The 52372-nt window shown below is 67.0% G+C and carries 38 protein-coding genes; 26 read left to right on the top strand and 12 right to left on the bottom strand.

Features of this window, described 5'->3' with window-relative positions; all coding sequences use genetic code 11:
- Nucleotides 1-41: 41 nt before the first annotated feature.
- The 6 genes from GGC30_RS13050 (at nucleotide 42) to GGC30_RS13025 (ending at nucleotide 8729) form a co-directional block, all read left to right on the top strand.
- Nucleotides 42-515 carry an NlpC/P60 family protein gene (locus GGC30_RS13050; RefSeq protein WP_153924973.1) on the top strand — a complete coding sequence of 158 codons (474 nt, stop codon included), beginning with the start codon at nucleotides 42-44 and terminating at the stop codon, nucleotides 513-515.
- Nucleotides 516-4214, top strand: a complete 3699-nt coding sequence (locus GGC30_RS13045) for a glycoside hydrolase/phage tail family protein (RefSeq protein ID WP_153924955.1) — start codon at nucleotides 516-518, stop codon at nucleotides 4212-4214. It abuts the gene before it with no gap.
- Nucleotides 4215-4304: 90 nt separating this feature from the next.
- The gene (locus GGC30_RS13040) at nucleotides 4305-5231 is read left to right on the top strand and encodes a DnaJ C-terminal domain-containing protein (protein WP_370451991.1); all 927 of its coding nucleotides are present in this window, start codon (nucleotides 4305-4307) and stop codon (nucleotides 5229-5231) included.
- Nucleotides 5232-5277: 46 nt separating this feature from the next.
- Nucleotides 5278-6438 (top strand): phosphoserine transaminase, encoded by a 1161-nt coding sequence (locus GGC30_RS13035; protein ID WP_153924948.1) that lies wholly within the window; start codon nucleotides 5278-5280, stop codon nucleotides 6436-6438.
- A 75-nt stretch (nucleotides 6439-6513) separates the two neighbouring features.
- Nucleotides 6514-7809, top strand: a complete 1296-nt coding sequence (locus tag GGC30_RS13030) for an adenylosuccinate synthase (RefSeq protein WP_153924946.1) — start codon at nucleotides 6514-6516, stop codon at nucleotides 7807-7809.
- 107 nt (nucleotides 7810-7916) lie between these two features.
- Entirely contained in the window at nucleotides 7917-8729 is an 813-nt protein-coding gene (locus GGC30_RS13025) for a response regulator (protein ID WP_370451990.1), read from the top strand.
- Nucleotides 8730-8773: 44 nt separating this feature from the next.
- On the opposite strand, the gene rpoH is transcribed toward GGC30_RS13025, so the two are convergent.
- Together rpoH and GGC30_RS13015 are read right to left on the bottom strand one after the other, a co-directional pair.
- Nucleotides 8774-9661 carry an RNA polymerase sigma factor RpoH gene (rpoH, locus tag GGC30_RS13020; protein WP_026108409.1) on the bottom strand — a complete coding sequence of 296 codons (888 nt, stop codon included), beginning with the start codon at nucleotides 9659-9661 and terminating at the stop codon, nucleotides 8774-8776.
- A gap of 230 nt (nucleotides 9662-9891) precedes the next feature.
- A complete protein-coding gene (locus tag GGC30_RS13015; protein ID WP_370451989.1) occupies nucleotides 9892-10911 on the bottom strand; it encodes an RluA family pseudouridine synthase in 1020 nt (339 codons plus the stop codon).
- Between the two features lie 83 nt (nucleotides 10912-10994).
- Here GGC30_RS13015 and GGC30_RS13010 point away from each other — a divergent pair, with 83 nt between their 5' ends.
- A complete protein-coding gene (locus tag GGC30_RS13010) occupies nucleotides 10995-11630 on the top strand; it encodes a DUF2799 domain-containing protein (protein ID WP_153924943.1) in 636 nt (211 codons plus the stop codon).
- A gap of 9 nt (nucleotides 11631-11639) precedes the next feature.
- Here the strand turns inward: GGC30_RS13010 and fba are convergent, their stop codons facing one another.
- From fba to gap, 3 genes are all read right to left on the bottom strand, one after another.
- Nucleotides 11640-12725, bottom strand: a complete 1086-nt coding sequence (fba, locus tag GGC30_RS13005) for a class II fructose-bisphosphate aldolase (RefSeq protein ID WP_153924940.1) — start codon at nucleotides 12723-12725, stop codon at nucleotides 11640-11642.
- 144 nt (nucleotides 12726-12869) lie between these two features.
- Nucleotides 12870-14066, bottom strand: a complete 1197-nt coding sequence (gene pgk, locus GGC30_RS13000) for a phosphoglycerate kinase (RefSeq protein WP_153924937.1) — start codon at nucleotides 14064-14066, stop codon at nucleotides 12870-12872.
- A 165-nt stretch (nucleotides 14067-14231) separates the two neighbouring features.
- Nucleotides 14232-15239, bottom strand: coding sequence for a type I glyceraldehyde-3-phosphate dehydrogenase (gene gap, locus GGC30_RS12995; protein WP_045810439.1), 1008 nt, complete (start codon nucleotides 15237-15239; stop codon nucleotides 14232-14234).
- Between the two features lie 258 nt (nucleotides 15240-15497).
- Here gap and GGC30_RS12990 point away from each other — a divergent pair, with 258 nt between their 5' ends.
- The 11 genes from GGC30_RS12990 (at nucleotide 15498) to GGC30_RS12940 (ending at nucleotide 27149) form a co-directional block, all read left to right on the top strand.
- Nucleotides 15498-15650, top strand: coding sequence for a hypothetical protein (locus GGC30_RS12990; RefSeq protein WP_153924934.1), 153 nt, complete (start codon nucleotides 15498-15500; stop codon nucleotides 15648-15650).
- Nucleotides 15651-15741: 91 nt separating this feature from the next.
- Entirely contained in the window at nucleotides 15742-17481 is a 1740-nt protein-coding gene (locus tag GGC30_RS12985; protein ID WP_153924931.1) for a dihydroxy-acid dehydratase, read from the top strand.
- A gap of 5 nt (nucleotides 17482-17486) precedes the next feature.
- Nucleotides 17487-18500, top strand: coding sequence for a ketol-acid reductoisomerase (gene ilvC, locus GGC30_RS12980; protein ID WP_153924928.1), 1014 nt, complete (start codon nucleotides 17487-17489; stop codon nucleotides 18498-18500).
- A 16-nt stretch (nucleotides 18501-18516) separates the two neighbouring features.
- Nucleotides 18517-20229, top strand: a complete 1713-nt coding sequence (gene ilvG / locus GGC30_RS12975; RefSeq protein WP_153924925.1) for an acetolactate synthase 2 catalytic subunit — start codon at nucleotides 18517-18519, stop codon at nucleotides 20227-20229.
- Between the two features lies 1 nt (nucleotide 20230).
- Nucleotides 20231-20482 carry an ACT domain-containing protein gene (locus GGC30_RS12970; protein WP_039244600.1) on the top strand — a complete coding sequence of 84 codons (252 nt, stop codon included), beginning with the start codon at nucleotides 20231-20233 and terminating at the stop codon, nucleotides 20480-20482.
- On the top strand, nucleotides 20482-21732 hold the full coding sequence (locus GGC30_RS12965; protein WP_153924922.1) for a 2-isopropylmalate synthase: 1251 nt from the start codon (nucleotides 20482-20484) through the stop codon (nucleotides 21730-21732). The genes GGC30_RS12970 and GGC30_RS12965 overlap by 1 nt, the downstream gene beginning before the upstream one ends.
- Nucleotides 21725-23137, top strand: a complete 1413-nt coding sequence (leuC, locus tag GGC30_RS12960) for a 3-isopropylmalate dehydratase large subunit (protein WP_153924919.1) — start codon at nucleotides 21725-21727, stop codon at nucleotides 23135-23137. The genes GGC30_RS12965 and leuC overlap by 8 nt, the downstream gene beginning before the upstream one ends.
- Complete coding sequence (gene leuD / locus GGC30_RS12955; protein ID WP_153924916.1) at nucleotides 23130-23717, top strand: 3-isopropylmalate dehydratase small subunit; 588 nt, start codon at nucleotides 23130-23132, stop codon at nucleotides 23715-23717. The genes leuC and leuD overlap by 8 nt, the downstream gene beginning before the upstream one ends.
- A complete protein-coding gene (gene leuB / locus GGC30_RS12950; protein WP_091748404.1) occupies nucleotides 23714-24820 on the top strand; it encodes a 3-isopropylmalate dehydrogenase in 1107 nt (368 codons plus the stop codon). Before leuD ends, leuB begins: the two co-directional genes overlap by 4 nt.
- A gap of 280 nt (nucleotides 24821-25100) precedes the next feature.
- Nucleotides 25101-26381, top strand: a complete 1281-nt coding sequence (locus GGC30_RS12945; protein ID WP_153924913.1) for an ammonium transporter — start codon at nucleotides 25101-25103, stop codon at nucleotides 26379-26381.
- 72 nt (nucleotides 26382-26453) lie between these two features.
- Entirely contained in the window at nucleotides 26454-27149 is a 696-nt protein-coding gene (locus tag GGC30_RS12940; protein WP_153924909.1) for a TorF family putative porin, read from the top strand.
- A 59-nt stretch (nucleotides 27150-27208) separates the two neighbouring features.
- Here the strand turns inward: GGC30_RS12940 and GGC30_RS12935 are convergent, their stop codons facing one another.
- The 4 genes from GGC30_RS12935 to GGC30_RS12920 are packed head-to-tail and all read right to left on the bottom strand — an operon-like array spanning nucleotide 27209 to nucleotide 34099.
- Nucleotides 27209-29581: a glucan 1,4-alpha-glucosidase gene (locus GGC30_RS12935; RefSeq protein WP_153924906.1), complete on the bottom strand. Its 2373-nt coding sequence runs from the start codon at nucleotides 29579-29581 to the stop codon at nucleotides 27209-27211.
- Nucleotides 29582-29589: 8 nt separating this feature from the next.
- Nucleotides 29590-30531: an alpha/beta hydrolase gene (locus GGC30_RS12930; RefSeq protein WP_153924902.1), complete on the bottom strand. Its 942-nt coding sequence runs from the start codon at nucleotides 30529-30531 to the stop codon at nucleotides 29590-29592.
- Nucleotides 30528-32039 carry an MFS transporter gene (locus tag GGC30_RS12925; RefSeq protein ID WP_153924899.1) on the bottom strand — a complete coding sequence of 504 codons (1512 nt, stop codon included), beginning with the start codon at nucleotides 32037-32039 and terminating at the stop codon, nucleotides 30528-30530. Before GGC30_RS12925 ends, GGC30_RS12930 begins: the two co-directional genes overlap by 4 nt.
- On the bottom strand, nucleotides 32036-34099 hold the full coding sequence (locus GGC30_RS12920; protein ID WP_228763741.1) for a glycoside hydrolase family 97 protein: 2064 nt from the start codon (nucleotides 34097-34099) through the stop codon (nucleotides 32036-32038). The genes GGC30_RS12925 and GGC30_RS12920 overlap by 4 nt, the downstream gene beginning before the upstream one ends.
- A gap of 106 nt (nucleotides 34100-34205) precedes the next feature.
- Between GGC30_RS12920 and GGC30_RS12915 the strand changes: the two genes are divergently transcribed.
- On the top strand, nucleotides 34206-35219 hold the full coding sequence (locus GGC30_RS12915; protein WP_153924893.1) for a LacI family DNA-binding transcriptional regulator: 1014 nt from the start codon (nucleotides 34206-34208) through the stop codon (nucleotides 35217-35219).
- 5 nt (nucleotides 35220-35224) lie between these two features.
- On the opposite strand, the gene GGC30_RS12910 is transcribed toward GGC30_RS12915, so the two are convergent.
- Nucleotides 35225-36868 (bottom strand): alpha-glucosidase, encoded by a 1644-nt coding sequence (locus GGC30_RS12910; RefSeq protein ID WP_370451988.1) that lies wholly within the window; start codon nucleotides 36866-36868, stop codon nucleotides 35225-35227.
- Nucleotides 36865-38682 (bottom strand): alpha-amylase family glycosyl hydrolase, encoded by a 1818-nt coding sequence (locus GGC30_RS12905; protein WP_228763740.1) that lies wholly within the window; start codon nucleotides 38680-38682, stop codon nucleotides 36865-36867. The genes GGC30_RS12910 and GGC30_RS12905 overlap by 4 nt, the downstream gene beginning before the upstream one ends.
- Nucleotides 38683-38971: 289 nt before the next feature.
- Here GGC30_RS12905 and GGC30_RS12900 point away from each other — a divergent pair, with 289 nt between their 5' ends.
- Both GGC30_RS12900 and GGC30_RS12895 read left to right on the top strand, forming a co-directional pair.
- The gene (locus tag GGC30_RS12900) at nucleotides 38972-41773 is read left to right on the top strand and encodes a TonB-dependent receptor (RefSeq protein ID WP_228763739.1); all 2802 of its coding nucleotides are present in this window, start codon (nucleotides 38972-38974) and stop codon (nucleotides 41771-41773) included.
- Between the two features lie 199 nt (nucleotides 41774-41972).
- Nucleotides 41973-43247, top strand: a complete 1275-nt coding sequence (locus tag GGC30_RS12895) for a sugar MFS transporter (RefSeq protein ID WP_017505130.1) — start codon at nucleotides 41973-41975, stop codon at nucleotides 43245-43247.
- A gap of 69 nt (nucleotides 43248-43316) precedes the next feature.
- Here GGC30_RS12895 and GGC30_RS12890 read toward each other — a convergent pair whose 3' ends face one another.
- Nucleotides 43317-43922, bottom strand: coding sequence for a TetR/AcrR family transcriptional regulator (locus GGC30_RS12890; protein ID WP_240893620.1), 606 nt, complete (start codon nucleotides 43920-43922; stop codon nucleotides 43317-43319).
- 132 nt (nucleotides 43923-44054) lie between these two features.
- Here GGC30_RS12890 and GGC30_RS12885 point away from each other — a divergent pair, with 132 nt between their 5' ends.
- From GGC30_RS12885 to GGC30_RS12865, 5 genes are all read left to right on the top strand, one after another.
- The gene (locus GGC30_RS12885) at nucleotides 44055-45257 is read left to right on the top strand and encodes an efflux RND transporter periplasmic adaptor subunit (protein WP_153924887.1); all 1203 of its coding nucleotides are present in this window, start codon (nucleotides 44055-44057) and stop codon (nucleotides 45255-45257) included.
- 3 nt (nucleotides 45258-45260) lie between these two features.
- Nucleotides 45261-48539, top strand: coding sequence for an efflux RND transporter permease subunit (locus GGC30_RS12880; protein WP_153924886.1), 3279 nt, complete (start codon nucleotides 45261-45263; stop codon nucleotides 48537-48539).
- Nucleotides 48539-49972 carry an efflux transporter outer membrane subunit gene (locus tag GGC30_RS12875; RefSeq protein WP_153924885.1) on the top strand — a complete coding sequence of 478 codons (1434 nt, stop codon included), beginning with the start codon at nucleotides 48539-48541 and terminating at the stop codon, nucleotides 49970-49972. The genes GGC30_RS12880 and GGC30_RS12875 overlap by 1 nt, the downstream gene beginning before the upstream one ends.
- 115 nt (nucleotides 49973-50087) lie before the next feature.
- Nucleotides 50088-50663: a TetR/AcrR family transcriptional regulator gene (locus tag GGC30_RS12870; protein WP_153924884.1), complete on the top strand. Its 576-nt coding sequence runs from the start codon at nucleotides 50088-50090 to the stop codon at nucleotides 50661-50663.
- The gene (locus GGC30_RS12865) at nucleotides 50663-52363 is read left to right on the top strand and encodes an MFS transporter (RefSeq protein ID WP_153924883.1); all 1701 of its coding nucleotides are present in this window, start codon (nucleotides 50663-50665) and stop codon (nucleotides 52361-52363) included. The genes GGC30_RS12870 and GGC30_RS12865 overlap by 1 nt, the downstream gene beginning before the upstream one ends.
- Nucleotides 52364-52372 lie beyond the last annotated feature (9 nt).

Raw genomic sequence — 52372 nt, 5'->3', positions numbered from 1 at the left:
GACCGGACACGGAATGCCAGGCCGCCCCCACCCGGTCTCGCTTGCGGCTCGACCACCCTCCCCCGCAGGGGGAGGGAGAGGGCTGTGCGATCGTCGCGGCCACCCGGTCCTGGCTGGGCACGCCGTATCGGCATCAGGCCAGCATGAAGGGTGTGGGCGCGGACTGTCTGGGTCTGGTGCGCGGGGTGTGGCGCGAGGTGGTGGGCGAGGAGCCCGAAGTCTTGCCGGCCTATTCGGCCGACTGGGCCGAGGTCGGCGGGCGCGAGACGCTGCTGGAGGCGGCGGGGCGGTGGATGCGGCCCGTTGCGGTCGATCAGATGCGGCCGGGCGACGTGCTGCTGTTTCGGATGTCGCCGGGGGCGGCGGTGAAGCATTGCGCCATCCTAAGCGAGGTCGGCGGGCCGGAGCCGAGGATGATCCACGCCTATTGGGGACGGGCGGTGGTCGAGAGCTGGATGGGCATGTGGTGGCGAAGACGGCTGGCGGCCGTGTTCCGGTTTCCTGTGGGGATATAGATGGCGCAAGTCGTTCTGAGCGCGGTCGGGCAGTCGGTCGGCGGGCCGGTCGGGCGGGTGATCGGCGCGACCCTTGGGCGGGCGATCGACAATCGGGTGGTGGGCTCGCTGGGGCCGGCGCGGCAGGTGGGGCCGAGGCTCGAGACGCTGAAGGTCCAGGGCACGGCGGAAGGCGCGCCGATGGCCTGCGTCTTTGGACGGGCGCGGGTGACGGGTCAGGTGATCTGGGCGGCGCGGTTCCTGGAAGGCAAAAACAAGGGCCGGGCGGGCAAGGGCGGGCCGAAGACGGTCGACTATGTCTATTCGCTGAGCTTCGCCGTGGCGCTTTGCGAGGGCGAGATCGACGGGGTCGGGCGGGTCTGGGCCGATGGGCGGCTGATGGACATGACCGGCGTGGTGATGCGGGTGCATCGCGGGGGCGAGGACCAGACGGCGGATCCGCTGATCGAGGCGGTCGAGGAGGATGCGCCGGCGTATCGCGGGACGGCCTATGTGGTGTTTGAGGATTTGCCGCTGGGGCCGTTCGGGGATCGGGTTCCGCAACTGAGCTTCGAGGTGTTCCGGCGACCGCGCGGACAGACGGCGCGGCTGGAGGACCGGCTGGAAGGGGTGTGCCTGATCCCCGGCGCGGGGGAGTTCGCCCTGGCGACCGAGGCGGTGGTGCGCCGCGAGGGGCTGACGCGGACGACGGCGGAGAATGTGCACAATGGCGAGGGCCGGGCGGACCTGATCGTGTCGTTGGATCAACTTCAGGCGCAACTGCCGAACCTGAAGCGGGTCAGCCTGGTGGTCGGGTGGTTTGGTAGCGACCTGAGGGCCGGGCATTGCGTCGTGCGGCCGGGGGTGGAGCGGCGCGAGAAGCCGACCGAACCGCGGGTCTGGTCCGTGGCGGGCGTCGCGCGCGATGAGGCCTATGAGGTCAGTCAGGTGGATGGAGCGCCAGCCTATGGCGGGACGCCGTCGGACGACAGCGTGCGTCAGGCGATCCGCGAGCTGAAGGCGCGGGGGCTGGAGGTGACCCTATATCCGTTCGTCTTCATGGACTGCCCCGGCTATCCGTGGCGCGGACGGGTGGCGGGCGTGGATGGGGCCGGGGCGACGGCGGAGATCGCGGCGCTGTTCGGCGGGGCCGAGGATTGGGGGCTGCGGCGGATGGCACTGCACTACGCCCGGATCGCGGCGGATGAGGGGGCGGACGGCCTGTTGATTGGGTCGGAGATGCGCGGGGTGACCTGGACGCGGGATGCGGCCGGGGGCTTTCCGGCGGTCGATCAGTTTCGGGCGCTGGCGGCGGAGTGTCGGGCGGTGGTAGGGCCGGGCGTGGCCCTGTCGTATGCGGCGGACTGGAGCGAATATTTTGGGCGCCAGTCGGGCGTGGAGGTGGTGTTCCATCTGGATCCGCTGTGGGCCGATACGAACATCGATCATGTGTCGATCGACTGGTACCCGCCCCTGACGGACTGGAAGGCGGACGACGGCGGGGTAGATGCGGCGACCTTCGGCAGCGCGGCGGACCCGGCCTATCTGGCGGCGGGCGTCGCGGGCGGGGACGGGTTCGACTGGTTCTACGCCAGCGAGGCGGATCGGGCGGGGCAGGTGAGAACGCCCATCATCGACGGGGCGCATGGCGAGGACTGGGTGTTTCGGCCCAAGGACCTGAAAGGCTGGTGGTCGAACCGGCACCATGACCGACCGGGCGGGGTGCGGAGCGCTGTGTCGACGGCCTGGATTCCGGGGATGAAGCCGGTGCGGCTGTCAGAGTTCGGCTGTGCGGCGGTGGACCGGGGAGGCAATGCGCCGAACCTGTTTCAGGACGCCAAGAGCACCGAGAGCCGCCTGCCGCCGGGATCGACCGGCGCGCGTGACGACGCGGTGCAGCGGGCGGCGCTGGAGGCGGTGCTGGGGCATTATGCGACGGCTGAGAACAATCCGGTGTCCGCGGTTTATGGCGGGCGAATGCTGGAGGCGGCGGACGCCTGGTGCTGGGACGCGCGGCCTTTTCCGGCTTTTCCGGCGCGGGGCGATGTCTGGGCCGACGCAGGGGCGTGGCGCGCCGGGCATTGGCTGAATGGACGGCTGGCCGGCGACGGGCGCGATCTGGTCGAGGCGGTGCTGGCGCGAGGCGGATTGTCGCCTGACGAGATGGCGATCGAGGGCGTCGAGGGGGCGGCGGCCGGCTATGTCATCGACCGGCCGATGCGGACGCGCGATGCGCTGGAGCCGCTGCTGGCCGCGTTCGACGCCGTGGCGGCCGAGCGGAACGGGAAGGTCGCCGTGCTGGGGCGGGTGGAGACGGTGGTCGAGATTGGGCGCGAGGCGCTGGCTCTGCCCGATGGCGGGGCGGCGGAGACGGCGACGCGGATGCTGGAGCCCAGGGCGGGCGAGGCGCGGGTGCGGTTCATCAACGAGACGGCGGACTATCAGACCGGGGCGGTGGTCGCGCGGTCGGACGATGCGTCTGCGACGGCAGGCGGGGTCGATCTGGACTTGCCGCTGGTGTGCGGCAGCGGGCTGGCGAAGGCGGCGGCGCAGCGGGCGTTGGACGGCGAGAGCGTGGAGGCGAAGACCTGGGCGCTGGGGCCGCTGGAAGCCTTGCGGCTGGAGCCGGGAGACGGGGTGCGGCTGGAGGGGCGATCGGACGACTGGCGCGTGACGCGGGTCACGTCGGACGAGACGCCGTCGGCAGTGCTGGAGCCGGTGACGGCTTGGCGGACGGTCGAGGATGACGGCGCTTGGCGCGGGGGTGAGACTCCGGTCGTGGTCGGGGCGCCGTTACTGAAAGTGTTGGACCTGCCGCCCTTGATGGGGCGTGAGGCGGACGCGCGGCCCTTGATCGCCGTGGCGGCCGAACCGTGGCGGACGATGCGGCTGCACGCGGGGCCGACCGCAGAGACCCTGACGGCGAGGGGTGATGTGGAGACGCCAGCGACGGTCGGGGTTTTGGTCGAGGCGCTGGGCCCGGGCGTGCGGCACCGTTGGGACGAGGCCAACGCCGTGGTGGTGCGGGCCGAGGGCGAGGCGCCGGAAAGCGTGTTGGAGGCGGCGGTGCTGGCCGGCGGCAATGCGCTGGCGGTCGAGACGGCCGTGGGGTGGGAGATCGTTCAGTATCGGTCGGCGCTTCTGGTCGGTCCGGGCACGTGGCGGCTGACGGGGCTATTGCGCGGGCAGCAGGGGACCGAGGTCGAGATGCGGGCGGGCGCGATGGCGGGGTCCGTCGTGGTGTTTCTGGACAACCGGCTGGTGCGCGCGGAGATGGGGCGGGGCGAGCGAGGACTGCCGCTGGTCTGTCGCGCGGGACCGGCTGGCGCGGCGCCGGGCGGCGCGGGGTTCAGCGAAGCCCTGTTCGTGGCGAGGGGCGTGAATGATCGGCCGTGGTCGCCGTCTGGTCTGACGGTCGAGACGTCGGCCGAGGGTCTGGCGATCCGATGGACGCCGCGCGTGCGGCTGTTCGGCGACAGTTGGGATGGGGAACCGACAGCGGTCGATCCGATGCGGTTCCGGCTGCGCGTCTTTGATCATGACGTCGGGGTTCGGACGATGGCGGTGAAGGGGCTGTCGGCGTTCTATTCTGCGGCCGACTTGGCGACGGACTACCCAGAAGGCGCGACATCGACGGCGCGGATCGCCGTGGCGCAGTGGGGCGAAGGGTTCGGGTGGGGCCCAGAAGCGGAGCTGGAGGCGGAAATCCGGCGGCTCTGACGAAATAGGGCGGGTCCAGCCCTTTGCGCGGGGCGGGGCATGGCTTAACTGACGGCCTCTCGACCTTTTTCAGCTGGAGCGACAACGGACGTGGCAGGCGACCCCTACAAGGAACTGGGCGTTTCGAAGGGCGCGAGCGCGGACGAGGTCAAGAAGGCGTATCGCAAGCTCGCCAAGGAACTGCATCCCGACAAGAACCCCGGCGACAAGATCACCGAGGACAAGTTCAAGCGGGTGACGGCGGCCTTCGACATCCTGGGCGACAAGGAAAAGCGCGCCAAATACGACGCGGGCCAGATCGACGGCGACGGCAACGAACAGTACCGCGGCTTCGGCGGGGGCGGTCGCGCCGGCGGCAGCCCGTTCGGCCAGGGCGGCAATCCGTTCGGACAAGGCGGCGGGCCGGGCGGCCGCGCCAACTTCGAAGGCGTTGATCTGGACGACCTGTTCGGCATGTTCGGCGGGGCCGGGCGTCAGCGCGGCGCGCGGGACTTCACCTCACGCGGCCAGGACGTGAAGGCGACGCTGGACATCAGTCTGGAAGACGCCATCGCCGGGGCGACGCGGCGGATCCAGTTTTCGGATGGGCGCACCCTGGACGTGACCATTCCCAAGGGCGCGTCGGAAGGCCAGACGATCCGCCTGCGCGGTCAGGGATCGCCGGGACGCGGGGCCGAGAACGGCGACGCCCTGATCGAACTGAGGATCGAACCGCACCCCATCTACAAGCGCGACGGGGCGGACCTGACCATGGACCTGCCGGTGTCGGTGCCCGATGCGGTGCTGGGCGCCAAGGTGCGGGTGCCGACGCCCGAGGGCGTGGTGCAGATGACGCTGCCGGCGGGGTCGAACTCGGGCAAGGTGCTGAGGCTGAAGGGGCGCGGCGCGGTTGCGCAAGGGCGGCGCGGCGATCTGCTGGCGCGGGTGATGGTGACGCTGCCGGATGCGCCGGACGCCGAACTGACCGCCTTCGCAGAGGATTGGCGGGCCAGGCGGCCCTATACGCCGGGGCGGTGAGCGCGCTCAAACAGCGTGAAGCGCGGTTGCGCCAAAGGAAGAGAGCATGAGCACGAAGCCTGATGTGAAGCCGGCGCGGCCGTGGTTTTCGGCGGGGCCGACGGCGAAGCGGCCGGGCTATGCGCTGGGCGGATTGCCGTCCGATTTGCTGGGACGCGGTATTCGCGCGCCAGAGGTGGTGGAGCGGTTCGCGCATGGCCTTCGGCTGACGCGCGAAGTGCTGGAAGTGCCTGACAGCCATGTGATGCTCTACACGCCAGGGTCGGACACAGGCGCGGTCGAGGCGGCGCTGTGGGGGATGTTGGGCGCCCGGCCCGTGCAGGTCGTGGCGTTCGAGAACTTCGGCCTGACCTGGCTGGCGGACGTGACGGATCATCTGGGGCTGGCACCCGAGGCGCTGACGGCGCCGTGGGGCGAACTGCCTGATCTGAGCCAGGCGGATTGGTCCAAGGATGTGGTCTTCCCGTGGAACGGCACGACCTCGGGGGTGCGCGTGCCGGACGCCGACTGGATCGCCGACGATCGCGAGGGGCTGGCGATCTGCGACGCGACCTCCGCCGCCTTTGCCATGCCGCTGCCGTGGGACAAGCTGGATGTCGTGACCTTCAGCTTCCAGAAGGCGCTGGGCGGCGAGGCGGGCATCGGGGTGATGGTGCTGTCGCCGCGCGCGGTCGAGCGGCTGGATATGTACCGACCGGATCGGGCGATTCCCAAGCTGTTGCGGCTGATCGACGGCAAGGGACGGTTCGATCGGGCGCTGGCGGACGGGGTGGCGATCAACACCTTCTCGATCCTGACAATCGAAGACTGGATCGACGCCCTGGGCTGGGCGAAGGACATCGGCGGATTGAGCGAACTGATCCGGCGGACCGACGCCAACTACGCCGCGTTGGCGCAATGGGTGGAACGGACCGACTGGATCGCCTTCCTGCCGGATCGGCCGGAAATCCGGTCGACGACCTCGGTCTGCCTGAAGTTCACCGATGCGCGGATCGCCGCGCTGGACGACAAGGCGCAGAAGGCCTTCGTCATGCGGTTCAAGGCCCTGCTGGAAGGCGAGGCGGCCGTGTTTGATATGGAGCCGCATCGCAATGCGCCGCCTGGTCTTCGACTATGGTGCGGCTGCACGGTCGAGACGGCCGATGTGGTTGCAGCGACGCCCTGGCTGGAATGGGCGTTCGAGACGGCGGTCAGCGAAGTCGGATAAATCCGCCTGACGGGACGACATAATACGATTCCCTCGCTATAGGCTGCGCCCGCATTCCAGTGCGGAGAGACGGTTTTGGCGAACGTAGCGGTGGTCGGCGCCCAGTGGGGCGACGAGGGCAAGGGCAAGATCGTGGACTGGCTGTCCAACCGCGCCGACATGGTCGTGCGGTTCCAGGGCGGTCACAACGCCGGCCATACGCTGGTCGTGGACGGCAAGGTCTATAAGCTGGCGCTGCTGCCTTCGGGCGTCGTGCAGGGCAAGCCGTCGATCATCGGCAACGGCGTGGTCGTCGATCCCTGGCATCTGGTCGGCGAGATCGAGAAGATCGCCGCCCAAGGCGTGGCGATCAGTCCTGAAATCCTGACCATTGCGGACAACGCCTGTCTGATCTTGCCCATCCACCCGGCGCTGGACGTCGCGCGCGAGGCGGCGGCGAGCGCGCCGGGCGCCAAGATCGGCACGACCGGCCGCGGCATCGGCCCGGCCTATGAAGACAAGGTGGGGCGTCGCGCCATTCGGGTCTGCGATCTGGCCAATGAAGACGATCTGAAGGTCAAGATCGACCGGCTGCGCTCGCACCACGATCCGCTGCGCGCCGGGCTGGGGCTGGAGCCGATCGACCCTGACGCGCTGCTGGCGCAGTTGCTGGAGATCGCGCCGAAGATCCTGCCCTATGTGAAACCGGCCTGGCGCGTGCTGGACCAGGCGCAGAAGGACGGCAAGCGCGTCCTGTTTGAAGGGGCGCAGGGCGCCTTCCTGGACGTGGATCACGGCACCTATCCCTATGTCACCAGCTCCAACACCGTAGCCGGGCAGGCGGCGGCGGGTTCAGGCATCGGGCCGCGCGGCGTCGGTTATGTGCTGGGCATCGTGAAGGCCTATACCACGCGCGTCGGAGAGGGCCCCTTCGCCTGCGAACTGGATGATGAGGTCGGCGCGCATCTGGCGACCGTTGGCCGCGAGGTCGGGGTGAACACCGGCCGCGCGCGCCGCTGCGGCTGGTTCGACGCCGTGTTGGTGCGCCAGTCGGTGGCGATCAACGGCATCGACGGGATCGCCCTGACCAAGCTGGACGTGCTGGACGGGTTGAAGACGCTGAAGATCTGCGTCGGCTATAAGGTCGATGGCGAGGTGCTGGACTATCTGCCCTCAAGCCTGAAGGCCCAGGGCGCGGCCGAGCCGGTGTTCGAAGAGCTGGAAGGTTGGAGCGAAAGCACCGCCGGCGTCCGCAGCTTCAAGGACATCAACGCCAACGCTATCAAATATGTGCGCCGGATCGAGGAGTTGATCGGCGCCCCAGTGGCCCTGCTGTCGACCAGCCCAGAGCGCGACGACACCATTCTGATGCGCGATCCGTTCCAGGGCTGAGGTATTGGAAGGGGGCGGCGTGAGGCGGCGGACTACGCAGAAAGACCTATTCAACAGGTCTTAACCCGTGGTCGGTAAGGATAACGGCTCCAACTTCGGAGTCTGATGTGTTCGCCGCAAACGCCAGAACCATAAGCCGCATGGAGCCTGCGCTTCGTCGGGTGGTCATCGTGGACGCCAATCTGTCGTCAGCGCGACTGCTGACGGACATCGTGAAGGGCATGGGTGCGCGCGAGGTCTATTCCGAAGGCGACGAGGAACGGGCGCTAGAGTTGCTGCGCGACGTCGAGCCGGGCGTGATCTTCACAGAGCGGTCTGGAGACAGGCTGAACGGCGAGACGCTGGCGCGGCGCATTCGGCGCTCCAGCATGTCGTGCCGCATGTCGCCGATCATCATGGTGACGGGCGAGGCGACCGCCGCGGCGATCAAGGGCGCGCGCGACGCCGGCATCCACGAGTTCCTGAGAAAGCCGTTCACGACCGGCGACTTGTTCAAGCGGGTCGAGAATGTGACGTTGAAGCCCCGGCCCTGGATCGAGGCCGTCGGCTACGTCGGGCCGGATCGTCGCCGGTTCAACTCAGGTGAATATTCGGGCGCTCGCAAGCGCCGCAGCGATGGTGCGGCCGGAGGCGGCGCCGCTGAAATCCGTGATCAGGCGTCGCGAATCCTGGTTTCGGCCTTGTCGCAGTTCGAGCAGGATCCGTCGCAGGCGACGCGCGCCATTCGTCAACAGGCCGAGACGCTGAACGGTCTGGCCATCAAGACGGCGGACGCGCGACTGGCGATGGCTGTGGCGACATTGCAGGCCTATGTGGCCAGCGGTCAGGTGACGAAGGCGGGACTGGCCCAGCCAATCGGCACGGTGGTGACGGCTGCGAGAGCGGCCAATGAAGCGGCGCCGGTGGCGTGCGCGTCGTGATGGATGGTCCGCCGCGCCGTTGAAGGCGCAGCGGACCGAGTTTCTCAGGCGTCGACCAGGTTCCGCTCTTCGGCGGCGGCGCGCATGGCCTTTTGCAGCTTTTCGAAGGCGCGGACCTCGATCTGACGCACGCGCTCGCGCGAGACGCCATACTGGCCGGCGAGTTCTTCCAGCGTGACCGGATCGTCCTTGAGGCGACGTTCCGTGAGGATGTGCTTCTCACGGTCGGTCAGCTCTTCCATGGCCTCTTGCAGGAGGCTCATGCGGATGCCCTTTTCCTCGTCGTCGGCGAGTTGGGTTTCCTGAGACACGGCCGTGTCGTCGGCCAGCCAGTCCTGCCACTCGCTTTCGCCGTCGGCGCGCAAAGGGGCGTTCAGCGAGGCGTCGCCGCCGAGACGGCGGTTCATGTTGGTGACCTCTTCCTCCGTCACGCCCAGTTTGGTGGCGATGGCGGCGAGGTGTTCAGGATGCAGATCGCCTTCCTCGAAGGCCGAGATCTGGCTCTTGGCCTTGCGCAGGTTGAAGAACAACTTCTTCTGCGCCGCGGTGGTGCCCATCTTCACAAGCGACCAACTGCGCAGGATGTACTCCTGGATCGAGGCGCGGATCCACCACATGGCGTAGGTCGCCAAGCGGAAGCCCTTGTCGGCGTCGAATTTCTTGACGGCCTGCATCAGGCCGACGTTGCCCTCGGAAATCACTTCGCCGATCGGCAGGCCGTAGCCGCGATACCCCATGGCGATCTTGGCCACGAGACGAAGGTGCGAGGTGACGAGACGGTGGGCGGCTTCGGGGTCCTGGTGCTCAGACCAACGCTTGGCGAGCATGAACTCCTCATCCTTGGTCAGCATCGGAAATTTGCGGATTTCCGTCAGATAGCGCGACAGGCCTTGTTCAGGCGACATCACCGCGAGCGTACTATTGGCAGCCATATACAGGTCCCTCCGACCGTCTTGAACGAGCGGGCTCTTCGTCATCGGCCACGGTGTGTGCACCGACGTCTCACCCCTCAACCGGTGAAGTAGCGATGGGTTGCCGCCATTTTTAGAGGCGGATCGTCACACGAAAGCGTGACCGTGGCCCTGGCGCCACTCGCGCCGATCGACGTCCTATATAGAACTTTGTCAGTTGCTATTCAAGACCTGCCCAGACAGGCGGCTGTTCAGACTTCGGCGAGGCGCGTTTCGAGACGCTGCATGTCGGAGGGCGGCGCGGTCTCGAAGCGAAGCGCCACGCCCGTGACAGGATGGACAAAGCCCAGGACTGCGGCGTGGAGTGCCTGGCGCACAAGGCCCGCTTCGGCGATGGCGGCGCGGACGGGTATGGCGGGGCTGCCCGAGCCGTAGGTCGCATCGCCGAGGATCGGCGCGCCCTTGGACGATAGGTGGACGCGGATCTGATGGGTGCGGCCGGTCTGCAGGGTGCAGGCGACCCGCGCGGCCATGGGTGCGCCGCCAGCTTTCGCGGGCTGCCCGAAGGTCGCTTGGACGACATAGTCGGTGATGGCCTCGCGACCGCCGGCCTTGAGGACCGCCATCTTCTTGCGGTCGCCGGTGGAGCGCCCGATGCGGGTGTGGATACGGCCGGTCGCGGGCGACGGCGCGCCGCGTGTCAGGGCGATGTAGGTGCGCTCGATGTCGTGCGCAGCGAACAGGGCGGACAGGCCTTGGTGGGCGCGGTCGGTCTTGGCGGCGACCATGACGCCGGAGGTGTCCTTGTCCAGCCGGTGGACGATGCCGGGACGGGCGACCCCGCCGATGCCCGACAGGCTGTCGCCGCAATGGGCCAGCAGCGCATTGACCAGGGTGCCGTCGGGTGTGCCGGGCGCGGGGTGGGCGGCCATGCCCGCAGGCTTGTCGATGACGATTAGGTCGGCGTCCTCGTAGAGAACGGTCAGGGGAATGGCCTTGGGCTGAGGTGCGGCCGGCGCGACGGGCGGCAGGGCGACCGCATAAAGGCCGGGCTGGGCCTTGGCGGAACCGCCGGTGAGAACCGCGCCATCGCGACTGACGGCGCCCTCGGCCAGCAGGGCCTGGAGCCGGGCGCGTGACAGGGTGGGGAAGGCGCCGGCCAGGGCCTTGTCCAGGCGAACGCCGGCCGCGTCGATGCGGGCTTCCAGCACCTCTGCGGGGGCGCCGGTCGCGGGGTCTTCGTCTTCATCGATCAGATCTTGGGCGGACACGTCGTCTCCCTAGCACGACCGGCCGCTTGCGCGAGGGGCGCGGGTGAGGCGATAGTCAAGCTTGGGGGCGTTGGAGACATCCGATGAAGCGGTTGATGATCGCCGGGGGCGCGTTCGCCGCGGCGGCGCTGCTGAGCAGCTGCACCACCATGAGCAAGGACGAATGCCTCGCCGGCGCCTGGGGCGAGAAGGGCTATGCCGACGGGGCGTCGGGCTATCCGATGACGCGACTGGACGACCACGCCAAGGCCTGCGCCAAGTTTCAGATCGCACCCAATCCGGCCGCCTATGGCTCGGCGCGTGGGGATGGCTTGCGGACCTACTGCACCTTTCAGCGCGGCTGGGAGGAGGGACGGGCGGGCAATGCCTATTATGGCGTCTGTCGGCCGGAGGAGGAGCAGGCGTTTCTGCCGGCCTATCGTGACGGCCGACAGCTGCATGAGGTCGAGGACGCCTACGAGACAGCGGAAAGCACGCTGAACAGCGCCGAGGCCCGGATCGAGAACCGCGAAGACAAGCTGGAGGCCAAGGAGCGTGAACTGCGCGGCGAGGGCCTGACGGATGAAGAACGGGAGCGCATTCGTGACCGCATCCAAGAGGTCAGAGGCGAAATCCGCGATGCGCGTCGCAATGCCCTGGAGGCACGCGACGCGCTGGATCAGGCGGAATGGGACGTTCGACGGGTGCGGCGCGAACTGAGCGGCCGCTACCCGGTCTAGGCGTCGGTCCTAGGCGGCCTTGACGGATGCGCCGCGGAAGGACGGATCGAGGTCGCCCGAGGCGTAGCGCTTCGCCATCTGGGCGGTGGAGAGGGGACGAATCTTGGAGGCCTGACCTTCGCAGCCGAACTGCTGGTAGCGCTCCATGCAGAGCCTCTTCATCGCTTCCTTGGCCGGCTTCAGATAGTAGCGCGGGTCGAACTCGCCCGGCTTCTCCATCAGGGCCTTACGGATGGCGCCGGTGATGGCCATGCGGTTGTCGGTGTCGATGTTGACCTTGCGCACGCCGTGTTTGATGCCGCGCTGGATTTCCTCGACCGGCACGCCCCAGGTCTGGGGCATTTCGCCGCCATACTGGTTGATGATGTCCTGCAGATCCTGCGGCACCGAGGACGAGCCGTGCATCACCAGATGGGTGTTGGGCAGGCGGCGGTGGATTTCCTCGATCACGTTCATGGCCAGGACCTCGCCGTCCGGCTGGCGCGTAAACTTGTAGGCGCCGTGGCTGGTGCCCATGGCGATGGCGAGGGCGTCGACCTTGGTGGCGGCGACGAAATCGACGGCCTGATCCGGGTCGGTCAACAGTTGCGAATGGTCCAGCTTGCCCTCGAAGCCGTGGCCGTCCTCGGCCTCGCCCATGCCGGTTTCCAGCGAACCCAGCACGCCCAGTTCGCCCTCGACCGAGACGCCGCAGGCGTGGGCCATTTCGGTGACGCGACGGGTGACGTCGACGTTGTACTCGTAAGAGGCGGGGGTCTTAGCGTCCTCCTCCAGCGAGCCGTCCATCATCACCGAGGTGAAGCCGTACTGGATGGCGGTGGCGCAGGTGGCCGGGCCATTGCCGTGGTCCTGGTGCATGCAGACCGGAATGTGCGGGTAGAGTTCGGCCAGGGCGTCAATCAGCTTGGCCAGAACGATATCGTTGGCGTAGTTCCGGGCGCCGCGCGAGGCCTGAATGATGACGGGGGCGTTAACCTCATGGGCCGCCTCCATGATCGCCAGACCCTGTTCCATATTGTTGATGTTGTAGGCGGGCAGGCCGTAATCGTTCTCTGCCGCGTGGTCGAGCAGCTGTCGCAGCGTGATGCGCGCCATTGGGTAGTCTCCTGAGCCGAATAGTCTTTTTGGTTGGGCGAGAGATTAGACGCCGGACAGCGCGAAGTCACGCCGTGTTACAACCGTTTCAGCGCCGATTTCAAAGACAGGATGCAGGCGTGATCCGCCTGCATCGCTGAGCCTTCAGGCGCGCAGAGCCTCGACGCCGGGCAGCGGCTTGCCCTCCATCCATTCTAGGAAGGCGCCGCCGGCGGTGGAGACGAAAGTCAGGTCTGCGCTGACGCCGGCATGACCGACGGCCGCGACCGTGTCGCCGCCGCCCGCCACGGCGATCAGGGCGCCGGCCTTGGTGCGCTCGGCGACGTGCTTGGCGGCCGCGACGGTGGCGGCGTCGAAGGGCGGCACCTCGAACACGCCCAGCGGGCCGTTCCAGATCAGGGTCTTGGAGCCGTCGATGGCGGCGTTCAGGCGAGCAACGGTGTCGGGGCCTGCGTCCAGGATCTTGTCGTCAGCGGACAGGGCCTCGCCTGTCTTGACGGTGCGGGCGTCGGCGCCGGGCTTGACCTCGGTCGCCACCACGACATCGACGGGCAGCAGGATGTGGCAGCCCTTGGCTTCGGCTTCCGCCAGGATCTCGCGCGCCGTGTCCGCCATATCCTTCTCGGCCAGCGAGCCGCCGATATCGATCCCTTGCGCATAGAGGAAGGTGTTGGCCATGCCGCCGCCGATGGCCAGCGTGTCCAGCTTGCCGACCAGGTTCTTCAGCAGATCCAGCTTGGTCGAGACCTTGGAGCCGCCGACGATGCCGACGACTGGCTTCTGCGGCTTGCCGAGCGCCGCCTCGAGCGCATCGAGTTCACGACGCATGGATTCGCCAGCATAGGCGGGGATGTGGTGGGCGACGCCTTCCGTCGAGGCGTGGGCGCGGTGGGCGGCCGAGAAGGCGTCGTTGACGTAGAGATCGCCGAGATCCGCCAGCTTCTGGGAGAAGACCAGATCATTGGCCTCTTCCGCCGCGTGGAAGCGCACGTTTTCCATCAGGACCACGCCGCCGACGTCCAGATCGCGAATGGCCTCGACGGCATCAGGACCGACGCAGTCGTCGGCGAAGCGGACGGGGGCGCCGAGCAGTTCTTCCAGTGGCTGAACGACGGGTTTCAGGCTCATCGACGGAACGCGCTGGCCCTTGGGGCGGTCGAAATGGGCCAGAAGAGCGACCTTGGCGCCCGCGTCGCGCAGGCGCTGGATCGTCGGCAGGGCGACCCGCAGACGGGTGTCGTCCGTGACCTTGCCGCCCTCCATCGGGACGTTGAAGTCCACGCGGACCAGGGCCGTCTTGCCGGCGAGGTTCTGGGCGTCGTTGAGGGTGCGGAAGGTCATGATCGTTTCCCTGTGTCCTCCCTGTCGCAAAGCGATGGGGAGGTGGCGCGGCGCGCTTGCGCCGTGACGGAGGGGCTTTGGCCCCGAGTTCGGTGCGGTGGAAAGAGCCCCTCCACCACTTCGTGGTCCCCCTCCCCACGGTGTGGGGAGGAGACTTTTGCGATCTTACAGGAACTTCGCCATCTGCAGCGCGGTGTCGCTCATGCGCGTCGCAAAGCCCCACTCGTTATCATACCAGCTCAACACGCGAGCCAGTTTGCCGTCGACGACCTGGGTCTGTGGCAGGGCGGCGGTGGAGGAGGCGGCGATGTGGTTAAGGTCGTGCGAGACCAGCGGGTCGGTCGTCGTGAACAGGACGCCCTTCATCGGGCCGTCGGCGGCGGCCTGAAGCGCCGCGTTGATCTCTTCGACCGTGACCTCGCGACCGGCGACGACCTTCAGATCGACGACCGAGACGTTAGGCGTCGGGACGCGGATCGAAGAGCCGTCCAGCTTGCCCTTCAGCTCCGGCAGGACCAGGCCCAGGGCCTTGGCGGCGCCGGTCGAGGTCGGGATCATGGACAGAGCCGCGGCGCGGGCGCGGTACAGGTCCTTGTGCATAGTATCCAGCGTCGGCTGGTCGCCGGTGTAGGAGTGGATGGTGGTCATATAGCCGCGCTCGATGCCGAACAGGTCGTTCAGCACCTTGGCGACGGGGGCCAGGGCGTTGGTGGTGCACGAGCCGTTCGACACGACGATGTCGTCGGCGGTGAGGGTCTCGTGGTTGACCTTGTAGACGATGGTCTTGTCGGCGTTGTCGGCGGGCGCCGAGACCAGGACGCGCTTGGCGCCGGCCTTCAGGTGGGCGCTGGCCTTGTCCTTGGAGGTGAAGATGCCGGTGCATTCGAAGGCGATGTCCACCTTCAGCTCGGCGTGCGGCAGATTGGCGGGATCGCGCTCGGCCGTGACCTTGATCTTGCCGGTGCCGACGTCGATCCAGTCCTCACCCGAGGTCACCGTGCCGGGGAAGCGGCCGTGGACGGAATCGTAACGGAATAGGTGGGCGTTGGTCTCGACCGGACCCAGATCGTTGATCGCCACCACCTCGATGTCCGTGCGGCCATGCTCGATGATCGAGCGAAGGACCAGACGGCCAATGCGGCCGAAACCATTGATGGCGACGCGAACGGTCATGGGAAGCTCCTCTGAACGGTAGGGTGTTGTGCGCTACATATAGGTTGGCGTCTCAATGGAGCGGTCGCGGGCGGGTTTCAACCCCGCGTACGTAACATGATGTGATGGACGGTTACGCTTCGAAAACCGCCCGCGTCAGCATGAGGTAAGAAACACCCCGGGCGAGGTTCTTTTCCAGCCGTTGCGCAAAATTATTGCGACAGGGGTTGTGCGACTCCAGCGGCTATGGTTTCTTGGCGTCAGAACAGGGAGCCGCCCGTGGCCACGATGACGCGCGACATGACGAAGGAACGCATCGCCAAGGCGGTCGCCGCCGTTCGCGCGCCTGTCGGCCTGGAAAGCCCCGTATTCCTCATTACCCTCGTACTTCTCGGCCTGCTTACGCAAGCGGCGTGGATGCACGCGACCTGACCTTAGACACATTCAGGATCGCCTCGCACCACCCCGCCTCCGAAAGGAAGCGGGGTTTTTAGTGCGCGGCGGTTCGAAACGAACCGGACCGATGACGCAAAATTCTACCTCCCAGCCCAGAAAGCCCAACGCGCGCAGCGCGGCGGTGACGGCTGGCCCGAACCGGGCGGCCGCCCGCTCTTATCTGCGCGCCGCCGGCATGCAGGACGCCGACTTCGACAAGCCGATGATCGGCATCGTCAACACCTGGTCGACGGTCACGCCGTGCAACATGCACCTGGATCGGCTGGCCAAGGACGTGCGCGCCGGCATCGTCGTGGCGGGCGGCTATCCGGTCGACTTCAACACCATCGTCGTCACCGACGGCATCTCGATGGGCACGGCGGGGATGAAGGCCTCGCTGATCAGCCGCGAGGTCGTCGCTGACTCGATAGAGCTGGCCATCGAAGGCCACCAGCTGGACGGCGTGGTCTGCATCGTCGGCTGCGACAAGACGATCCCGGCGGCGGCCATGGCCTTGGCGCGTATGGATATCCCCGGCCTGGTCTATTACGGCGGCACCATCATGCCCGGCGTGATCGGGACCAAGGAGGTCTCGGTCCAGGAAGTGTTCGAGGCCATCGGCGCCCATTCGGCCGGCGCGCTGGACGATGCGGGTCTGAAGGCGGTCGAGAGCGCGGTCTGCCCCGGCGCCGGCGCCTGCGGCGGTCAGTTCACGGCCAACACCATGGCTATGGCCCTGTCGGTCATGGGCATCAGCCCCATGGGCGCCAATGACGTGCCCGCCGTCGATCCGAACAAGGCGGCCGAGGGCGAGCGTTGCGGCCGCATCATCGTCGAGCGTGTCTTCGCCGGCGACACGGCCCGCAAATACATCACCCGCGCCAGCCTGAAGAACGCCGCCGTCGCCGTCTCGGCGTCGGGCGGGTCGACCAATGCGGTCATGCACCTGACGGCCATCGCGGCGGAAGCCGGCGTCGATTTCGGCGTCGAGGACTGCCATCAGGCCTGCGTCGAGGCGCCGGTCATCTGCGACCTGAAGCCGGGCGGCCGTTTCCTGGCCTCGCACCTGTTCGCCGCTGGCGGCACCCGCCTGGTCACCCAGCGGATGGCCGAGGCCGGCAAGATCGTGAATACCCCCACCGTCACCGGCCGCAGTCTGTTCGTCGAGGCGGCCGAGGCCGAGGAGACGCCGGGCCAGGTTGTGGTCACATCCTTCGACGCGCCGGTGATGGAACGCGGCAGCTTCGCAGTCATCTACGGCGACGTCGCTCCCGAAGGTGCGGTCATCAAGCTGACGGGTCACAAGGTCGATACGTTCGAAGGCCCGGCCTGCGTTTTCGACTCCGAGGAAGACGCCTTCCACGCCGTGCAGGACGGCTCGGTCGGTGAGGGCGACGTCATCATCATCCGCTACGAAGGACCCAAGGGCGGTCCCGGCATGCGCGAGATGCTGCAGGTCACCGCCGCCCTGAAGGGCCGCAAGATCGACAATGTCGCCCTGCTGACCGACGGCCGGTTCTCGGGCGCCAGCTACGGCTTCGTCGCCGGCCATGTCTCGCCGGAAGCCGCCGTCGGCGGCCCGATCGCCCTCATTCGCGATGGTGACCGCATCACCATCGACGTCACCAACCGCCGGATCGACGTCAATGTCGACCTGGCGACGCGCCGGGCGGGCTTTACGCCCCACGTAGTCCGCCCGGCGCGAGGCGTCTTCGCCAAATACCGCGCCTCGGTCGCCTCGGCCGCCCAGGGCGCCGTCACCATTCCCAACCCGCCGCCGGCTCAAGTTCCGGCATCCCACAAGACCAACGCTGCTCAGGACGCCTGATCCCCATGGCCATCACCATCTACACCAATGAAGACATCAAGCCGGGCGCCATCGCCGGTCAGCGCATCGCCATCATCGGCTATGGCTCGCAGGGCAGGGCTCACGCCCAGAACCTGCGCGACAGCGGCCATGACGTGGTCGCCGGCGTCCGTCACGGCGGCACGGGCTGGAAACACGCCACCGAGGACGGCATCGCGACCGCCGAGCCGGCCGAGGCCGTCAAGGGCGCCGACATCATCGCCATCCTGACGCCGGACATGGTCCAGGGCGAGGTCTATCGCGACATCGTCGAGCCGAACGCCAAGCAAGGCTCGGCCCTGCTGTTCGCCCACGGCTTCTCGATCATCTACGAGCGCGTCAAACCGCGCGAGGACATGGACGTCATCCTGGTGGCGCCCAAGGGGCCGGGCGATCTGGTCCGCCGCGAGTTCCAGCGCGGTCGCGGCGTGCCTTCGCTGTTCGCCATCGAGAAGGACGCGACCGGCAAGGCCCGCGACCGGGCCATGGGTTACGCCAAGGGCAATGGCGGCGCGACCGGCGGTCTGCTGGAGACCACCTTCCGCGAAGAGACCGAGACCGACCTGTTCGGCGAACAGGCAGTCCTGTGCGGCGGCGCCAAGGAACTGGTCATCCAGGGTTTCAACACCCTGGTCGAGGCCGGCTACCAGCCCGAGATCGCCTATTTCGAATGCCTGCACGAACTGAAGCTGATCGTGGACCTGTTCTACGAAGGCGGCATCTCCAAGATGCACCACTTCATCTCGGAAACGGCCAAATACGGCGCCGTCGCCAGCGGCCCGCGCGTGGTCAACGAGGAGACCAAGGCCCGCATGAAGACCATCCTGGACGAGATCCAGGACGGCACGTTCGCGCGCAACTGGATCACCGAGAACGAGGCCGGCAAGCCGCAGTACGAGGCCTGGCTGAAGGCGGACCGCGAAAGCCAGATCGAACAGGTCGGCGCGCGTCTGCGCGAGCGCATGGCCTGGCTGAACACGCCCAAGGCCGAGGCGGCCTGAGCCAGCACAAGACCGGATGACCCTGATGACCGCCGCCGCCTTCAAACCTCAAGCCGAGGCCGCCCCCCAATCGGGGGCGCGCCTGCTGGTTTCCACCCTGGAGCGGCTGGGGGTGGAGGTGGTGTTCGGTTATCCGGGCGGCGCCATCATGCCGGTCTATGACGCCCTAGCCGGCTCCAAGCTGAAGCACATCCTGGTCCGCCATGAGCAGGGCGCGGCCTTCGCCGCCGACGCCTATGCCAGGAAGAGCGGGCGGGTCGGGGTGTGCATGGCCACCTCGGGTCCCGGCGCCACCAACCTGGTCACCGGCATCGCCAATGCGATGATGGATTCGGTGCCGATGGTCTGCATCACCGGCAACGTCGCCCAAGGGTTGATGGGCACCGACGCCTTCCAGGAAATCGACATCCTGGGCGTCACCCTGCCGATCGTGAAACATTCGATCCTGGTCCGCTCGGCCGCCGAGGTTCCCGCCGCGATCGAGGAAGCCTTCCATATCGCTCGCTCGGGCCGCCCCGGTCCGGTTCTGGTCGATCTGCCCAAGGATGTGCAGTTCGAGACGACCGGCGAGGACTACGGTTTCTCCATTCCCAACCAGACGCCGCGCGTCGATCACGACGCCATCGCCGCCGCCGAGGCCGCGATCCGGGCGGCGAAGAAGCCGTTGGTCTATATCGGCGGCGGAGTGAAGATCGGCGGCGCGACCGAGGCTCTGCGCGCCTTCGTCGCCGCGACCGGCATCCCCCAGGTCTCGACCCTGAACGCCCTGGGCACCATCCCGACCGATGCGCCGGGCATGCTGGGCATGCTGGGCATGCACGGCACGCGCGCCGCCAACCACGCGGTGCAGGACAGCGATCTGCTGATCGTCGTCGGCGCCCGGTTCGACGACCGCGCGACGGGCAAGCTGGCCGAGTTCGCGCCCAACGCTCGCATCGTTCATTTCGACATCGACGCATCGGAAGTCGGCAAGCTGCGCAGCGCCAATGTCGCCGTCGTCGGCGAGCTGCGCGAAGGCGTTGAGGCGCTGACGGCGCGGATGCGGTCGGGCGCGGCGCTGGACATCCAGGCCTGGGCCAACGACTGCGCAGGTGCGGCCAAATCTGGCGCTCACCGCTATGACGCGCCGGGCGAGGGGGTCTATGCGCCCGCCCTGCTGAAGGAAATCTCGGAAGCGGCGGGCGATGATTTCGTCGCCGCCTGCGATGTGGGCCAGCATCAGATGTGGGCGGCCATGCACTGCCGTTTCGCCAAGCCGGAAGCCCACATCACCTCGGGCGGTCTGGGCGCGATGGGCTTCGGTCTGCCCGCCGGCATCGGCGCCAAGCTGGCCGATCCGTCCGCGACGGTCGTCACCATCGCCGGCGACGGCGGCTTCATGATGAACATCCAGGAGCTGGCGACGCTGAAGCGTTACGGCATCCCGTTGAAGATCGTGCTGATCGACAATTCCAGCCTGGGTCTGGTGCGCCAGTGGCAGGAGCTGTTCTTCGCCGAGAACTATTCCGAGATCGATCTGTCCGACAATCCGGACTTCGTGAAGGTCGCCGAAGCTTTCGGCATCGAGGCCTTCCGCATCGATCGCCGCGATCAGGTGTCCGACGGCATCCAGCGCCTGCTGGCCGCCGACGGTCCCTGCCTGGCCCATGTGGTCATCGACCCCCGAGACAATGTCTGGCCGCTGGTTCCGCCGGGCAAGAGCAATGCTGAAATGATGGAGGGCTCCTGAGATGAGCAACACGATCCACATCCAGATCGACCGCGCGGACGGTTCGCTTCAGCGTCTCATCGGCCTGGTGGAGCGCCGGGGCTTCCACATCGACGGCATGGCCCTGGCTGACGAGGGCGCCTTCCGCCGCATCGCCCTGACGGTGCGCGGCCGCGACGCCGGCCGCTGCATGGACAACCTGGGTCGCCAGATCGACCGGCTGTTCGGCGTGCGCCGCATCAGCAACGACATTATTCAATCCGAGGCCGCGTAATGATTACCCCCGAAAGCGTACGCGTATCGGGCGTATCCCGCACAGAGGAGATCGCCGCCGATCCCAACCGCGTCATCGTCTTCGACACGACGATGCGGGACGGGGAACAGGCTCCGGGCTTCTCGATGAGCGCCCAGGCCAAGGTGAAGATGGCCCAGGTTCTGCGGGACCTGGGCGTCGACGTTATCGAGGCCGGCTTCGCCGCCGCTTCGCCCGGCGACGAGGACTGCATCCGCCGCGTGGCCGGCGAGGTCGATGGACCGATCTTCTGCTCCCTGTCGCGCGCCAACGAGAAGGATATCGACGCCACCTTCCGCGCCCTGGCGCCGGCGCCGAAGTCGCACCGCCGGTGCCACACCTTCATCGGCACCAGCCCGATCCACCGCTCCGCCAAACTAAAGATGTCCACCAATGAGGTGCTGTCGACGGCCGTGCGGTCGGTGGAATACGCCCGCAGCCTGTTCGACGACGTCGAGTTCTCGGCCGAGGACGCCTTCCGCACCGAGCCGGAGTTTCTGGCCGATGTGCTGGAGGCTGCCGCCGACGCCGGCGCGCGCACTCTGAACGTCCCCGACACCGTCGGCTATGCGACCCCGGAAGAGGTGCGCGAGCGCTTCGCCGCCCTGGCCGCGCGCATCAAAAAACGCCATCCGCACGTGATCTTCTCGGCCCACTGCCACGACGACCTGGGCATGGCGGTCGCCAACTCTCTGGCCGCCATCGAGGGTGGGGCCCGTCAGGTCGAGGGCGCGATCAACGGCATCGGCGAACGCGCAGGCAACGCCTCGATCGAAGAAGTCATCATGGCCCTGAAGGTCCGCGAGGACCGTTATGGCGTCACCACCGGCGCCGACAGCCGCCACTTGGTCCGCGCCTCCAAGATTCTGTGCGAGATCACTGAGACGGTGATCGCCCGCAACAAGTCGGTGGTCGGCATCAACGCCTTCGCCCACGAAGCCGGCATCCATCAACACGGCATGCTGGCCGACAGCCGCACCTACGAGATCATGCGGCCCCAGGACGTGGGCTTCGAGGGCAGTTGGTTCGTGCTGGGCAAACACTCGGGCCGCCACGCCATCGCCAAGCGCGCCGAGACCATCGGCCGCCCCATCGAGGGCGAGCGCCTGGCGGCCGTGATCGTCGGCTTCAAACAGCGCGCGGACCAGATCGGCGAGATCAACGATGCGGAACTGATCGCCATCATCGACCGGGTCGACGGCGTGTCCGAGGTCGTGGCCCAATATGCCTGATCCCAAAACCCTGTTCGACAAGGTCTGGGACGCCCATGTCGTGCGGACGGAAACGGCCGATACGCCGGGGGTGCTGTATGTCGACCTGCATCTGGTCCACGAAGTCACCAGCCCCCAGGCCTTCAGCGAGATCGAGGCGCGCGGGCTGAGGGTGCGCCGTCCCGACCGGACCTATGCGACGCTGGATCATTCGACGCCCACGCTGCCGGCGGGGCTGAACGGGCTGAAACCCTATGTCACGGCCCAGGCCGAGGCTCAGGTCCATACTCTGGAGCGTAACTGCGCCGCCCACGGCGTGCCGCTGGCAGGGTGGGATTCGGACGATCGCGGCGTGGTCCATGTCATGGGGCCTGAGCTGGGCCTGACCCAGCCGGGCATGACGGTGGTCTGCGGCGACAGCCATACGGCGACGCACGGCGCCTTCGGGGCGCTGGCATTCGGCATCGGCACGTCCGAGGTCGGCCATGTGCTGGCGACCCAATGTCTGTTGCAGCGCAAGGCCAGGGCCATGCGGGTGACGGTGGACGGCCAACTGCAGCCGGGCGTGTCGGGCAAGGATGTCGCCCTGGCCGTCATCGCCGCCATCGGTTTCGGCGGCGGCACCGGCTATGTCATCGAATACGCGGGCGAGGCGGTGCGGTCGCTGGACATGGAAGGGCGCATGACCCTGTGCAACATGTCCATCGAGGCCGGCGCGCGGGCGGGCATGATCGCCCCGGACCAGACCACCATCGACTGGCTGCGCGGCCGCAAGCACGTCCCCGCCAACTATGAGGCGGCGACGGCCGAATGGCTGAAACTGTCCAGCGATCCGGGCGCGGTCTTCGACAAGGAAGTGACCATCGACGGCGCCGCTATCCGACCCATGGCGACCTGGGGCACGACGCCGGATGCGGGCGCGCCCATCGGCTCGCCCGTGCCGCAACCCCAGTCAGACTCAGACCGCAAGGCCATCGCCTATATGGGTTTCACCGCCGGGGAGGCGACGACCGACCAGCCGGTGGATGTCGTCTTCATCGGCTCCTGCACCAACGGGCGCCTGCCCGATCTCCGCGCCGCCGCCGAGGTGCTGCGTGGCCGCAAGGTCAAACCGGGCCTGCGCATGCTGGTGGTGCCGGGGTCCGAGGCCGTGCGTCGCGACGCCGAGGCCGAAGGCCTGGATCAGGTCTTCATCGCCGCCGGGGCCGAATGGCGCATTCCCGGCTGCTCGATGTGCATCGCCATGAACGGTGATTTCGTCGCGCCGGGCCAACTGGCCGTATCCACTTCGAACCGCAATTTCGAAGGCCGCCAGGGCAAGGACGCCCGCACCATCCTGGCCAGTCCAGCGACGGCGGCGGCGACGGCGGTGGCCGGAGTGCTGACCGATCCGCGCGTCTTTCTGAAGGAGGTCGAGCATGTCTGAACCGTTCCAGGTGCTGACCTCCAAGACCGTGATCTTGAGCCAGGCCAATATCGACACCGACCAGATCATTCCGGCGCGCTTCCTGACCACGACCACGCGCGAAGGGCTGGGCAAGGCCGCCTTCTATGACTGGCGTTACGAGGACGACGGCTCGGAAAAACCCGAGGCCATTCTGAACCGGATAGACCCGGCTGAGCATCGCATCCTGCTGGCGGGCCGGAACTTCGCCTGCGGTTCGTCGCGCGAACATGCGCCTTGGGCGCTGCTGGACTACGGGTTCCGGGCGGTGATCTCGACCGAAATCGCTGACATTTTTACATCGAATGCGCTGAAAAACGGCCTGCTGCCCATCGTCGTCAGCCAGGCGGTTTGGGACGATCTGGCGTCGCAGCCGGACCAGCCGGTCACGATCGACCTCCAGGCCAATCAGATCCAGCGCGGCAATGCCGAACCTGTGCCGTTCGGGGTCGAATCCTTCGCCCGTCAATGCCTGCTGGACGGGGTGGACACCCTGGGCTGGCTGCAATCAAACATGCCTGAAATCGAAGCCTACGAGCGATCGAAAGAGACCGTAAGATGAGCACCGCCGCCACCAAGACCTACAACATCGTCCTGCTGCCCGGCGATGGTGTTGGACCGGAGGTCACACGGGCCGCGCGTGATGTCTTGCGGGTCATCGGCGACTTCTATGGTCACCATTTCGAGTTCGCCGAGCATCTGATCGGCGGCGCGGCCATCGACGAGACGGGCGAGCCTTTGCCAGAGGCCACGCGCGCCGCCTGCGTCGCGTCCGACGCCGTGCTGCTGGGCGCGGTCGGCGGGCCGAAATGGGATGGCGGCAAGGCGCGTCCGGAACAGGGACTGTTGGCGATCCGCAAGGCGATGGGCCTGTTCGCCAATCTGCGGCCGTTGCAGGTGTCGCCGGTGCTGGCGCACCGCTCCCCGCTGAAGAAGGAGATCGTCGAGGGCGTCGATCTGATCGTCTTCCGCGAACTGACCGGCGGCGTCTATTTCGGTGAGAAGACCCGCACCGCCGATCGCGCCACCGACCTGTGCGAATACACCGTGCCGGAGATCGAGCGGGTGACCCGCGCCGCCTTCCAGACCGCCCAACAGCGTCGCGGCAAGGTGACCTCGGTCGACAAGGCCAATGTGATGGAGACCAGCCGTCTGTGGCGCGAGGTCGTGACCCGCATCCATGCCGAGGAGTTCCCAGACATCACCCTGGAGCACGCCCTGGTAGACTCCATGGCCATGCACCTGATCCGCAAGCCACGCGAATACGACGTCATCCTGACCGAAAACATGTTCGGCGACATCCTGTCGGACGAGATCTCTGTTCTGGGCGGCTCTATCGGCCTGTTGCCGTCGGCGTCGCTGGGCGCGGGCGGGCCGGGTCTGTTCGAGCCGATCCACGGCTCGGCGCCGGACATCGCCGGTCAGGATCTGGCCAATCCGGTTGGGACCATCCTGTCGGCAGCCCTGCTGCTGCGTCACAGCCTGAAACTGGAGGACGAGGCTGATTCCATCGAGGCCGCCGTCGCGGCGGTTCTGGCGGCCGGCGCCGTGACGGCCGATCTGGGCGGCGCACTGGGCACGCGCGCGGCGACCGAAGCCGTCATCGACGCCATCCGCGCCATCCACTGGGCGGCAGCGCACCGGGTGCAAATGCACTGGGCCTGACGGCTTAAACTGAAGCTGAAAATCCTGCCGCTCAGCTTGGCTTTGTCGGCATAAAAAATCTGATATCGGGCCGCAGCATCGCAAGATCGTGCGGCCCTGTTCTTTTTCTTCATGACCGTTGCAAGAAAGTTGCGCCGTTCACGGTCTAGCCCCTTGCGCCTATCGCAAATGCGGTAAAATCTTCGCAACTGCGAGATTGCATAGGGGGTACTAGCTCATGTCGCAGACCACGAAACGACTTACGGGAGCGGCTGCGCTCCTACTTCCCACACTCTGTCTGATGGCTGCCGGCGCGGCGAATGCGCAGGGCGCCGCGCCCGCCTTGCTCGGCCACCAGGCCGCGCTTGAGCTGGACAGCGCCGGCGCCTCATGGCTCGGCACCTCGACCGCCCTGGTTCTGCTGATGACCCTCCCCGGTCTGGCGCTGTTCTATGGCGGCATGGTGCGCAAGAAGAACGTCATCGCCACCATCACCCAGTCCGTCGGCGTCTTCGCCGTGGTGTCCCTGGTATGGTTCATCGCCGGCTACAGCCTGGCCTTTGGCAAGAACGAGAGCGCCGGCCTTCAGCCCTTCATCGGCAGCCTGGACATGCTGTTCCTGAACGGCGTGTCGCTGAAGACAGCCAACGCCCTGCTGCCGGGCATTCCCGAATTCCTGTTCATCTCCTTCCAGATGACCTTCGCCATCATCACACCGGCGCTGATCACCGGCGCCTTCGCCGAGCGGTTCAAATATTCGGCGCTGTTGCTGTTCACCGCCCTGTGGTCGCTGCTGGTCTATGCGCCGATCTGCCACTGGGTCTGGGGCGGCGGTTTCCTCGGTTCGGCGGGCGTGCTGGACTTCGCGGGCGGCGCCGTCGTTCACGTCAATTCGGGCGTCGCGGGCCTGGTGTGCGCCATCTTCCTGGGTCGCCGTAAGGGTTATGGCACAGAGGTCATCACCGCCCACAACCCCGTCCTGACCATGATCGGCGCCTCGCTGCTGCTGGTCGGCTGGATCGGCTTCAACGCCGGTTCGGCGGGCGCCGCCAACGATCTGATGGGCGTGGCGCTGCTGAACACCATCCTGGCCGCCGCCGCCGCCGCCCTGACCTGGAAGGTCGTCGAATATATCGAGAAGAAGAAGGTCTCGCTGATCGGCATGCTGTCGGGCGTCGTCGCCGGTCTGGTCGCCATCACCCCGGCGGCCGGCTTCGTCGACCCCAAGGGCGCAGTCATCATCGGTCTGATCGCCGGCCCGGCCTGCTACGCCTCGTCGGTGTGGATCAAGAAGCTGCTGCGCTACGACGACAGCCTGGACGCCTTCGGCATCCACGGCGCGGGCGGCCTGATCGGCGCCCTGCTGACCGGCGTGTTCGCCACGACCGCGATCAACAGCCTGTCGGAAGGCGCCAACGTCGGCGCCCAGGCCCTGGGCCTGCTGTGGACCATCGTCTACAGCGCCGTCGGCACCCTGATCATCCTGTTTATCTGCAAGTTCACCACGGGCCTGCGCGTGAGCGAGGCGGAAGAGGCCGCCGGTCTGGACACCTCGCTGCATGGCGAGGCGCTGGAACACTGAGCTGAGACCGGGCGCGGCTCCCAAACCCGCGCCCGGCCTCGACCTCGAATAACGACAACAAGGGGATAGACTATGAAAAAAACCATCATCTGCGCGGCCGCCGCCGCAACGCTCGCCGCAGGACTGATCGGCCTCGCCGCGCCGGCCTCGGCCCAGAGCACCGTCGATGTCGCCTGGAACGTCGGTGTCGTCAGCGACTATGTCTTCCGCGGCTTCAGCCAGACCGGTGAAGATCCCGCCATTCAGGGCGGCGTCGACCTGACGTCGGGCGGCTTCTACGCCGGGGCTTGGGCCTCCAACGTCGATTTCGGCGACGACACCGATGCGGAGGTCGATCTCTACGGCGGCTATCGTGCCGAGGCCGGCGGCTTCGCGCTCGACTTCGGCGTGATCGGCTATCTGTATGTCGGGGAGCCGGACGGCGCAGACTATAACTACGCCGAGTTCAAGGCTGCGGCCTCGCGCGCGGTCGGCCCTGCGACCTTCGGCGCGGCCGTCTATTACTCGCCCGACTTCTTCGGCATCGACGACGAGGCGACCTATGCCGAGGTCAACGCCGCCTTCTCGCCGGCGCCCAAGTGGACGGTGTCGGGCGCGCTCGGCAAGCAATGGCTGGACGTCAGCGACGACTACACCACCTGGAATGTCGGCGTCGGCTATGCCCTGACCGACAAGGTGGGCCTCGATGTCCGCTATCACGACACCGATGTGGACGGCGTGCCCGGCGCCGAAGACCGCATCGTCGGCGCGGTGAAGCTCACCTTCTGAGCCGCGCCAGCCCGAAATGAGTACGGCCCCGGAGAGCGATCTCCGGGGCCGTTTTCGTATCAGCGGGCGTAGCGGTCGTGGACGGGGTCGTAGCTGTCCCAGACCTTGCCGTCGGCGAGCGACCGCAGCAGCTTCAGATATTCCGCGTGGGTCCAGGCTAGGGGCGTCGCCGAGTCCGTATTCTGACCCACGTCGTAATCCTTGGCCGTCGGGTTTCCGACGCCGTCCCACACCTGTTCGGCCAGCATCAACCCGCCGTTGGCGAACCGCTCCATGCCGCGCACATAGGTCTGACGGATGGCGGCGATGTCGGCGGCCGAGGGGGCGCCGTTCACGCTGACGCGGGCCAGTTCATAGTGACCGCGCTCGCCCGTGAAGAAGGGCCAGACCCGACCGCGCTGGCCAGGGCTCATTTCCCCGCCGACGCCGTAGTTTGCGCCCGTCACATGGTCCTCGCCATAGCCATCGACGCCATAACGGCGCCAGCCCGGCGTCTTGTCGCCCTCGGGACCGAAGTCGTAGCGGACGCGATAGAGCGGCTCCAGCGACTGATCGTCATAGACGGGCAGGGTGGACAGGATGTGCGGATCGTCGGCCTTGCGCACCCCATAGCGCACCAGTTCTAGGAAGCCGCCGTCCACGACCCGGTCTTCCGCCGGCGCGATCTGGCCATTGGCGGCGCCGATCGGGGCCTTGTCGTTCGGGTTTTCGTTCTGAGTGATGCGGATGAAGTAGCGACCGTCGCCGAAGTCGCCGTTGGTGGTGAACATCCGGTCTTCGATCTTGGACGCATAGCTGTCGGCCGCGATCTGGTAGCGCGTCGCGTCGGCGGCGTCGCCCGAGGCGCGCGCCATTTCAGCGGCGACCGTCAGGCCCGCGACCACGGCGGCGGTGCTGGAAGGCGAATAGCCCTGCTGCTCCTCCCAGCGTTCCTGCTGGGTGAAGGGCGGCTTGATCTCCGCGTCGTTCCACATCAGCCCGATCTTGCCGCCGTCCACCAGGAAGTCGGCCGCCGGCTTCAGCATGGACCGATAGTGTTCGGTCATCTGGGCGTCGGACAGCCAGCCCATCTTCCACAGACGATAGCCCAGCATGATCGGCATGGCGGTCTGGTCCAACTGGACCGCGACCCACTCCAGTTCGCCATCGACGTGCGTCTTCTGCAGGAACCAGCCGCCGGCGCCGGTGTTGCCGGGCGTGTTCGGGCCGACCTGGACCTGGGGCAGATAGTTGAAGGCCGCCAGCGGCGTCTCCTTGTCGCCTAGCGCCGCCAGAGCCATCGCCACCTGATAGAAGTCACGCGGCCAGACGGCCTTGTAGCCGGTCGAGGACTTCGACGCGTCCACCGTGTCGCCCCACGGGTTCGACAGTGACGCGATCAGGGCGCCGGCGTGGGTGCGATCCTCCTGAACCTTCAGCATCAGAGCCGAGGCGTAGGCCAGTTTGCCGCCGTCGGTCGCCTGCTCGGCGATGCGCGGCAGCTCGGTGAGAGAACCGACATAATCCTCCCAACCCACGCGCTCGCCCTCGCCGTTGAAGCGGGCCAGCACTTCGTCCAGACCGGTCGCGAACGAACCGTCCGCAGCCGCGCGCGCCTCAGCCTCGCTCGCGCCGAAGCCGATGACGAAGTCGCGCGTGATCCGGCTGCTTTGGCGCAGGCGCGGCAGGGCCCCGGTCATCATCGTGTTGCCGGCCTGATCGCCGGTGGAGGCGTAGGTCCAGTCCAGCTTGCCGTCCTTCAGATCCGTCAGGCCGTCCGAGGCGCCGACGAAGCCGACGCTGGCCTTTTCGAAGGCCTCGCTGGGCTTCAGGAACAGGTGGGTGTCGCCTTCCCAGGCGTGGAAACCGTCGCGCGTCACCGCGCCCCGATCGTCGACGCCGGTATTCGCGATGTGCGGCTCCAGCATCAGATAGGGCGTCACATCGCCCTTCAGCGCCGTGATGGTGACGCGCAACACCAGGGCGTTGCGGTCGGGATCGCTGAAGATCTGCTTTTCGATCTCAAAGCGGCCGTTCTTGTCCTGCGTCGTGACGCGATAAGCCGGCGAGAGCGGACGCCCCTGTTCGTCGACGTGCAGATATTCTGTGCGGCTGGTGGTGTCGTCGCCTTCGACGACCAGACCGTCCTGGGTCACGCCCGCGAAGCGCAGCGCCTTGATCTGGGCCTCATGGATCAGGCCGTACATGGTCTCGGTCAGGACGCCGTCGGCGATGGAATACCAGACCTTGGACACCGCGCCGGTCGGGCCGCCGTCGCGATATTGGCCATCAACATAGGCCTCGTAAGAGGCGCCGGCGCCGGTTTTCGCCGCGCTGGACCAGACGGGCGGGGCGCCGGGCGCGCCGGGGGCGACGCCCGATTGGGCGCTTGCGGCGGAAGCGAGGGCCAGGCCGGCGGCGCCGGCCAGGCAGAAGGTACGGAAGTGACGCATTGTGGTCCTCACGGGTTGCGCGTGGGGGCGGGGGAAAGAAGGAAGGTCAGAGGCACGTCCAGGCGCTGGTTCCAGGACGCTTCATTGTGCTGAGCGCCGGGGAAGACCAGGCTGCGGAAGTCGCCGGGCCCATAGCCGCGACGGCGGAAAGTCTGATCTACCTGGGTCTGGAAGACGGCGTAGAACTGATCCAGCGTCTCGTCACCCCGGTCGAAGTAGAAGCGGTGGTCGCCCGCTTCGGGCAGGCCGCGTTCGATCACGTCGGTCCAGGCGGCGACCAGGCGTTCGCGCCAGGCGTCCAGCGTCGCGCCGGGCTTAAGCCCTTCGACCTTCAGCGGCCAATGGGTGGACAGACAGGCGGCGGCCGAAAAGACCTGCGGCCGTTTCATCACCGCATACATCGAGATCAGGCCGCCCATGCTGGAGCCGGCGATCATCGTGTCCAGCGGCCCGCTCAAGGTGCGGTAGGCGCCGTCGATGAAGGGCTTCAACTCCTCGACCAGGAACCGCAGATAGCCGTCGGACAAGGACGGGCCGCCGTAAATGGCCTGGACCTCGTCGCGCATGTCGGCGGGCAGGGCGGCGATCAGGTCGGCGGGGACATATTCCCTCAGCCGCAGGTCGGTGTTCCAGATCCCCACCACGATCGGCGTCCGCACCTCACCGCTTTCGATCAGCCGCGTCAGATGCTCGTCCACGCCCCATTCGCCGAAGTTGGCCGTGGCCGGATCGAACAGGTTCTGGCCGTCGTGCATGTAGAGAACAGGCCAGGCGGCGTCGGACGCCTCATATCCGGGCGGCAGCCAGACCGAGACGTTGCGCGCCTTCACATGGGCCGACGCGACCGCCTCATGCAGCACCAGCCGCCCGCCCGCGATGGCGCCCTCAGCACGCGCCGCGCCGGCGAAGGGCAGGGCGGCCATGAGGGCCAGAAGACCCCGACGGTTCATCCGCGATGCTCCCTGACCATCAGCGCGCTGGCGGCGGCCAGGACGAAGGAGACGGCGCCCAGCACCAGGGCCCAGATCGCTTGGCCATCGAACAGGGTCTTCAGGATCAGGCCCAGAACCGTGGCGGCCAACAGCTGGGGCACGACGATGAAGATGTTGAAGACGCCCATATAGACGCCCATTTTTCGGTCCGGCACCGCCGCCGACAGGATGGCGTAGGGCATGGAGACGATCGACGCCCAGGCGAAACCGACGCCGATCATCGGCAGCCAAAGCAGTCCGGGCTCGCGGATGGCGAAGACGCCGAACAGGCCGGCTGCGCCAAGCAGCAGCATCAGCGCGTGGGTCGCCTTTCGTCCGATCCGTTTGGCGATGACCGGCAGGGTGAAGGCCGCCAGGGCCGCCACGCCGTTGTAGACCCCGAACAGAACCCCCACCCAGTCCGCGCCCGTGGCGTAGGCGGCCGAGGTGGTGTCGGTCGCGCCGTAATGGACGCGGGTCACGGCCGCGGTGGTGTAGATCCACATGGCGAACAGAGCGAACCAACTGAAGAACTGGACGACAGCCAGGCCGCGCATCGTCTCGGGCATGCGGAAGATGTCGTTCAAGATTTCGGTCGCGGCGTTGGTGATGCGGCGACGCTGCATCATGCCCACGGCGATCTGCAGCAGGCCGAACCCGGCGAAGAAGCCCGCCAGGATCAGCAGCTCCTTCTCCAGATCGAGCGCGCCGATCAGCACGAAACCCAGCCCGCCGAGTACGGCGCACACCAGGCCCGATGTCATCCAGCCCTGGACGCTGCGGGCCGGCGCTTCGGCCTCGACGGGCGCGGTCGGCGCATCGTCTCGGGCGCGTTCGAAGGCCGCGATCTGTTCGGGGCTGTATTCCTTGGTCGACAGCACCGTCCACAGCACGGCCGAGAACAGGCCGGCGGCGCCGACGTAGAAGGCGATCTTGACCGACAGGGGCACCACGCCCGCCTCGGCGGTCGAGGCGATATCGAAGACGTTGGACAACAGCCACGGCAGGACCGAGGCGAAGACCGCGCCGGCGCCGATGAAGAAGCTCTGCATCGCATAGCCTGCGGTGCGCTGCTCCTCCGGCAGGTTGTCGCCGACGAAGGCGCGGAACGGCTCCATGGTGATGTTGATCGAGGCGTCCATGATCCACAGCATGGCCGCAGCGAACCACAGGCTGGGGCTGTTGGGCATGGCGATTAGCGCCAGGGTGGTGGCGATGGCCCCGACCAGGAAATAGGGCCGCCGCCGGCCGAATCGCGTCCAGGTCTTGTCGCTGAAATGGCCGATGATCGGCTGGACCAGCAGACCCGTCAGCGGCGCGGCGATCCACAGGATCGCCAGGCTGTCGACCTCGGCCCCCAGCGTCTGGAAGATCCGGCTGGTGTTGGCGTTCTGCAGGCCGAAGCCGATCTGGATGCCGAAGAAGCCGACGCACATGTTCCAGATCGCCAGGCCGGACAGGCGCGGGCGGTGCGAGAGCAGGGTCATCCGCGTCGCGCCCGACCGACCGGCACGAACCGGATCGCCTGACCGCCGCCGGGGGCCAGCGCCAGGGTCAGGGTGTCAGACGACGTCACCTCGCGCTGCTGGATGACGATGTCCTCGCGCTTGCCGCGATAGTCGGCGTTGGGCCCGTCGCGATAGATTTCGGCCCGATATCGACGGCCGGCGTCCAGGAAATCCAGCGGGGCCTTCAGGACGCGCGGATGCTCGTCGGTGACGGCGCCCAGGGCCCAGACATCCGTGCCGCGCTGCTTGCGAACCGTGACGACATAGTCGCCCATGGCGGCGTCCAGCGTGCGGCTCTCGCTCCAGTCGACCGGCACATCTTTGATGAACTGGAACGGGCCAGGGTTGGCCTCGTAGTTGATCAGCAGGTCCGCCGCCATCTGGATCGGGCTGTAGATCACGACATAAAGCGCCAGCTGCTTGGCCCAGGTCGTCTGCACTCCGCCGGGGCTGCGCGTCTCCATGCCGAAGATGCCGGGCGTATAGTCCATCGGCCCGGCCAGCAGGCGGGTGAACACCAGGTTCGGCTCATGCTCGGGCGGATTGCCGGGATTGCCCCAAGCCGAATATTCCATCCCGCGCTGGCCCTCGCGGCTGATGATGTTGGGATAGGTGCGGCGAAGGCCGGTGTCCTTGAACGGCTCGTGAGCGTTGACGGCGACCTTGTGGCGATAGCCGGCCTCGATCACGCGCATATGGTGCTGCGCCATCGCCTGGCTCTCGTGCCAGGCCATCACCATCTGTCCGTCCGGCCCGGCGACGCGGGCGCCTTGCGCGTCGGCGACGTAACCGGTCTTCACCGAATGGACGCCGAGGCGTTCATACAGGGCCATGGCCGGTTCGAGCTGCTGCTCATAGTGGAAGGCGTTGCCGCCGGTCTCGTGGTGGCCGATCAGCTGCACGCCCTTGGACCGCGCGTGGGTGCAGACCGCTTCGATATCGAAGTCGGGATAGGCCTCGGTGAAGCTGAAGTCCGCGCCGTTGGCGAACCACTGGCCGTCCCAGCCCTTGTTCCAGCCTTCGACCAGCACCCCGCCCAGCCCGTGCTTGGCGGCGAAGTCGATGTGTTTGATCGCATTCTCGGTGGTCGCGCCGTGCTTGGGCCCGGAGTTCCAGGTCTTCAGGTCCAGGTGCATTTCCCACCAGACGCCGACGTATTTCATCGGCTTGAACCAGCTGACGTCACCCAGCTTGTTGGGCTCGTTCAGGTTCAGGATCAGGCTGGAATCCAGCAGGCCCGAGGCGCTGTCTGAGATTTGCAGGGTTCGCCAGGGCGTGTTGAACGGCGCCTCGCGCACCACCGCCGCATTGGTGAGGCCCGGCGTCAGCTGAGCGCGGAACTTCGTTTCCTCCGACCGGCGCAGGTTCATCCCTGCGTAGTCGATGCAGGCGGCCTCGTGGATGGAGACGTGCAGGCCCGACTGGCCTCGAACCGTCATCGGCGTCTGGGCGCTGCCGACCGCATCGATGGGCGTGCGGCTGTAGAGATATTCCTCGCGGTTCCACTCCCAGGCCGGGCACCACAGGGCCTCGCCGTTTTCGGCCAGGTTGAACTCGGTGATCTCCGAACCTATCCGGACGGTGGTCAGGCCAGCCTGCTGCGGGAACTCGTAACGGAAGCCCAGACCGTCGTCGTAAAGGCGGAAGACCACGTCCACGCGGCGTCGCAGGCCGCCGGTCTCGGCATAGGCGACGCGCCATTCGTTGTAGTGGTTGCGGATGAACTGACGCTCGCCCCACGGCTGCTCCCAAGTCTCATCGACCGTGACCGGCTGACCGGCGGTGATGGCCAGGCCGCGCTCGATGGCGGGGGCGTCGGTCAGCAGGAAGCCCAGCTTGGACGGGGCCACCACGACCCGGCCCTGGCGCAGAACCGAATACATCGGCCGGCCGTCGTTGTCGGTGAAGGCCTCGACCGTCAGCACGCCGCCGGGCGACGATGCGCGGGCGTGGGTCGGCGTCGTCTGGGCGCGCACGCCGCTGGCCCCGAACGCCAGGATCGACACGCCGCCGAGGGCCAGGAAAGATCTGCGTTTCATCATGGGAACTCCGTTACGCCGCCTCTTGCCAACCGCCGCGAACGGTGGCTGAAATATTTGCAGAAAATTTTGCAGCGTCGCCATGCTGCTGTGAGGACCCGCGACCTTGAGCCGCAAGACAACCCGTCTGGAAGACATCGCCCGCCTGGCCGGCGTGTCCATCGCCACCGCCTCGCGCGCGCTGAACGACAGTCCCGCCGTCAACGACCGCACCAAACAGACGATCTGGAAGCTGGCGAAGGAACACGACTATCCGTTCCGCCGCCACATGCCCGCCGGTCCGATCGGCGCCCAGGGCACGATCGCCCTCGTCGTGCCGCGTCCGCAGGGGCGCGAAGGGCGCCTCAGCGACCCCTTCTTCCTGGAGCTTCTGGCCGGGGTGGGCGAGGCGGCGCGCGAACGCGGCTGCGACCTGCTGATGAGCCATATCTCGCCCGCCAACTATGACGAGCTGTCGGCCGCGCTGAACACCAGCCGTGCGGACGGCGTGATCTTCCTGGGCCAGTCCAGCCTGCACTCGGCCTTCAACCGTCTGGTCGACGCCGACCATCGTTTCGTCGTCTGGGGCGCCGAACTGCCCGACCAGGACTATTGCTCCATCGGCTCGGACAATATCTCGGGCGGTCGCCGCGCGACCCTGCATTTGGCGCGGCTGGGGCGAAAGCGCATCGTCTTCCTGGGCGATCTGGATCCGCCCGAGGCCATGCAGCGCCATCGCGGCTATGTCGACGCACTGAACCAGGCGGGACTGGAAGCGGACGCCGATCTGATCGTGCCCGCCCATTTCGAGGTCGAATCCGCCGAGGCCGCCGTGGACGCCCTGATACGGCGCGGACTGGATTTCGACGGTGTCGTGGCCGCGTCCGACCAGATCGCGCTCGGAGCTGTTAGGGCGTTGCTGCACGCCGGGATCGAGGTGCCGGGCCAGGTCTCGGTCATCGGTTTCGACAATGTGCCGTTCAGCCGCTACTCGCGCCCTGCGCTCAGCACCATCGCCCAGGACACCATGAAGGCCGGCCGGTTGATGGTGTCCAAACTGCTGGATCACGGCGGCGCCGCAGCAGGCCGTTCCGAGCGCGTTCCGACCGAGTTGATCGTTCGCGAGACCTGCGGCGGCTGACCCCGTCATCCGGCGTCGGCGAAGATCAGGCCGGCCAGCGGCCTCAGCGTCGATCCGTCCGCCTCGGTCCAGTTGACCGCCGCGATCCGGCGCGCGCCGGCAGGCGCAGACCAGTCCATGGCCGTAAAGCCCAGGTTGAACACGCACAGCAGACGCTCGCCGCCCTCGGCCCGTTCGAACCGGCGGAAGACCACCAGGTCGCCCGCGCTCTCGATCTCCAGCCCGCCGATCCGCAGCGCCGGATGAGCCTGACGCAGGGCGATGATGCGGCGCGCGGCGTGCAGGACCGAGGTCGGGTCCGCCTCCTGCGCATCCACCGCCAGCGGCAGGTGACGCGGATCGACCGGCAGCCACGGCTCCACCGTCGAGAAGCCGGCGTTGGGCGCCGAGGCGATCCAGGGGATCGGCGTGCGGGCGCCGTCGCGACCCAGAGTCTGAGGCCAGTTGGCGATGGCCTCGGGATCGACCAGCCGCTCGAACGGCACCTGAGCCTGGGGCAGGCCCAGCTCTTCGCCCTGATAGACGAAGACATTGCCGCGCAGGCACATCAGCAGCAGCAGGGCCATTTCCGAGAAGGCCTTCTCGTCGCGACCCTGGGCCCAACGCGACACCGCGCGCGGCGCATCGTGGTTGGAGAAGGTCCAGGACGGCCAGCCTTCGCCCTGCTGATCCGGCCACATCCCATCGCCGATGCCGATCAGTTCGCTCTTCAGCGCGTCGGCGTAGAGGTAGAGGAAGCCATAGGCCGAGTGCAGGCGGTCGTTCCCGGCGGTGAATTCCTTCATCTCGCGATCGGCGTGATCGCCGCCGACCTCCGCGACCGTGAACCGGCCCTCATAGCTGTCGGTCAGGGCGCGGATGCGGTTCAGGAAGCCGATGATGTCCGGGTGTGACTGGTTGTAGATCTTGTCCTGGAAGTCGAACGGGCGCGTCCGCTTCTTGCCGTCGGCGATGGGCGGGTTGTCGCGCAGGGACGGGTCGTGGATGGCGAAGTTGATGGCGTCCAGGCGGAAGCCGTCTACCCCCTTGTCCAGCCAGAAGCGGGCCGCCGCGATCAGGGCGTCCTGCACCGCCGGGTTCCTGACGTTCAACTGAGGTTGGGATGCCAGGAAATTGTGCATGTAGTACTGGCCGCGCCGCGCATCCCAGGTCCAGGCCGGGCCGCCGAACACCGACTGCCAGTTCGACGGCGGCGAGCCGTCCGGCTTGGCGTCGGCCCAGACATACCAGTCGGCGTGGTCGCCGTTGCGGCTGGCGCGGCTGTCGGTGAACCAGGGGTGTTCGTCCGAGGTGTGTGAAAAGACCTGATCGATGACGACCTTCAGCCCCAAGGCATGGGCGCGCGCGATCAGGGCGTCGAAGTCGGCCAATGTGCCGAAGATCGGATCGACGTCGCAATAGTCCGAGACGTCATAGCCGAAGTCCTTCATCGGCGACGTGAAGAAGGGCGACAGCCAGATCCCGTCCACGCCCAGCGAGGCGACGTGATCCAGATGCTCGGTGATCCCCTTAAGGTCGCCGACGCCGTCGTCGTTGGAGTCGGCGAAACTGCGCGGATAGATCTGGTACAGGACTGCGCCCCGCCACCAGTCGTGGGCGAGGGCAGGAGCGGCGTCAGCCGTGGAAAGGTCGAGAGGCTGGGCAGTCACGGCACGCTCTTGCAGACGAGATAATCGAGGGGAGGGACGCGGACGGCGACACTGGCCGGGGCCGACGACTCGGCCGCGCAGTCGCCGCGCAGACCCTGCCACCGAAGCGAGCCGGGCTCCACCTCGACCTGAGCCGCGACGGGCGCGGTCGAGGTGTTGAACAGGACCAGGATTTCACCCTCGTCTTCGCCGATGCGCGAAATGGCGAACAGGCCGGGCTTGTCGCCATAGGCGCGCACGACATGGCGACCGCGTCGCAGGGCCGGTTCGGCGGCGCGGATGCGGGCCATTTCGGCGATGGCGCGATACAGCGGCGCGTCGGTGGAATAGGCGGGCTGGCGACCGCCCACGGGCGTCTCGTTCGCATAGATCGGCGTCTGGCTGGGCCACATGTCCTGGCGCGAGTTTCCGTATCCGCCCGCGCCAGCGAACCCCTGTTCGTCGCCGTAGTAGAGGGTGGGTACGCCCCGGCTGAACATCATCAGGGCGTGGGCCAGCTTGATCCGCGCCAGCACCTCGGCGTCGTCGGCGTTCGGATTGGCCTGTTTCACGAAGAAGCCGACCCGGCCCATGTCATGGTTGCCCAGGAAGGTCGGCAGGATAGCGGCGGTCGCAGCCCCCTTGTCATAGATCGTGTCGGCGTCGAACAGCTTGGCCAGGGCGTCGGTCCCGACCTTGCCAGACGCCACATCGGTCGCCTGTTTCTGGAACGGGAAGTCCAGCACCGCCGGATAGCCGTCGACCCGCGTGAACCGCGCCGTCACCGCCGGATCAGGATCATAGACCTCGCCGAAGATGTGGAAGTTCGGGATGCCCTTGGCCTCGCCGCGGGCGATCATGGCGGGGATGAAGGCTTGCCAGAAGCCCGGGTTCACATGGCGGGCCGTGTCGATGCGGAAGCCGTCGATCCCGTATCTGTCGATCCAGCCGCCAAAGATATCGATCATGCCCTGGATGACGACCGGGTCCTCGGTCAGCAGGTCGTCCAGACCGGCGAAGTCGCCGTCCAGGCTGCTTTCGCCGGTGAAGGTGCTCTCGCCCCGGTTATGATAGTAGATCGGGTCGTTCAGCCAGGCCGGAACCTTGGCGTTTTCTTCGCCCGCCGGGACGTAGGGGGTGTAGGCGTAGTCGGGCCGCGTCAGGCGCGAGAAGTCGCGGCCGTCGAAGCCTTCATTGATCGGCGCGCCATCGACGCCGCCGCGACGGGTGTAGGGATAGTCGGCGCGACTGCGATAGGCGCAGCGGCCTTCCGGGCATTCGCGATACTGGATGACGTCGGCGGTGTGGTTGGCGACGATGTCCAGATAGACCTTCATCCCGCGCGCATGGGCCGCCTCGACCAGGGCGCGCATCGCAGCCTCGTCGCCGAAGTGCGGATCGACGGCCGTGAAGTCGGTGATCCAGTAGCCGTGGTGCGCTGCGCCGGTGTAGTCGCCATGGCTCTGCACGGGCTTGTTCTTGAACACCGGGGCCAGCCACACGGCCGTCGCACCGAGGCCCTGGATATAGTCCAGCTGTTGGGTCACGCCCGCCAGATCGCCGCCGTGATAGAAATCGGTATCGGCCGGATCGAACCCGCTTTTCAGCCGGTCGGCGGCGTAACCGCCGTGGTCGTTCGTCGTATCGCCATTGGCGAACCGATCCGGCAGCAGGAAGTAGATCACCTCATCCTGAGGCAGGCGTTGACGCAGGGCCGACAGGGCGTCTTCGGCTTGGCGCGTTCCCGCCGCGCTCGGCGTTGCACAGCCGCTCAACAGAGCCGCCGCCGCCATCGCCGCATGCAGCCCGGCCCTTCTGGGGGTTCCCCTCGCCATGACGCTCACTCCCATACGTCTGGAAAGTGCAAAGCCTTCCAGATCGATTTGCAAGATTTTGCAGCAATGGGCGGGGCTGTCAACGCGTCGCTGAGATGCTGCGACGCGTCATGGAAACAGCGCGAAACCGCGCATTGTCGAGCTGAGGCGGGCTGTAAGGCGGCAGGGAGTGCGACGAAAATCAGACCCCCACATTAACTGCTTGCAACACTCCAAAAGATTTGCATATTTTTGCGACGGCTTCAGATCGCGACGTTCAGAATCGCGGTCAGCCCCAGGGAGGATGACCATGTTCCAACGTCTCAACCGGCGCGCACGCCTGCTATCCGGCGTCGCCTTCGGCGCAGCCGCCCTGATGGCGGTCGGCTCGGCCCACGCACAAACCGCCGCCGCGACAACGCAGGCCGACGATCAGGCGACGCAGGTCGATGAGATTGTCGTCACCGGCATTCGTCGTTCGATCGAAGCTGCGATCTCGGCCAAGGCCAACAACACCTCGATCGTCGAAGTCATCTCGGCCGAAGACATCGGCAAGCTGCCGGACGTCTCGATCGCCGAATCCCTGGCGCGCCTGCCGGGCGTGACCATGCAGCGCCTCGACGGCCGCAGCCAGGCGATCTCCATCCGTGGCTTGGGCCCCGACTTCACCACCGCCCTGCTGAATGGGCGCGAACTGGTCACCACCGGCGACAACCGCGGCGTCGAGTTCGACCAGTTCCCCGCCGAACTGCTGAACAGCGTCGTCGTCTACAAGACCCCGGACGCGGCTCTGATTGGTCAAGGTCTGGGCGGCACCGTCGACCTGCGCACCGTTCGCCCGCTGGCATACGGCCGTCAGGCCATCGCTCTGAACTATCGTCATGAGTGGAACGAGCTGGGCGCCCTGAACTCGGGCACGACCGACAACGGCGACCGCTACACCATCTCCTATATCGATCAGTTCCTGGACGGCACGCTGGGCGTGGCCCTGGGCTACGCCCACATGAGTTCGCCCTATCAGTCCGAGCGCTTCAACGCCTGGGGCTATCCCAACTACACGGACGGCAATCTGCTGACCGGCGGTGTGAAGCCCTATGTGATGTCGTCGGAGCTGGAGCGCGACGGCTATATGGGCGTGCTGGAATGGCGCCCGAACGATCGCATCCACTCGACGATCGACGCCTTCTATTCCGAGTTCAAGAACACCCAGGTCCTTCGCGGCATCGAATTCCCGCTGGCGTGGGGTGGTTCCTCTGGTGACTGCACCGTGAACGTCCCGTCGGCGGTCTGCCGTCCCGGCCCCGCGCTGCGCCCTGGCTACACGGTCCAGGACGGCCTGATCGTCGCCGGCACCTGGGACAACATCAAGGGTGTGGTCCGCAACGACCTGAACAAGCGCGACAGCAACATCACCGCCTTGGGCTGGAACACCGAGTTCACGCTCAGCGACGACTGGTCGGCGAACCTGGACCTGAGCTATTCGAAGGTCGAGCGTAACGACATCATCCTGGAAACCAACGCCGGCACCGGCCGCAACGTTAACGGCGCGCTGGACACTCTGGGCTTTGAACTGACCGACGATGGCGTGACCCGCTTCACCAGCCGTCTGAACTACGCCGATCCGAACCTGATCCGCATCACCAGCCCGCAAGGCTGGGGCGGCGACGTCATTCCTGGCGGTCAGGCCGGTTATATGAACACGCCGTCCATCGAGGACGAGATCAAGGCCGCTCGCTTCTCTGTGACGCGTGAACTGCACCAGAGCCCGTTTAAGTCGATCGACTTCGGCGCCAACTACACCGAGCGTCAAAAGAGCTTCGTCAACGACCAGTTCTATCTCGGCGTCCCCGGCGGCGGCGATCTGACCGTGCCTTCAGCCTTCCTGCTGGACCCGACCGACCTTGGCTATCTCGGCATCAGCGCCGTGCTGAGCTACGACGCTCTCGGCCTGGTCAATAGCGGCGCATTGAACCGCGTCCGCAACCCGAACGCCGACGTCACGGCCGGCAACTGGGAAGTGACGGAAAAGGTCTCGGCCGCCTACGTCCGCGCCAACATCGATCACAACCTGTTCGGCCGGGCCCTGACCGGCAACGTCGGCATGCAGTTCGTCTATACCGACCAAAGCTCCAGCGGCTTCTCGGCGCGGCAGGTCGGACCGGGCGTCTCCGAGACCATCGCGGTGACGGGCGGCGACGAATATCTGGAGATTTTGCCTAGCGCGAACTTCATCCTGGAAACCGGCGAGGACATGTTCGCGCGTCTGGCAGTTTCGCGCACCTTGGCCCGTCCGCGCATGGACGATATGCGCGCCTCGCGAAACTACAGCTATAACCCCAGCTTGGCCCAATCGACCGACATCAACCGTTCCCCCTGGGGCGGCGGCGGCGGCAACCCGGAACTGCGGCCGTACATCGCGGACGTGATCGACGTGTCGTTCGAGAAGTATTTCGCCAACCGCAAGGGCTACATCTCGCTGGCGGCTTTCTACAAGAACCTGGAAAGCTACGTCTTTAATCGCAATCAGATCTTCGACTTCACCGGCTATCCGATCGGCGTGATTTCGCCGACAAACCCCGAGCCGGCCTTGCGCCAAGGCCTGGTCGGCGCGCCTGACAACGGCGAAGGCGGCTGGATCAAGGGTCTTGAGCTTTCGATCTCGGCGCCGTTCGACATCTTCCATCCGGCCCTGGAAGGTTTCGGCGCCCAGTTCAGCGCTTCGACCACGGACAGCGAAGTCCAGCCCGATCCGACCCAGGCCCCGACCGCTCTGCCGGGTCTGTCGGAAAACGTGATCAACGGCTCGCTCTACTATGAGCGCTATGGCTTCCAGTCGCGGATTTCGGCCCGTTATCGCTCGGATTACCTGGGCGAGGTCGCCGGCTTCGGCAACGGCCGCACCCTGCGTTCGGTGGCCGCTGAAACGGTCGTCGATGCCCAGGTCGGCTATGAGTTCCAGTCCGGTCCGCTGGAAGGCCTGTCGGTTCTGGCTCAGGTCAACAACCTGACCGACGAGCCGTTCAAGACCTTCGAAAACGGCGATGAGCGCCGGACCATCGACTATCAGCACTACGGCCGCACCTTCGCGGTCGGGCTGAACTACAAGTTCTGATTTCCCCTCTCTTCTGAGCAAACTTGGGCCGCCGCGTTCGCGAGGCGGCCCTTTTCTTTGCCTGCGCCCCGGCCCGGCGGGAAAGTTTCGTTACAGAGCGCGCTTTTCGGCTGGACGCGCCTTTCGCGATGTCCGAACCAAGCAGGATGAGAACCGCGCGACCACAGCGCGGCCGTTCGATTTCACTGGGGGATCATTCATGACCGTTCCGGACGCCGGAAAACGCCAGGGCGCAGGCCTGGCCTTCGCCTATGTCACCACGCTGTTCTTCGCCTGGGGCTTTGCGACCTCGCTGATCGACCCGTTGATCGCGGCGGTTAAGCGGGTGTTCGACCTGAACAACGCCGAGGCCTTCCTGACCACCTTCGCCTGGTTCATCGCCTACGGGTTGATGTCTCTGCCGGCGGCCTCGGTCCTCAGCAAGCTGGGCTACAGCCGTTCGATCATCGGCGCCCTGATCGTCATGGTCGCGGGCTGCCTGATCGTGCCGGCCGCCACCGCCGCCGACTGGTATCCCGGCGTCCTGATCGCCCTGTTCGTCATCGCCTCGGGCGTGACCCTGCTGCAGGTCGCGGCCAACCCGCTGGTCGCCGAACTGGGCAGCCCCAAAGGCGCCTCCAGCCGTCTGAACCTGTCGCAGGCCTTCAACTCGCTGGGTACGACCGTCGGCCCCTGGCTAGGCTCGCACGTCCTGCTGACGGGCGGCGTCTTCGCCGCTGGCGCTGTGGTAACCGCCGCAACCCGCACCCAGTCGCTGCGCAGCATCGACATGGCCTTCCTGGGCATGGGCGCCTTCTTCGCCTTGATCGCGGTCTTCATCTTCACGGCGCGCAAGAAGATCAATGCGGCGGCGCCTGAATCGCACAATGCGGTCTCGCCGTTGAAGGCCCTGTCGTCGCCCTGGGCCGTGTTCGGCGCCCTGGCCATCTTCCTCTACGTCGGTTCCGAAGTCGCCATCGGCGGCATGCTGACCAACTTCCTGGAAAGCCCAGACATCCTGAACGCCCCCATCGAGACGGCGGGCAAGATGGTCGCCCTGTACTGGGGCGGCGCCATGGTCGGCCGCTTCATCGGCTCGGCCGTGCTGACCAAGGTGCGCCCCGGCATCGTCCTGGCCTGCTGCACCGTCGCGGCGGCGGTGCTGTGCCTGACCGTCAGCCAGATCGGCGGGCCGACGGCGGCCTATGCCGTTCTGTCGATCGGCCTGTTCAACTCGATCATGTTCCCGACCATCTTCACCCTGACGCTGGAGCGCTCTACCGCTCCGACTTCGGCGACGTCGGGTCTGCTGGTGTTCGGTATCATCGGCGGCGCCCTGCTGCCCCAGGTCGCGGCGCATATCGCCGATGCGGCCGGCAAGCTTCAGCCCGCCTTCATCGTGCCGATGCTGGGCTACGTCGGCCTGACTATCTTCGCCATCGGCTGCATCCGCACCAAGGCGCGGACCGAAGTGACCTCGACCGCCTCGCACTGAGCCGGTCGTCAGACAAGACAAAGGGCGCGGAGGTCAGCCTCCGCGCCCTTTTTCATTTCGGCGATGGGGTCAGCCGTCGATCAGGGACTGAAGAATGGGCGCCAGGCGGTCGCGCATCTCCTCGCATTGAGCGGGTTCGATGTTGAAGCTGCCGCCGCCCAGTTCGCGACTGACCGACATGCCCATGATGAAGCCGGCCAGGAGACGCGCGCGGACCGTGGCGTCCGGCCCGCTCAGCCATTCCTCCAGCGGACCGAAGAACCGCTGGGTGCAGGTGTTCTGAACCATCTCCGACGCCTTGGCCGAGCCGATGGAGCGCAGCATGATCGACATGCCCTTCAGCTTTTCGGCCTTCTTGGGTTCGAAGACGATCTCGTGCGCCACGCGCCGGCCGAAGTCGGCCTTTTCGCCCTGCATCAGGGCGCTGCCGTCGCCGCAGCTGTCCAGCGCGGCCAGGAACAGGTCGTCCTTGGAGCCGAAGTAGCGGCTGATCAGGGCCGCATCGACGCCGACATCGCGGGCGATGTCGCGCATGCCCACGTCGTCATAGCTCTCGGCCGCGAATCTCTCGCGCGCAGCATCGAGAATGGCCGTGCGCGTGGCGGCGGCGTTTCTCGGGCGTGGGCCGGGACATAACAAGGTGATGACACTCCACAGACAATAACCGTAGATCACATATGGCTTTGTCAACGTCTGTTGACAAGCGCCACGGCTCCGACCATTAAGTCACCACGCGTTGACAAGGCCGACTCCCCATCGGCCTCTGTCCGCACGACAGGGATTTACCTCCGACAGGGAGATGCGCAGATGCGCGGGCTGAAGATTGCGGCGGTATCCGTCATGGTGACGGGTGCGCTTTATGGTTGTTCCCCAAAGGCAGAGGCGCCGGCGCAAGGCGCGCCGCCCGTGACAGTGGCTGTGCCGCTGAAGCAGCAGGTGCGGGACTGGGATGAGTTCACCGGGCGCTTCGAGGCGGTCGAGAGCGTGGACGTTCGCGCCCGGGTCGGGGGCTATATCCAGGCGGTTCACTTCCGCGACGGTCAGATGGTCCAAAGGGGGCAACTACTGTTCACCCTGGATCCACGCCCGGCGCAGGCCGCCCTGGCGCAGGCTCAGGCCCAGGTGGCCCAGGCCCAGTCGCAACTGTCGCTGGCCCGCGCCAACCTAGCCCGCAGCGAGGCTCTGCTGGCCTCTCAGGCGGTGTCCAAGGCCGAGTATGATTCCAACAAGGCGGCCGTCGATGCGGCCCAGGCCAATCTGGCGGCCGGCAACGCCGCCGTCCGCAATGCGCGTCTGAACCTGGAATACACTCGCGTCACCGCGCCGACCTCGGGTCGCGTGTCCGACCGTCGCGTCGATCCGGGCAATGTCATCGCCGGCGGTTCGTCGGCCGGGGACATCCTGACCACCATCATCTCGGGCGGCCCGATCCACTTCGTCTTCGACGGCTCGGAAGCGGTCCTGCTGAAATACTTGCGTCAGGGCGGCGCCAATCAGGGCGCAGTCGTCAATGTGCGCCTGCAGGACGAAAGCACCTATAAGCACACCGGCCGTCTCGACTTCTCGGACAACGCCGTGGACACCGCCTCGGGCGTGATCCGTCTGCGCGCCATCCTGCCCAACGCCGACGGCTTCCTGCGCCCCGGCATGTTCGGCAGCGCCCAGGTCGCGGGCGCCGGCGCCTATGACGCTCTGCTGGTGCCGGATTCGGCCATCGGCACCGATCAGGCCCGCCGCACCGTCGCCGTGGTCAACGCCGACGGCACCGTGACGAACAAGGCCGTTCAGCTCGGCCCGATCGTGCAGGGCTTGCGCGTCGTCCGTTCGGGCCTGGCCCCGACTGACCGCGTCATCATCGCGGGTCTGCAACGCGCCGCTCAGCCGGGCTCCATGGTCACGCCGAAGAACGGGAAGATCGAACCCGTCGCCGGCGATGCGTCCCAGGCGCCCGTCACCCAGTCGGCGCCCGCGTCAAGCGCCTCCTTCGCCAACAGCCTGCCGGCCGGCTAAGCCATGAACATCTCGCGCTTCTTCATCGACCGGCCGATCTTCGCGGCCGTGATCGCGGTGGTGATCTCCATCATCGGCATCGCCGCCTATCCGCTGCTGCCGCTGTCGCAGTACCCGGAGATCGCGCCGCCGACGATCACCATCAACGCCGCCTATCCCGGCGCCTCGGCCGAGACCCTGGCCGAAACCGTCGCCGCCCCCATCGAGCAGGAGGTGAACGGCGTCGAGAACATGCTCTATATCTCCTCCTCGTCCACATCGGACGGGGCGGTGGCCATCACGGTGACCTTCCAGCCCGGCACGGATCTGGATTCGGCACAGGTGCTGGTCCAGAATCGGGTGGCGCTGGCCGAACCCCGTCTTCCCGAGGCGGTTCGCCAGACGGGCGTCGTGGTCAACAAGGCCGAGAGCGGCTTCCTGATGATCCTGGGTCTGACGTCGCCCGACGGCACCCTGGATAACGACTATGTCGGCAACTACGCCAACTCCACGCTCCGGGACCGTCTGCTGCGGATCGAGGGCGTGGGCGCGGTTCAGGTGTTCGGCGGCGGCAACTATTCGATGCGCGTCTGGATCGACCCGGCCAAGGCGGCCGAGCGCGGTCTGACGGGTCCCGAGATCGTTTCCGCCCTGCGCGCCCAGAACGTTCAGGCCGCCGCCGGCTCCATCGGCCAGCCGCCGTTCCCCAACAGCGCAGCCGCCTTCCAGCTGCCGGTTCAGGTCCAGGGTCGTCTCAGCGATCCCAATGAGTTCGCCAACGTCGTCCTGAAGACGGACGCCCAAGGCCGCGTCACCTATCTGCGTGACGTGGCGCGGATCGAACTGGGCGCCCAGGATTACGGCATCCGCGGCTTCTTTGACGGCCAACGCGGCGTCGGCATCGCCATCGTTCAGCAGCCGGGCGCCAACGCCCTTGGCACCGCCGACCGCGTCCTGAAAGAGGTCGAGGCTCTGAAGTCCGAAGTGCCCGCCGGCATGAAGGTGGACGTGCCCTACAACCCGACCGAATTCGTCGCCGCCTCGGTGGAGTCGGTTCAGCACACCCTGGTCGAAGCCGTGATCCTGGTCATCATCGTGGTCATGGTCTTTCTGCAGACCTGGCGCGCGGCCATCATCCCCATCGTCGCCATTCCCGTCGCCCTGGTCGGCACCTTCGCGGTGCAGCTGGCGCTGGGCTATTCGATCAACTCCCTGTCCCTGTTCGCCCTAGTCCTTGCGGTCGGCATCGTCGTCGATGACGCCATCGTCGTGGTCGAGAATGTGGAGCGGGCCATCGGGGAGGGCCTCAGTCCCAAGGAGGCCGCCTATCGATCGATGCAGGAGGTTTCCGGCGCCCTGATCGCCATCGGCCTGGTGCTGGTGTCGGTGTTCGTGCCGACGATGTTCGTGCCCGGCATCCCCGGCATCTTCTATCGCCAGTTCGCGGTCGTCATCGCCTCGGCCTCGGTCATCTCGCTGTTCGTGTCCCTGACCCTGTCGCCGGCCATGGCCGCCCTGCTGCTGAAGCCGCACAAGAAGGATCACGAGCACGCTCGCAAGCCGGGCGTCCTGGGCACGGTCGTCTATTATGGCGGCTGGGCCGGGCGGAAGTTCAACGAGGGCTTCGACTGGCTGTCGGATCGTTACGGGCGCCTGACCGCGCGTCTGGTGCGCACGGTCGGTCTGGTGCTGATCATCTACGCCGGTCTTCTGGGCCTGACCGCCTGGCGTCTGGTCGACACCCCCTCGGGCTTTATCCCTGAACAGGATCAGGGCTTCCTGATCGGCGTCATCCAACTGCCGGCCGGTGCATCTCTGGACCGCACCCAGGCGGTGATGGAACGCGCCACCAAGATCATCCAGGGCACCGCCGGGGTCAACGGCACCGTAGCCTTCGCCGGTCTGGACGGCTCCAGCTTCTCGTTCGGCTCCAACGCCGCCACCATCTTCGTGCGCCTGAACGGCTTCGAGGAACGCTCCAAGGAGGAGGCCGCCACGGCTCTGGCCGGCGCCATCACCCAGGCGACCGGACAGATCGAGGACGCGCAGATCTTCGTCATCGCCCCGCCGGCGGTCCAGGGTCTGGGGACCGGCAACGGTTTCTCGATGATGATCCAGGACCGCGAAGGCGCCGGCTATCGTCCGCTGGAAGGCGCGACCTTCGCCATGATGGGCGCCGCCGCCCAGAAGCCGACCGAGGTCAGCCAGGTCTTCTCGACCTACAACACGGCCTCGCCGCGCATCACCGCCGACGTCGATCGTGACAAGGCGCTGATGCTGGGCGTCCAACCCAGCGCGGTGTTCGACACACTGGGCGTCTATCTGGGCTCGTCCTACGTCAACGACTTCAACATGCTGGGCCGCACCTTCCGGGTGACGGCGCAGGCGGAGCCGACGGCGCGCGACGACATCGCCGACATCGCCAATCTGAAGACCAAGTCGTCCACGGGCGCCATGGTGCCGATCGGATCGGTGGCCAATCTGGTCAACGATTCCGGCCCGGCGCGGATCGTGCGCTACAACCTGTTCCCGGCGGCTGAACTTCAGGGCAACGCCGCAGCAGGGGTCTCTTCCGGCGAGGCGCTGCAGGTCATGGAAACCATGGCCGCCCAGACCCTGCCGCAGGGCTTCTCCTACGAATGGACGGGTCTGGCCTATCAGCAGAAGGCGGCGGGTTCCGGCGCGACGGTCATCTTCCTGATGGCGGTGGTGTTCGTCTTCCTGGTGCTGGCGGCTCAGTACGAAGCGTTCACGCTTCCGCTGGCGGTCATTCTGATCGTGCCGATGTGCCTGCTGGCGGCCATCATCGGGGTGAACCTGCGTGGCCTGGACAACAACATCCTGGTCCAGATCGGTCTGGTCGTTCTGATCGCCCTGGCGGCCAAGAACGCCATCCTGATCGTCGAGTTCGCCAAACAGGCCGAGGAAGAGCAAGGCATGAACCGGTTCGAGGCTGCGGTCGCCGCCGCCAAGACCCGCCTGCGTCCAATCCTGATGACCTCGTTCGCCTTCATCCTCGGCGTCGTGCCGCTGATGCTGGCCTCGGGGCCGGGCGCGGAGATGCGTCAATCGCTGGGCACGTCCGTCTTCTCGGGCATGCTGGGCGTGACCTTCTTCGGCCTGATCTTCACCCCGGTCTTCTATGTGGTCAGCCGCTGGCTGTCCTCGAAACTGCCGCAAGGCAAGAAACCGACCCCGACGCCTGACCGTCCTTCGGACCGGCCCGTGCGTTATGACGAAACCAGCGACCTGACCGATCCGAACGCGCCTGCGCCCGCGACCGGCCGGGGAGGGGACATCTGATGACCCGCAACAAGACCCTCAGCTTCCTGACCGCCGCAGCCTCCAGCGCCCTGCTGGCCGCCTGCGCGGTCGGACCCAAGGCGCCGGTCGCCGACCTGCCCGTCGCCGGCACAGGCGCCTTCGTCGGCTCCGCCAGCCCCACTGTCTCGACCGCTGCGGCGCGCGACGACTGGTGGCGGCTGTACGAGGATCCCACGCTGGACGCCTTGATCCAGCAGGCCTTCGCCGAGAACAACCAGCTCGAGGCCGCCTTCGCCAATCTGCGCGCGGTTCGGGCGTCGCTGTCAGAGGCCCGCGTCGGCCGTTTCCCGACCACGACGACCAGCGCCCAGGCCCAGCGCAGTCGCGCCTCGGCCGCCACCGTTCAGGGCCTACCCGCCGGGGAGGATGCGCCCGAGATCGACACCTACGACGTCGGCATTCAGGCGGCCTATGAGGTCGATCTGTTCGGACGGGTGGAATCCACTATCCGCGCCGCTCGCGCCGACGCCCGCGCCGCCGAGGCCGCCCTGGCCACGGTCCAGGTGACGGTCGCGGCCGAGACGACCCGCGCCTATGCCGACACCTGCTCGGCCAATGCGCAGATCGCGGTGGCCGAACGGACGCTGGAGCTGCAACGCAACACCGCCAACCTGACCCAGACCCTGCTCGACGGCGGGGCGGGCACAGGGCTGGACGTGGCCAGCGCCCGCGCGGCCCTGGCCCAGACGGCGGCGACCCTGCCGACCCTGCGCGCGGCCCGTAACGAGGCTCTGTTCCGCCTGGCCACCCTGACCGGCCGCACCCCGGCCGAGGCCAGCCAGGCCGCCGCCGCCTGCGTGCGTCCGCCCCAGCTTAGCCAGCCGATCCCGGTCGGCGATGGTGCGGCGCTTCTGGCGCGCCGCCCCGACGTGCGACAGGCCGAAGCCGAACTGGCCGCCGCCGCCGCGCACGTGAACGTGGCGACCGCCAACCTGTTTCCGCAGATCAGCCTGGGCGGCTCTTTCGGATCCACCGCGCTGGACTCGGGTGAACTGGGCAACGACCAGAACTTCCGCTTCAGCTTCGGTCCACTGATCAGCTGGTCCTTCCCCAACGTCTTCGCCGCCCGCGCTCAGATCAAGGCCGCCGGCGCCCGTTCGGACGCGGCGCTCGCTGCGTTCGACCAGACGGTGCTGACGGCCCTGCAAGAGACGGAAACGGCCCTGTCCAACTACGCCAACGAACTGGACCGCCGTGCGGCCCTGACCGAAGCCAGGGACCAGTCAGCCCGCGCCGCCGACCTGTCGCGCCTGCGCTTCAACGCCGGCGCCGACAGCTTCCTCTTGGTGCTGGACGCCGAACGCACCCAAGCGGCGGCGGACGCCGCCTTGGCTCAGTCCGACGCTCTGGTCACGACCTATCAAATCGCCTTGTTCCGCGCCTTGGCCGGTGGCTGGCAAGCCGACAGCTGATTGCGTCGCGATGCTGAAACAAGAGGGCCGGGCGATGCGTCGCTCGGCCTTTTCTTGACTGAATCCCAGATCTGTCTTGCAAAACGGACAGTCGCGTCCATTTACGCGCCTCACCATGACGCGCCCTGCCGAAAAACCTGTTCGCAAGGACGCCGCTCTGAACCGGGCGGCGGTGCTGGAGGCGGCGCGCGCGGTCTTCGCCGGTCAGGGGCTGGATGCGCCGCTGGATCTGATCGCCGAACGGGCCGGGGTGGGGCGCGGCACCCTTTATCGGCACTTCGCCGACCGCACGGAATTGGCCCTGGCGGTGCTGGAGGCCGATGTCGCGGACCTGGGTCGGCGCACCGCCGATCAGGGCGATGATCCGCAGGCCTTCTTCTGGTTTCTGGACCGGCTGGCCGAGGACATGGTGCGCAATGCGGGACTGGCCGGCGTCGTGCGGAACGTGCGGTCGCCAGATGCGCTTACACCGTTGCGGCAGAGCTTGATGGAGGCGGGCGCCGCACCGCTGAAGCGGGCCCAGGCCGCCGGCCTGGTGAGGGAGGATCTGCGGCCGATGGACATCCGTCTGATCGCCACCCTGCTGGGCGCCGGTTTTCAGGGCGCAGACGAAGCCGAGCGTCAGGCCGTGTCGCTGCGCACCCGCGCGCTTGTTCTGGACGGGCTGAGACCTCGAGGGGGGCCGCGCTGATGGCCCGCAACAACTGGCACCTGCCTTGGGAACAGTATGTCGAGACGCTGAAGCCGCACGAGCGGCCGATGATGCCCGGCTCGCCCGCCACGCCCGATCACGCCTGGCCGATGCGGATCCAGTACGCCCTGACCGGCCTGCTGGTCGCCATGGTCGGATCGCTGGGCAACGCCGCCGTCACCGCCAATATCCAGAACCTGCAAGGCTCGCTGGGGATCACGATCACCGAGGCCGCCTGGCTGCCGGTCGTCTTCGTCATGACCAATGCCTGCATGAACCTGATCCTGGTCAAGTTCCGGATGCAGTACGGCCTGCGTCTGTTCACCCAGATTTTCCTGGGCGCTTTCGTGCTGGTCTGCGCTGCTCACCTCTTCGTCGACAACTATCAATCGACCCTGTTGGTGCGGGCCATCGCCGGCATGGCCGGCGCGGGGCTGAGCAGCTTGGGCTTTCTCTACATCATCCAGGCCTTCCCGGCGGCGCATAGGCTGAAGGGGCTGATCATCGGCATCGGCCTGGCCAGTTTCGCCGTGCCGATTTCGCGCCTGGTCATGCCCGGCCTGCTCCAGCTGGGCGACTGGCGCGCCTTCTATATGTTTGAGCTGGGCCTGTGCCTGGTCGCCTGGGGCGCGGTGCAGGTGGTCAAGCTGCCACCGTCCGAGCGGCTGCGGGTGTTCGACCGGCTGGACTTTTTGACCTTCGCCCTGTTTGCGCCAGGCGTGGCCCTGCTGTGTGCGGCCCTGGGTCTGGGGCGGATCGTCTGGTGGACGCAAGCCGCCTGGATCGGCTGGGCTCTGATCGGCTCCGTCATCCTGCTGACCGCCGCCTTCCTGGTCGAACACAATCGCAAGAACCCGCTGATCAACACCCGCTGGCTGACCGGGCCGGACCTGCTGCGCCTGTTCGGGGCGATCCTGCTGATCCGCATCGTGCTGTCGGAACAGACATCCGGCGCGGTGGGCTTCCTGACCGTCGTCGGCTTGGGACCAGATCAGCTTCACGGCCTGTTCGTCGTCATTCTACTGTCGATGATCGCCGGCACCCTGGTCAGCGCCTTCACCCTGAACATGGAGAAGCTGAACAAGCCGATCGCCATCGCCCTGGCGCTGATCGCCGTCGGCGCCTGGATCGACAGCCATTCGACGGTCCTGACGCGCCCGGCGCAGCTGTATTTCAGCCAGGCCCTGATCGCCTTCGCCTCGGCCATGTTCATCGGCCCGGCGCTGATGATCGGCATCGTCAAGGTGCTGACCCAGGGCAAGCAGAACCTGATCAGCTTCATCGTCATGTTCAGCGTGCTTCAGAACGTCGGCGGTCTGGCGGGTTCGGCTCTGACCGGGACGCTTCAGATCCTCCGTGAGAAATACCATTCCAACCAGCTGGCGGCCGGGATTTCGGCGTTGGACCCGCAGGTGACCTTGCGGCTGCGCCAGCTGTCGGGCGCCTATGCCTCAACGATAACGGACCCCGCGCTGGCGAACGCCGAAGGCGCCGTCCTGCTAGGCCGACAGGTGACGCAGCAGGCCAATGTGCTGGCCTACAACGACGTCTTCCTGGTCATCGCCGTGATCGCGGCCCTGGGCTCCGCCTGGGTGACCGTCACCCACCTGCGGCCGCGCTGGAAGGCGCGCCGCGACGCCAAGAACAACAACAATGCAGACGCTGCGGTCCAGACTGCAGCCGTCGCCGCCGCCGACTGAACCGAGACC

This window comes from Brevundimonas sp. SPF441, from assembly GCF_009661015.1.
GTDB classification, from domain to species: domain Bacteria; phylum Pseudomonadota; class Alphaproteobacteria; order Caulobacterales; family Caulobacteraceae; genus Brevundimonas; species Brevundimonas vesicularis.
The sequence above is the reverse complement of the archived record's forward strand: the minus strand, read 5'-3'. Positions and strand labels throughout refer to the sequence as shown.

What these genes read in the sequence shown, in the direction of transcription:
- GGC30_RS13045 (WP_153924955.1), top strand. Translation starts at nt 516, where the DNA reads ATGGCGCAAGTCGTTCTGAGCGCGGTCGGGCAGTCGGTCGGCGGGCCG.
- GGC30_RS13035 (WP_153924948.1), top strand. Translation starts at nt 5,278, where the DNA reads ATGAGCACGAAGCCTGATGTGAAGCCGGCGCGGCCGTGGTTTTCGGCG.
- rpoH (WP_026108409.1), bottom strand. Translation starts at nt 9,661, where the DNA reads ATGGCTGCCAATAGTACGCTCGCGGTGATGTCGCCTGAACAAGGCCTG.
- GGC30_RS13010 (WP_153924943.1), top strand. Translation starts at nt 10,995, where the DNA reads ATGAAGCGGTTGATGATCGCCGGGGGCGCGTTCGCCGCGGCGGCGCTG.
- fba (WP_153924940.1), bottom strand. Translation starts at nt 12,725, where the DNA reads ATGGCGCGCATCACGCTGCGACAGCTGCTCGACCACGCGGCAGAGAAC.
- pgk (WP_153924937.1), bottom strand. Translation starts at nt 14,066, where the DNA reads ATGACCTTCCGCACCCTCAACGACGCCCAGAACCTCGCCGGCAAGACG.
- gap (WP_045810439.1), bottom strand. Translation starts at nt 15,239, where the DNA reads ATGACCGTTCGCGTCGCCATCAATGGTTTCGGCCGCATTGGCCGTCTG.
- GGC30_RS12985 (WP_153924931.1), top strand. Translation starts at nt 15,742, where the DNA reads ATGACGCAAAATTCTACCTCCCAGCCCAGAAAGCCCAACGCGCGCAGC.
- ilvC (WP_153924928.1), top strand. Translation starts at nt 17,487, where the DNA reads ATGGCCATCACCATCTACACCAATGAAGACATCAAGCCGGGCGCCATC.
- ilvG (WP_153924925.1), top strand. Translation starts at nt 18,517, where the DNA reads ATGACCCTGATGACCGCCGCCGCCTTCAAACCTCAAGCCGAGGCCGCC.
- GGC30_RS12970 (WP_039244600.1), top strand. Translation starts at nt 20,231, where the DNA reads ATGAGCAACACGATCCACATCCAGATCGACCGCGCGGACGGTTCGCTT.
- GGC30_RS12965 (WP_153924922.1), top strand. Translation starts at nt 20,482, where the DNA reads ATGATTACCCCCGAAAGCGTACGCGTATCGGGCGTATCCCGCACAGAG.
- leuC (WP_153924919.1), top strand. Translation starts at nt 21,725, where the DNA reads ATGCCTGATCCCAAAACCCTGTTCGACAAGGTCTGGGACGCCCATGTC.
- leuD (WP_153924916.1), top strand. Translation starts at nt 23,130, where the DNA reads ATGTCTGAACCGTTCCAGGTGCTGACCTCCAAGACCGTGATCTTGAGC.
- leuB (WP_091748404.1), top strand. Translation starts at nt 23,714, where the DNA reads ATGAGCACCGCCGCCACCAAGACCTACAACATCGTCCTGCTGCCCGGC.
- GGC30_RS12945 (WP_153924913.1), top strand. Translation starts at nt 25,101, where the DNA reads ATGGCTGCCGGCGCGGCGAATGCGCAGGGCGCCGCGCCCGCCTTGCTC.
- GGC30_RS12940 (WP_153924909.1), top strand. Translation starts at nt 26,454, where the DNA reads ATGAAAAAAACCATCATCTGCGCGGCCGCCGCCGCAACGCTCGCCGCA.
- GGC30_RS12935 (WP_153924906.1), bottom strand. Translation starts at nt 29,581, where the DNA reads ATGCGTCACTTCCGTACCTTCTGCCTGGCCGGCGCCGCCGGCCTGGCC.
- GGC30_RS12930 (WP_153924902.1), bottom strand. Translation starts at nt 30,531, where the DNA reads ATGAACCGTCGGGGTCTTCTGGCCCTCATGGCCGCCCTGCCCTTCGCC.
- GGC30_RS12925 (WP_153924899.1), bottom strand. Translation starts at nt 32,039, where the DNA reads ATGACCCTGCTCTCGCACCGCCCGCGCCTGTCCGGCCTGGCGATCTGG.
- GGC30_RS12920 (WP_228763741.1), bottom strand. Translation starts at nt 34,099, where the DNA reads ATGAAACGCAGATCTTTCCTGGCCCTCGGCGGCGTGTCGATCCTGGCG.
- GGC30_RS12905 (WP_228763740.1), bottom strand. Translation starts at nt 38,682, where the DNA reads ATGGCGAGGGGAACCCCCAGAAGGGCCGGGCTGCATGCGGCGATGGCG.
- GGC30_RS12900 (WP_228763739.1), top strand. Translation starts at nt 38,972, where the DNA reads ATGTTCCAACGTCTCAACCGGCGCGCACGCCTGCTATCCGGCGTCGCC.
- GGC30_RS12895 (WP_017505130.1), top strand. Translation starts at nt 41,973, where the DNA reads ATGACCGTTCCGGACGCCGGAAAACGCCAGGGCGCAGGCCTGGCCTTC.
- GGC30_RS12885 (WP_153924887.1), top strand. Translation starts at nt 44,055, where the DNA reads ATGCGCGGGCTGAAGATTGCGGCGGTATCCGTCATGGTGACGGGTGCG.
- GGC30_RS12880 (WP_153924886.1), top strand. Translation starts at nt 45,261, where the DNA reads ATGAACATCTCGCGCTTCTTCATCGACCGGCCGATCTTCGCGGCCGTG.
- GGC30_RS12875 (WP_153924885.1), top strand. Translation starts at nt 48,539, where the DNA reads ATGACCCGCAACAAGACCCTCAGCTTCCTGACCGCCGCAGCCTCCAGC.
- GGC30_RS12870 (WP_153924884.1), top strand. Translation starts at nt 50,088, where the DNA reads ATGACGCGCCCTGCCGAAAAACCTGTTCGCAAGGACGCCGCTCTGAAC.
- GGC30_RS12865 (WP_153924883.1), top strand. Translation starts at nt 50,663, where the DNA reads ATGGCCCGCAACAACTGGCACCTGCCTTGGGAACAGTATGTCGAGACG.